This window comes from Variovorax sp. GW460-12-1-14-LB1 (genome assembly GCF_059423605.1).
On the sequence record NZ_JBWKYF010000044.1, the window covers coordinates 1 to 55844 of the forward strand.

At 65.8% G+C, this 55844-nt stretch carries 54 protein-coding genes and 1 pseudogene (1 of these 55 running past the window's edge); 31 read left to right on the forward strand and 24 right to left on the reverse strand.

The genetic code is table 11. The annotated features are described in order from the left end of the window. The first annotated feature begins 3 nt into the window (after window positions 1-3). Window positions 4-648, forward strand: a complete 645-nt coding sequence (locus AC07Y4_RS20955; RefSeq protein WP_495273943.1) for a TetR family transcriptional regulator C-terminal domain-containing protein — start codon at window positions 4-6, stop codon at window positions 646-648. Window positions 649-666: 18 nt separating this feature from the next. On the opposite strand, the gene AC07Y4_RS20960 is transcribed toward AC07Y4_RS20955, so the two are convergent. Next, complete coding sequence (locus tag AC07Y4_RS20960; protein ID WP_159275093.1) at window positions 667-1605, reverse strand: LysR family transcriptional regulator; 939 nt, start codon at window positions 1603-1605, stop codon at window positions 667-669. Between the two features lie 111 nt (window positions 1606-1716). Between AC07Y4_RS20960 and AC07Y4_RS20965 the strand changes: the two genes are divergently transcribed. The 7 genes from AC07Y4_RS20965 to AC07Y4_RS20995 all read left to right on the forward strand — a co-directional run bounded on the left by AC07Y4_RS20965 (window position 1717) and on the right by AC07Y4_RS20995 (window position 9349). Then, complete coding sequence (locus tag AC07Y4_RS20965) at window positions 1717-2934, forward strand: MFS transporter (protein ID WP_487849987.1); 1218 nt, start codon at window positions 1717-1719, stop codon at window positions 2932-2934. A 178-nt stretch (window positions 2935-3112) separates the two neighbouring features. Beyond that, window positions 3113-4381 carry an amidohydrolase family protein gene (locus tag AC07Y4_RS20970; RefSeq protein WP_487849986.1) on the forward strand — a complete coding sequence of 423 codons (1269 nt, stop codon included), beginning with the start codon at window positions 3113-3115 and terminating at the stop codon, window positions 4379-4381. Between the two features lie 19 nt (window positions 4382-4400). Continuing rightward, entirely contained in the window at window positions 4401-5264 is an 864-nt protein-coding gene (locus tag AC07Y4_RS20975; protein ID WP_487849985.1) for a creatininase family protein, read from the forward strand. A gap of 61 nt (window positions 5265-5325) precedes the next feature. Continuing rightward, complete coding sequence (locus tag AC07Y4_RS20980; RefSeq protein ID WP_487849984.1) at window positions 5326-6312, forward strand: ABC transporter substrate-binding protein; 987 nt, start codon at window positions 5326-5328, stop codon at window positions 6310-6312. A gap of 12 nt (window positions 6313-6324) precedes the next feature. Then, window positions 6325-7155 carry an ABC transporter ATP-binding protein gene (locus AC07Y4_RS20985; RefSeq protein WP_487849983.1) on the forward strand — a complete coding sequence of 277 codons (831 nt, stop codon included), beginning with the start codon at window positions 6325-6327 and terminating at the stop codon, window positions 7153-7155. Further along, window positions 7152-7970, forward strand: a complete 819-nt coding sequence (locus tag AC07Y4_RS20990) for an ABC transporter permease (RefSeq protein WP_487849982.1) — start codon at window positions 7152-7154, stop codon at window positions 7968-7970. Before AC07Y4_RS20985 ends, AC07Y4_RS20990 begins: the two co-directional genes overlap by 4 nt. Window positions 7971-7978: 8 nt before the next feature. After that, window positions 7979-9349, forward strand: coding sequence for an FAD-binding oxidoreductase (locus AC07Y4_RS20995; RefSeq protein WP_487849981.1), 1371 nt, complete (start codon window positions 7979-7981; stop codon window positions 9347-9349). 22 nt (window positions 9350-9371) lie between these two features. Here AC07Y4_RS20995 and AC07Y4_RS21000 read toward each other — a convergent pair whose 3' ends face one another. Next, window positions 9372-10298 carry a LysR family transcriptional regulator gene (locus AC07Y4_RS21000; RefSeq protein ID WP_487849980.1) on the reverse strand — a complete coding sequence of 309 codons (927 nt, stop codon included), beginning with the start codon at window positions 10296-10298 and terminating at the stop codon, window positions 9372-9374. A gap of 82 nt (window positions 10299-10380) precedes the next feature. Between AC07Y4_RS21000 and AC07Y4_RS21005 the strand changes: the two genes are divergently transcribed. Further along, the gene (locus tag AC07Y4_RS21005) at window positions 10381-11700 is read left to right on the forward strand and encodes an arylsulfatase (protein WP_487849979.1); all 1320 of its coding nucleotides are present in this window, start codon (window positions 10381-10383) and stop codon (window positions 11698-11700) included. 58 nt (window positions 11701-11758) lie between these two features. Then, entirely contained in the window at window positions 11759-12733 is a 975-nt protein-coding gene (locus AC07Y4_RS21010) for a Bug family tripartite tricarboxylate transporter substrate binding protein (RefSeq protein ID WP_487849978.1), read from the forward strand. Between the two features lie 802 nt (window positions 12734-13535). Here AC07Y4_RS21010 and AC07Y4_RS21015 read toward each other — a convergent pair. The 7 genes from AC07Y4_RS21015 to AC07Y4_RS21045 all read right to left on the reverse strand — a co-directional run bounded on the left by AC07Y4_RS21015 (window position 13536) and on the right by AC07Y4_RS21045 (window position 21345). Continuing rightward, a complete protein-coding gene (locus AC07Y4_RS21015; RefSeq protein WP_487849977.1) occupies window positions 13536-15128 on the reverse strand; it encodes a tannase/feruloyl esterase family alpha/beta hydrolase in 1593 nt (530 codons plus the stop codon). A gap of 59 nt (window positions 15129-15187) precedes the next feature. Next, a complete protein-coding gene (locus AC07Y4_RS21020) occupies window positions 15188-15634 on the reverse strand; it encodes a MaoC family dehydratase (RefSeq protein ID WP_487849976.1) in 447 nt (148 codons plus the stop codon). Beyond that, entirely contained in the window at window positions 15627-17279 is a 1653-nt protein-coding gene (locus tag AC07Y4_RS21025) for an AMP-binding protein (protein ID WP_487849975.1), read from the reverse strand. Before AC07Y4_RS21025 ends, AC07Y4_RS21020 begins: the two co-directional genes overlap by 8 nt. Then, window positions 17276-18016 carry a nitroreductase gene (locus AC07Y4_RS21030; protein WP_159277278.1) on the reverse strand — a complete coding sequence of 247 codons (741 nt, stop codon included), beginning with the start codon at window positions 18014-18016 and terminating at the stop codon, window positions 17276-17278. Before AC07Y4_RS21030 ends, AC07Y4_RS21025 begins: the two co-directional genes overlap by 4 nt. Before the next feature lie 13 nt (window positions 18017-18029). Then, on the reverse strand, window positions 18030-19424 hold the full coding sequence (locus AC07Y4_RS21035) for an MFS transporter (RefSeq protein ID WP_487849974.1): 1395 nt from the start codon (window positions 19422-19424) through the stop codon (window positions 18030-18032). A 149-nt stretch (window positions 19425-19573) separates the two neighbouring features. Then, a complete protein-coding gene (locus tag AC07Y4_RS21040; RefSeq protein ID WP_095744417.1) occupies window positions 19574-20593 on the reverse strand; it encodes an AraC family transcriptional regulator in 1020 nt (339 codons plus the stop codon). 146 nt (window positions 20594-20739) lie between these two features. Then, window positions 20740-21345: a TetR/AcrR family transcriptional regulator gene (locus AC07Y4_RS21045; RefSeq protein WP_095747520.1), complete on the reverse strand. Its 606-nt coding sequence runs from the start codon at window positions 21343-21345 to the stop codon at window positions 20740-20742. Window positions 21346-21477: 132 nt separating this feature from the next. On the opposite strand from AC07Y4_RS21045, the gene AC07Y4_RS21050 reads away from it, so the two are divergent. The 6 genes from AC07Y4_RS21050 (at window position 21478) to AC07Y4_RS21075 (ending at window position 27293) form a co-directional block, all read left to right on the forward strand. Further along, a complete protein-coding gene (locus AC07Y4_RS21050) occupies window positions 21478-22323 on the forward strand; it encodes an alpha/beta fold hydrolase (RefSeq protein WP_070059256.1) in 846 nt (281 codons plus the stop codon). 52 nt (window positions 22324-22375) lie between these two features. Beyond that, a complete protein-coding gene (locus tag AC07Y4_RS21055) occupies window positions 22376-23470 on the forward strand; it encodes an alkene reductase (RefSeq protein WP_139701796.1) in 1095 nt (364 codons plus the stop codon). Between the two features lie 60 nt (window positions 23471-23530). Continuing rightward, entirely contained in the window at window positions 23531-24319 is a 789-nt protein-coding gene (locus AC07Y4_RS21060) for an SDR family NAD(P)-dependent oxidoreductase (RefSeq protein ID WP_487849973.1), read from the forward strand. Between the two features lie 35 nt (window positions 24320-24354). After that, entirely contained in the window at window positions 24355-25341 is a 987-nt protein-coding gene (acuI, locus tag AC07Y4_RS21065) for an acrylyl-CoA reductase (NADPH) (RefSeq protein ID WP_070059258.1), read from the forward strand. Window positions 25342-25352: 11 nt separating this feature from the next. Next, window positions 25353-26183, forward strand: coding sequence for an alpha/beta fold hydrolase (locus AC07Y4_RS21070; protein WP_095744413.1), 831 nt, complete (start codon window positions 25353-25355; stop codon window positions 26181-26183). Between the two features lie 108 nt (window positions 26184-26291). Next, window positions 26292-27293 carry an NADP-dependent oxidoreductase gene (locus AC07Y4_RS21075; RefSeq protein ID WP_070059260.1) on the forward strand — a complete coding sequence of 334 codons (1002 nt, stop codon included), beginning with the start codon at window positions 26292-26294 and terminating at the stop codon, window positions 27291-27293. Window positions 27294-27825: 532 nt separating this feature from the next. Here AC07Y4_RS21075 and AC07Y4_RS21080 read toward each other — a convergent pair. The 5 genes from AC07Y4_RS21080 to AC07Y4_RS21100 form a co-directional block, all read right to left on the reverse strand. Continuing rightward, window positions 27826-28740 (reverse strand): LysR family transcriptional regulator, encoded by a 915-nt coding sequence (locus AC07Y4_RS21080; protein ID WP_487849972.1) that lies wholly within the window; start codon window positions 28738-28740, stop codon window positions 27826-27828. 59 nt (window positions 28741-28799) lie between these two features. Then, the gene (locus AC07Y4_RS21085) at window positions 28800-29606 is read right to left on the reverse strand and encodes an oxidoreductase (protein ID WP_070059262.1); all 807 of its coding nucleotides are present in this window, start codon (window positions 29604-29606) and stop codon (window positions 28800-28802) included. 40 nt (window positions 29607-29646) lie between these two features. Further along, window positions 29647-32724 (reverse strand): efflux RND transporter permease subunit, encoded by a 3078-nt coding sequence (locus AC07Y4_RS21090; RefSeq protein WP_095744411.1) that lies wholly within the window; start codon window positions 32722-32724, stop codon window positions 29647-29649. Further along, the gene (locus AC07Y4_RS21095) at window positions 32721-33836 is read right to left on the reverse strand and encodes an efflux RND transporter periplasmic adaptor subunit (protein ID WP_070059264.1); all 1116 of its coding nucleotides are present in this window, start codon (window positions 33834-33836) and stop codon (window positions 32721-32723) included. The genes AC07Y4_RS21090 and AC07Y4_RS21095 overlap by 4 nt, the downstream gene beginning before the upstream one ends. An 84-nt stretch (window positions 33837-33920) precedes the next feature. Continuing rightward, the gene (locus tag AC07Y4_RS21100) at window positions 33921-34538 is read right to left on the reverse strand and encodes a TetR/AcrR family transcriptional regulator (protein WP_070059265.1); all 618 of its coding nucleotides are present in this window, start codon (window positions 34536-34538) and stop codon (window positions 33921-33923) included. 96 nt (window positions 34539-34634) lie between these two features. Here AC07Y4_RS21100 and AC07Y4_RS21105 point away from each other — a divergent pair, with 96 nt between their 5' ends. Next, window positions 34635-36098 (forward strand): efflux transporter outer membrane subunit, encoded by a 1464-nt coding sequence (locus tag AC07Y4_RS21105; RefSeq protein ID WP_487849971.1) that lies wholly within the window; start codon window positions 34635-34637, stop codon window positions 36096-36098. A 164-nt stretch (window positions 36099-36262) separates the two neighbouring features. On the opposite strand, the gene AC07Y4_RS21110 is transcribed toward AC07Y4_RS21105, so the two are convergent. The 3 genes from AC07Y4_RS21110 to AC07Y4_RS21120 all read right to left on the reverse strand — a co-directional run bounded on the left by AC07Y4_RS21110 (window position 36263) and on the right by AC07Y4_RS21120 (window position 40534). Beyond that, the gene (locus AC07Y4_RS21110; RefSeq protein WP_167394996.1) at window positions 36263-37666 is read right to left on the reverse strand and encodes an MATE family efflux transporter; all 1404 of its coding nucleotides are present in this window, start codon (window positions 37664-37666) and stop codon (window positions 36263-36265) included. 107 nt (window positions 37667-37773) lie between these two features. Further along, window positions 37774-38127 (reverse strand): DUF4148 domain-containing protein, encoded by a 354-nt coding sequence (locus AC07Y4_RS21115; RefSeq protein WP_235926633.1) that lies wholly within the window; start codon window positions 38125-38127, stop codon window positions 37774-37776. A gap of 1471 nt (window positions 38128-39598) precedes the next feature. Beyond that, complete coding sequence (locus tag AC07Y4_RS21120) at window positions 39599-40534, reverse strand: LysR family transcriptional regulator (RefSeq protein WP_070059269.1); 936 nt, start codon at window positions 40532-40534, stop codon at window positions 39599-39601. A gap of 62 nt (window positions 40535-40596) precedes the next feature. Between AC07Y4_RS21120 and AC07Y4_RS21125 the strand changes: the two genes are divergently transcribed. From AC07Y4_RS21125 to AC07Y4_RS21145, 5 genes and pseudogenes are all read left to right on the forward strand, one after another. Continuing rightward, entirely contained in the window at window positions 40597-41622 is a 1026-nt protein-coding gene (locus AC07Y4_RS21125) for a Bug family tripartite tricarboxylate transporter substrate binding protein (RefSeq protein WP_487863365.1), read from the forward strand. A gap of 18 nt (window positions 41623-41640) precedes the next feature. Beyond that, window positions 41641-42444: an alpha/beta fold hydrolase gene (locus AC07Y4_RS21130; RefSeq protein WP_095744408.1), complete on the forward strand. Its 804-nt coding sequence runs from the start codon at window positions 41641-41643 to the stop codon at window positions 42442-42444. Between the two features lie 227 nt (window positions 42445-42671). Beyond that, complete coding sequence (locus tag AC07Y4_RS21135) at window positions 42672-42980, forward strand: hypothetical protein (protein WP_139701812.1); 309 nt, start codon at window positions 42672-42674, stop codon at window positions 42978-42980. 10 nt (window positions 42981-42990) lie between these two features. Next, window positions 42991-43263: a hypothetical protein gene (locus AC07Y4_RS21140; protein WP_095744407.1), complete on the forward strand. Its 273-nt coding sequence runs from the start codon at window positions 42991-42993 to the stop codon at window positions 43261-43263. Window positions 43264-43344: 81 nt separating this feature from the next. Beyond that, window positions 43345-43491, forward strand: a pseudogene (locus tag AC07Y4_RS21145) (IS3 family transposase); the annotation flags it as partial. Window positions 43492-43689: 198 nt separating this feature from the next. Here AC07Y4_RS21145 and AC07Y4_RS21150 read toward each other — a convergent pair. The 3 genes from AC07Y4_RS21150 to AC07Y4_RS21160 form a co-directional block, all read right to left on the reverse strand. Next, window positions 43690-44052 (reverse strand): Hsp20/alpha crystallin family protein, encoded by a 363-nt coding sequence (locus tag AC07Y4_RS21150; RefSeq protein ID WP_070059545.1) that lies wholly within the window; start codon window positions 44050-44052, stop codon window positions 43690-43692. 63 nt (window positions 44053-44115) lie between these two features. Beyond that, window positions 44116-44553, reverse strand: a complete 438-nt coding sequence (locus tag AC07Y4_RS21155) for an Hsp20/alpha crystallin family protein (protein WP_062472360.1) — start codon at window positions 44551-44553, stop codon at window positions 44116-44118. Between the two features lie 50 nt (window positions 44554-44603). Further along, window positions 44604-44939, reverse strand: a complete 336-nt coding sequence (locus AC07Y4_RS21160; protein WP_095744406.1) for a hypothetical protein — start codon at window positions 44937-44939, stop codon at window positions 44604-44606. Window positions 44940-45730: 791 nt separating this feature from the next. Between AC07Y4_RS21160 and AC07Y4_RS21165 the strand changes: the two genes are divergently transcribed. The 7 genes from AC07Y4_RS21165 to AC07Y4_RS21195 are packed head-to-tail and all read left to right on the forward strand — an operon-like array spanning window position 45731 to window position 51005. Then, window positions 45731-46351, forward strand: coding sequence for a carboxymuconolactone decarboxylase family protein (locus AC07Y4_RS21165; RefSeq protein ID WP_487849969.1), 621 nt, complete (start codon window positions 45731-45733; stop codon window positions 46349-46351). Further along, window positions 46348-47400, forward strand: a complete 1053-nt coding sequence (locus AC07Y4_RS21170) for a LacI family DNA-binding transcriptional regulator (protein ID WP_070059276.1) — start codon at window positions 46348-46350, stop codon at window positions 47398-47400. The genes AC07Y4_RS21165 and AC07Y4_RS21170 overlap by 4 nt, the downstream gene beginning before the upstream one ends. Further along, window positions 47397-48179: an SDR family NAD(P)-dependent oxidoreductase gene (locus AC07Y4_RS21175; protein ID WP_070059277.1), complete on the forward strand. Its 783-nt coding sequence runs from the start codon at window positions 47397-47399 to the stop codon at window positions 48177-48179. Before AC07Y4_RS21170 ends, AC07Y4_RS21175 begins: the two co-directional genes overlap by 4 nt. 37 nt (window positions 48180-48216) lie before the next feature. After that, window positions 48217-49188, forward strand: a complete 972-nt coding sequence (locus AC07Y4_RS21180) for a Bug family tripartite tricarboxylate transporter substrate binding protein (RefSeq protein WP_095744404.1) — start codon at window positions 48217-48219, stop codon at window positions 49186-49188. Then, on the forward strand, window positions 49181-49948 hold the full coding sequence (locus tag AC07Y4_RS21185; RefSeq protein WP_095744403.1) for an SDR family NAD(P)-dependent oxidoreductase: 768 nt from the start codon (window positions 49181-49183) through the stop codon (window positions 49946-49948). The genes AC07Y4_RS21180 and AC07Y4_RS21185 overlap by 8 nt, the downstream gene beginning before the upstream one ends. A 23-nt stretch (window positions 49949-49971) precedes the next feature. Continuing rightward, entirely contained in the window at window positions 49972-50526 is a 555-nt protein-coding gene (locus AC07Y4_RS21190) for a VOC family protein (protein ID WP_062472379.1), read from the forward strand. A gap of 41 nt (window positions 50527-50567) precedes the next feature. Then, entirely contained in the window at window positions 50568-51005 is a 438-nt protein-coding gene (locus tag AC07Y4_RS21195) for an ester cyclase (protein WP_235926634.1), read from the forward strand. Between the two features lie 142 nt (window positions 51006-51147). On the opposite strand, the gene AC07Y4_RS21200 is transcribed toward AC07Y4_RS21195, so the two are convergent. Further along, window positions 51148-51366 carry a hypothetical protein gene (locus tag AC07Y4_RS21200; protein WP_062472384.1) on the reverse strand — a complete coding sequence of 73 codons (219 nt, stop codon included), beginning with the start codon at window positions 51364-51366 and terminating at the stop codon, window positions 51148-51150. A 233-nt stretch (window positions 51367-51599) separates the two neighbouring features. Between AC07Y4_RS21200 and AC07Y4_RS21205 the strand changes: the two genes are divergently transcribed. Continuing rightward, entirely contained in the window at window positions 51600-52088 is a 489-nt protein-coding gene (locus AC07Y4_RS21205; protein WP_095744401.1) for a hemerythrin domain-containing protein, read from the forward strand. 860 nt (window positions 52089-52948) lie between these two features. On the opposite strand, the gene AC07Y4_RS21210 is transcribed toward AC07Y4_RS21205, so the two are convergent. From AC07Y4_RS21210 to AC07Y4_RS21220, 3 genes are all read right to left on the reverse strand, one after another. After that, the gene (locus tag AC07Y4_RS21210; protein WP_139701817.1) at window positions 52949-53728 is read right to left on the reverse strand and encodes an alpha/beta fold hydrolase; all 780 of its coding nucleotides are present in this window, start codon (window positions 53726-53728) and stop codon (window positions 52949-52951) included. A gap of 266 nt (window positions 53729-53994) precedes the next feature. After that, entirely contained in the window at window positions 53995-54777 is a 783-nt protein-coding gene (locus AC07Y4_RS21215; protein WP_062472393.1) for an SDR family oxidoreductase, read from the reverse strand. Then, on the reverse strand, window positions 54774-55103 hold the full coding sequence (locus AC07Y4_RS21220) for a nuclear transport factor 2 family protein (protein WP_062472395.1): 330 nt from the start codon (window positions 55101-55103) through the stop codon (window positions 54774-54776). The genes AC07Y4_RS21215 and AC07Y4_RS21220 overlap by 4 nt, the downstream gene beginning before the upstream one ends. Before the next feature lie 99 nt (window positions 55104-55202). On the opposite strand from AC07Y4_RS21220, the gene AC07Y4_RS21225 reads away from it, so the two are divergent. After that, window positions 55203-55844: the 5' portion of a LysR family transcriptional regulator gene (locus tag AC07Y4_RS21225; RefSeq protein ID WP_487849968.1), read on the forward strand. Its footprint extends 258 nt past the window's final position; only the first 642 of its 900 coding nucleotides appear in the window; its start codon is at window positions 55203-55205; its stop codon lies off the right edge, out of view.

The window sequence follows — 55844 nt, forward strand, 5'->3', positions numbered from 1 at the left end:
GCCATCGCCCAAGAAATGCCCGCCCCCGACGGCCCGCTGTCGCGCGCGAGGCCGGGACGCGAACGCATCATGGCGGCCATCCGCACGGCGGCGGTGACCGAGTTCAGCCTGCACGGCCTGAAGGGCACCTCCACCCAGGCCATCGCCGCGCGCGCCGGCCTCACCAAGCCCCAGCTGCACTACTACATCGCCGGCAAGGAAGAGCTCTACGAAGAGCTGCTGATGCAGGTGCTGCATGCCTGGAAGGTGGTGTTCTCGTTCGAGGATGCCAGCGACCCGGCCACGGTGCTGGGCGACTACATCCGCAAGAAGCTCGACCACGCGTTCGACAACCCGGAGATCTCGCGCATCTTCACGCGCGAGGTGCTCGACGGCGGACGCAACCTTGACCGCTACTGGCCCAACGCGCAGGCGTGGACGCAGAAGAAGGTCGACATCATCAACGGCTGGATCGCGCGCGGGCAGATGCGCCCGCTCGATGCGCGCCTGCTGCTGATGCACATCTGGGCCATGACCCAGAGCTACGCCGACTACGCGATCCAGACGCGCGTGATGCTCGGCCTGCCGCCCGAAGCGCCGATCGACCGCGAACCGATCGCGCGGGAACTGGTGGCGTTCGTCCTGGGCGGCTGCGGCATCAAGGCCTGAGTTCCGCGCCGCCCTCGCTCAGCCCACGCGGGCCTCCCAGACCTGGCCCGTCGGGTCGGCCAACGCAAGCCGCATCATCTCGATGAAGCGGCGCAGGCGCGCCGGCTGGAAGCGCGCGTGCGGGTAGGTCAGGTAGACGGGCAGCGGCGCGACATGCCATTGCGGCACGAGCTGCACCAGCCGTCCGGCGGCGATGTCCTCGTTCAGCAGCCAGGCCGAACCCAGGCAGGCGCCCAGTCCCATGCGCGCCGCGCTTTGCAGCGCATAGAGGCTGTCGGTGCTCATGCGTGGACGGATCGGCACGCGCGCGATCTCGCCGGTCGGCCGGTGCGTGAGCAGCACCTCGTTGCGATAGAAGGTGCGCAGCGCGAGCCACGGCAGCTCGGCCAGTTCCGCCGCGTGCGCGGGCGGTGAGCGGCCCTCCAGCAGCGAGGGCGCGGCGACCACCACGCGCGGGACTTCCGAGACCTTGACCGCCACGGCCATCGCGTCGGTCATCTCGCCGACCTGGATCGCGCAGTCGACGCCTTCGGCGATGAAGTCGGGCCGGCGGTCGTTCAGCAGCCATTCGACGGACACGCGCGGATAGGCGCGCAGGTACTCGGCCAGCGGACCGACCAGCAGCAGCTGGCCCAGCGCATGCGGCGCGACCACGCGCAGCGTGCCCTCGGGCTCGTCGCCGACGCCGCGCAGGTCGGCCTCGAAGGCGTGCCAGTCGGCGATCAGCTCCCGGGCGCGCTCGTAGCAGCGCTCGCCGTCTTCCGTGAGCTTCATGGCGTGCGTGGAGCGGCGCAGCAGCCGCACGCCCAGCGAGCGCTCCAGCGCCTGCAGGCGACGGCTCACGGTGGGCTGGGTCGCGCCCATCTGGAGCGCGGCGGCCGACAGGCTGCCGGCCTCGACGATGTGAAGAAAGGTCTGCATCAGCTCGATGCGGTCGACGGCAGGTGAAGTTGACATGGCCTCATTTATACGTTTGGCGTATAGGAATTGTGCGATCCACGGGACTACCAAGCCAAGCCCCCAGCGGGCACATTCCAACCCTTGCTTCGATAATCGAGGGTTAACACCATGTCTTCCATTCAAACCACGCATGCACCAGCCTCAGCGCCGGGGCACGGCCTGCCGGCCTCGCTGATCCTGCTGCTGGCCGCCGGCGCGGGCCTGTCGGTGGCCTCGCTCTACTACGCCCAGCCGATGCTCGGGGTGCTGGGCGCCGACATCGGCGCCTCCACCCGCGCGGTGGGCTTCATTCCCACGCTCACGCAGCTGGGCTATGCGCTAGGCATCCTGCTGCTGGCGCCGCTGGGCGACCGCTTCGACCGGCGCCGCATCGTGCTGATCAAGGCGGCGGCGCTGTGCGCCGCGTTGCTGGTGGCCGGCGCCGCACCGTCGATCGGCGTGCTGCTCGCGGCCAGCCTCGCGATCGGGCTGGCAGCCACGATGGCGCAGGACCTCGTGCCCGCCGCCGCCACGCTGGCGCCCGACGCCACGCGCGGCAAGACGGTCGGCACGGTGATGACGGGGCTGCTGCTGGGCATCCTGCTGTCGCGCGTGGTGAGCGGCTTCGTGGCCGAGCACTTCGGCTGGCGCGCGATGTTCATCGCGGCCGCGGCCAGCATCGCGCTCATCGGCGCCGCGGCCTGGCGCGGGCTGCCGCGCTTTCGGCCGACCACGCACCTGGCCTACGGCGCCCTGCTCGGCTCGCTGGGCACGCTGTGGTCGCGCCACGGCACGCTGCGCCGCGCGGCGCTGGCCCAGGCGCTGCTGGCCGTGGGGTTCAGCGCCTTCTGGTCGACGCTGGCCGTGATGCTGCACGGCGCGCCCTTCCACCTGGGCAGCGCGGCGGCAGGCGCCTTCGGCCTGGCCGGCGCGGCGGGCGCGCTGGCGGCGCCGCTGGCCGGGCGGCTGGCCGACCGGCGCGGACCGGAGCTGGTGACGCGCCTGGGCGCGGGGCTGGCGCTGGTGTCGTTCGCGGCCATGGGGCTGGCACCGCTGATGACGCCGCATGCGCAGCTGTGGCTGCTGGCGCTGGCCGCGGTCGGCTTCGACCTGGGCATGCAGGCGGCGCTGATCGCCCACCAGACGATCGTCTACGGCATCGAGCCCGGTGCGCGCAGCCGGCTCAACGCCGTGCTGTTCACCAGCATGTTCATCGGCATGGCGACCGGCTCGGCGCTGGGCGCGCTGGTGCTCGCTTCTTGGGGCTGGGCCGGCGTGACGGTGCTGGCGACCACCACGGCCGCCGCCGCGCTGGCGGTGCGGCTCTGGCCGCGCCAGGCAACGTAGCCGCATCAGCCGCGGGCTGACGCCCGCCTCCCCAGTCCGGTGCACCCGGACTGGCACGTCGCTTGCATAACCTGACCAGTTGCTCTGATTGATTGGTCAAATTCATGCACATCCGCGTTGCCTGCCGTCTGTCGATGGAAACCGGCGCCCCCGTACGCCCGGCGGGAGCGCGTTTCGCATGAACGCGCCCGCGCTGCTGGACAACGCACGGCTGCCGCGCTGGCTGCTGCCCGCCGACTGGCCGCAGCGCCACGGAGTGCCCGAACTCGCACGCATCGGCATCGAAGCCGGCCGCGTCCGCTCGGTGCAGCCCGCGAGGGACATCACGCCGGGCGCCGGCTGGGACCTCGCCGACACGCTCGCCCTCCCCGCCTTCGTCGACGCGCACACGCACCTGGACAAGGCATTCACGCTGGCGCGCATGCAAAAGGTGCAGCCCGGCCTGCTCGGCGCAATCGACGCGATGCTGGCCGACCGCGTGCACTGGACGCCCGCCGACGTGCGCGAGCGTGCATCGCGCGGCCTGCAGTGGGCCTGGGCATGCGGCACCGCCCATGTGCGCACGCACGTCGACTGGTGGGAGCCCGACGCGCTGCCCATCGCCTGGCCCGTCATGGCCGAGCTGGCGCAGGAATGGGCCGGCCGAGTGCGGCTGGAGCAGGTCGCCCTCATCAAGCTGCCCCTGTTCGAAGACGCGTCGCAGGCGCTGCGCCTGGCCCGGCAGGTGAAGGCCACCGGACCGCACGCATTGCTCGGCGGCTTCGTGCACTCCACCAACTGGAGCGAGAACGCGCTGCGCAACCTGCTGCTGGCGGCGCAGGCCTGCGAGCTCGACATCGACCTGCACGTGGACGAGGAACTCGACGCCTCGGCCGTGGGCCTGCAGACCACCGCGCGCCTGCTGCGCGAGATCGGCTACGAAGGCCGCGTGGTCTGCGGCCACCTCTGCGCGCTGGCGGCCCAGCCCGAGGCGCAGGCCTTCGCCACGCTGGACGCCGTGGCGCGCGCGCCGATCACCGTGGTGTCGCTGCCCGCCACCAACCTGCTGCTGCAGGACGCCGTCACCGGGCGCACGCCGCGCCAGCGCGGCATCACGCTGGTCAAGGAGGCGCATGCGCGCGGCATTCCGCTGCTGTTCGCGAGCGACAACGTGCAGGACCCGTTCTGCCGCCTCGGCAGCTTCGATCCGGTCGAGGCACTGGGCACGGCTGCGCTGGTGGCACAGCTCGACGACCCCTTCGACACCTGGTCGCAGGCGCTGTGCCGCAGCGACTGGCTGGAACGCACGCCCGCCACGACGGCGCCCACGCTGGTCGGCGCGAAAGCCGACCTGGTGCTGTTCACGCAGGCCGACCGCCACGGCTGGCCCTCGCGCAGCGCCACCCGCGTGGTGCTGCGCGAGGGCCGCGTGACGCACGGCGACGCATCGCCTTTCTTCCCTGGATAAAGAACAAGCAAGGACCCCCATGCTCCACGGCTACATCCCGCCCCACCGCTTCCTGCCCTACCTGAGCTGGACCGAAATCGCCGCGCTGCCCGACCGCGAGAACACCGTCATCGTGCTGCCGTGCGGCGCGATCGAGCAGCACGGCCCGCACCTGCCGTGCTCGGTCGACAGCGTGATCGCCTCGGGCGTGATGGGCAAGGCGCTGGAGAAGCTGCCGGCCGAGGTGCGCGCCTTTGCCCTGCCGCCGATCACCTACGGCAAGTCGGAAGAGCACCTGCACTTTCCCGGCACGGTGACGCTCACGGGCACCACGCTGCTGTCGACCGTGATCGAGATCGGCGAATCGGTGTACCGCTCGGGCTTTCGCAAGCTGCTGTTCGCCAACGGGCACGGCGGCCAGCCGCAGGTGCTGGAGATGGCGGCGCGCGAACTGCGCCTGCGCCATGGCGACTTCGTGATCGTGCCGCACGGCGTGTCGCGCCTGCCCAGCGCGGCGAGCCGGCAGGTGAGCGAGCAGGAGAAGAAGCTCGCGATGCACGCGGGCCATTCCGAAACCGCGCTGATGCTCGCGCTGGCGCCCGACACCGTGCACATGGAACGCGCGGCGGCCAACTTTCCACCGCCCTTCCCGATCCAGCTGTTGTCGGCCGACGGCCGCCCGGCCTGCGCCTGGACCGCGCGCGACTTCGGCCCCAGCGGCGTGATCGGCGACCCGACCAGCGCCACGCGCGAACAGGGCCTCGAAATCCTGGACACGCTCTCGGACAGCTGGGCCCAGGCGCTGACGGAGCTTCATGCGCTGCGCTGGGTCGTGCGTGAGGAAGCCACCTGGGAGCGCGGCCACCAGCAGGGCTTCATCCAGCAGTCGTTCGTGCCGGCCTGAGGCGCTCGCCTTGCAACGGCTTCACTCTTCTTTTTCATCCCGCCTTCGAGAGGTCCCCACCATGCGTTCCTTCGCTCTTTCCCTGGCCGGCGCCGCCGCGCTCTCGCTCCTCACGGCCGTCGCACCCGCACAGGCCCAGGACAAGTTCACCTACATGACCAACTGGTACGCGCAGGCCGAGCACGGCGGCTTCTACCAGGCGGTGGCGCTGGGCATCTACAAGAAGCACGGCCTGGACGTGACGATCCGCATGGGCGGCCCGCAGGTCAACATCACGCAGATGATGGCCGCGGGCCAGGCCGACTGCATCATGGGATCGAGCGACATCCAGATGATGCAGGTGCGCGAAGGCGGCGTGCCCGTGGTCAACGTGGCGGCCTTCTTCCAGAAGGACCCGCAGGTGCTGATCGCGCACGACGACGTCAAGAAGTTCGAGGACCTCAAGGGCAAGACGCTCCTGATCGGCGCGCAGGCCAACCGCGGCTACTGGCCATGGCTCAAGGCCCGGTTCGGCCTGAAGGACGAACAGACGCGCCCCTACACCTTCAACATCCAGCCCTTCGTGGCCGACCCGAACACCGCGCAGCAGGGCTACCTGACCTCCGAGCCCTACGCCATCCAGAAGGCCGGCGTGAAGAGCACGGTGCTGATGTTCAGCGACCACGGCTACCCCTCCTACGCGGTCACCGTGTCGTGCATGGACAAGACGGTGAAGGAGCGCAGCAAGCAGGTCGCCGCCTTCGTGAAGGCCTCGGCCGAAGGCTGGAAGAGCTACCTGGCCGACCCGGCACCGGCCAACGCGCTGATCAAGAAGGACAACCCCAACATGACCGACGACCAGCTCGCCTACAGCGTGGCCAAGCTCAAGGAGATGGGCATGGTCACCGGCGGCGATGCGGCCAAGCTCGGCATCGGCGTGATCACCGATGCGCGCGCCAAAGCGAGCTACGACTTTCTCGTGGCCTCCAAGCTGCTCGATCCGGTCAAGGTCGACTTGGCCAAAACCTACACGACCGAGTTCGTGAAGGACGCCAAGGTCTTGCCCTGAACCTCGCCGCCCATGAACCGCATCGAACCCCACACCCTCGCGCCGCCGGTGGCGCCCGCCGTGCCCGCCGTCGAAATCCTCTCGGCCGAGAAGACCTACCCCAACGGCACGCAGGCGCTGCTGCCGGTGGACCTGTCGATCGCCGAAGGCGAGTTCGTCACGTTGCTCGGCCCCTCGGGCTGCGGCAAGAGCACGCTGCTGAAGATGGTGGCGGGCATGCTCGAACCCAGCGACGGGCGCCTGCTGGTGTGGCGCAAGCCCGTGGCGCAGTTGCACGACTGCCCGCACAAGATGTCGTTCGTGTTCCAGTCGCCCACGCTGATGCCGTGGGCCAGCGTGCAGACCAATGTGCGGCTGCCGCTGGACCTGGCCGGCGTGCCCCGCAAGGAGGCCGATGCGCGGGTGACGGAATCGCTCGCGCTCGTGGGGCTGGAGAAGTTCGCCGGTGCGCTGCCGCGTGCGCTGTCGGGCGGCATGCAGATGCGCGTGTCGATCGCGCGCGGCCTGGTCACGCAGCCCGACCTGCTGCTGATGGACGAGCCCTTCGGCGCGCTCGACGAGATCACGCGCCACAAGCTCGACGCCGACCTGCTCGAACTGTGGCGCAAGAAGAAGCTCACGGTGATCTTCGTGACGCACTCGATCCACGAGGCGGTGTTCCTCTCGAGCCGCGTGGTGATGATGGCCGCGCGGCCGGGTCGCGTGGTCGAGCAGTTCCAGATCGACGAGCCCTACCCGCGCCAGGCCGACTTCATGGTCACACCCGAGTTCGCGCGCCACGCGAAGCAATTGCAGGACAGCCTGCTGCGCGCCAGCACCGCCGAAGAGGAGGCCGCACCATGAAGACGGCGACGAAACCCGCGGCGCCCCTGCTGGGCCAGCCGCGCGTGCAACGCGTGCTCTACCCGGTGCTCATCGGCGTGGTGCTGGTCGCGCTGTGGCAGTGGATGGTGGTGGCCATGGAGCTGCCGCCCTACCTCGTGCCCTCGCCGTACCTGATGATGCAGACGCTGGTGACCGACTGGGCTCCGCTGGGCAGCGCGCTCCTGGTCACGCTGAAGATCACGGTGCTGTCCTTCGCGCTGGCCACGGTGGCGGGCGTGCTGATCTCGTTCCTGTTCGTGCAGAGCAAGCGCATCGAGACCGCCCTCTTTCCGTACGCGGTGTTGCTGCAGGTGACGCCCATCGTGGCCGTGGCGCCGCTGATCATCATCTGGGTGAAGAACCCGGTGGCGGCCATGACGGTGTGCGCGGCGCTGGTGGCGCTGTTTCCCATCATCAGCAACACCACGCTGGGCCTGCGCAGCATCGACCCCGACCTGCAGAGCTACTTCAAGCTGAACCGCGCCACGCGCTGGCAGCAGCTGGTGCGCCTGCGCATCCCGAGCGCGCTGCCGTACTTCTTCGGCGGGCTGCGCATCTCCAGCGGCCTGGCGTTGATCGGCGCGGTGGTGGCGGAGTTCGTGGCCGGCACGGGCGGCTCGGGCGCGGGGCTGGCCTACCAGATCCTGCAGGCGGGCTTCCAGCTGAACATTCCGCGCATGTTCGCGGCCTTGTTGCTCATCTCCCTCACCGGTGTCGCGCTCTTCGTGCTGATGGCCTGGCTCACCAAGGTGGCGCTGGGCTCGTGGCACGCGAGCGAACTTTCCCAGGATTGAAATCGACCATGAACGCTCCCGCTTCCGCCATCGAACAACTGCTGCTCGAACTCCCCGACCTCGACTGGATCACCGACGAAGGCCGCGTCACGCGCCTCTCGCAGGACTTCTCCTGGTTCAGCCCGGTGCTCACCCGCCAGCTGAAGGACAAGCGCGCCGACGTGGTGGTGCGCCCGCGCACCGAAGAAGACATCCGCGCGGTGGTCGGCGCCTGCGCACGCCGCGGCGTGCCCATCACGATCCGCGGCAGCGGCACCGGCAACTACGGCCAGACCACGCCGCTCGCCGGCGGCGTGGTGCTCGACATGACGGGCTACAACGCCTGCCTGTGGGTGCAGCCCGGCGTGGCGCGCGCGCAGGCCGGCATCCGCCTGGGCGAACTCGAGAAGCAGACAAGACCCACCGGCCAGGAGATGCGCTGCGTGCCCTCGACCTACCGCAGCGCGACGCTGGGCGGCCTGTTCGGTGGTGGCTTCGGCGGCGTGGGCTCGATCAACTACGGGCCGCTGGGCGCGCCCGGCAATGTGCTGGGCATTCGCGCGATGACCATCGAGGCCGAGCCGCAGGTGATCGAACTGCGCGGCGCCGAAGCGATGCGCATGCACCACCTGTGGGGCACCAACGGCCTCGTGCTGGAGCTGGAGATCGCACTGGCGCCGGCGCATCCGTGGCTCGAGACGCTGGTGACCTTCGACGACTTCGAGAACGCGCTGAACTTCGCGGACAAGCTCGCCCATGCGCCGGGCATCGTGAAGCGCGGCGTGACCTTCTTCGCGGCGCCCATCGCCGACCACCTCGCACAACTGGCGGCGCACCTGCCGAAGGGCTGCCACACCGTGCTGTCGCTGGTGGCCGAGTCGAGTGAGCCGGCCATGATGCTTTTGGTGCAGGCGCACGGCGGCACCGTGAGCTACCGCAAGACGGCCGCCGAAGTACAGAAGAGCAACCGCACGCTGATGGAATTCACCTGGAACCACACGACGCTGCACGCGCTGAAGATCGACCCGACGCTGACCTACCTGCAAAGCGGGTTCATCCCCGGCCGGCATGTCGAGCAGGTCATCGAGATGGAGAAACTGCTGGGCGGCGAGGTCATGATGCACGTCGAGTTCCTGCGCAACGCGGCGGGGCTGCTGACCTGCAGCGGGCTGCAGCTGGTGCGCTTCAGCACCGAGGATCGCCTGAACGAGATCATCGACATCCACCGCGCGCACCAGGTGCACATCAACAACCCGCACGTGAACATCGTGGAAGACGGCAAGGCCGGCGGGCCGCTGCCGCCGGAAGTCATCGAGGTGAAGCAGCGCTTCGATCCAATGGGCTTGCTGAACCCGGGCAAGTTGCGCGACTGGCCGGTGAAGGCGACGACCGCGAACTGAGGGCGGCCTCAGCGAGCGCCCGTCAGCCCTTGCGCGCCGCGCTGCTTCGCTGCGCCGGCGCCAGTGCCTTGAGCGCCTGCACGAACTCCTCGAGGAGTGGGGAGCGGTAGGTATTCGGACGTGAAAAAAGCGAGATACGCCTCGGAATCGACAGCGCCTCGACAGGAATCACCTTGACGCCACGCGCCTGGGGCAGCGCGAGCACGGAGACCGGGACGATGCCCATCAGATCGGTCGCTGCAAGCACCGGCAGCGACCATGACGCACTGAAGTGCACCTCGATCGCGCCTTGCGGTGGCGTCGCGCCCGCAGAGCGAAATACCTCGTCCAGCTTCGCACGTGCAGCCGAATGAACGGACGGCAGCACCCAGGAGAATTTCGACAGATCGCCCATCGCGAGACGGCGGCGCGCAAAGACCGGATGCCCCACGCGCGCCACGGCGACGAGCGCATCGGTCAGCAGATCCTCATGCACCAGGCCGTGCGGCATGGATTCATAGGTCGGAATCACGGCGACATCGAGCAGGCCCTGGCGCGTCCAGTCGATCAACTCGTCCGAAGACGCCACTTCCAGGCGCACATGCATGCCCGGGCGACGGGGCTGCAGGGCCGCAAGCGCCGGTGAGAGCACGGCATCCAGAACCGCCAGCGTCGCGCCCACGCGGATGAGCCCGGCACGTCCTGCACGGACGTCGCCCGCATGACGAAGCGCCTCGTCGTGCTCGGACTTCATGCGTTGCGCACGTTCGCGGAACGCGACGCCGAAGGGCGTGAGCGTCATGCCATGGCCCGAGCGCTCGAAGAGACCGAGCCCCATCTCGTCCTCCAGCCGGCGGATCGCCTTGGAAAGCGCCGCGGCCGTCACCGTCAGGCTGGTTGCCGCACGGGCCAGCTGCCCATGGCGCGCCACTTCCAGGAAGTAGTCGAGGTCACGTGCCGAGAAGGACATAAATAAAAGTTAACGAAGTTTTCCCAATTGGAAACACCCGAATCCTAGCCGTTCCTAGACTGCAGTCGCAATGAGTCCCTCCATGAACCCACCCAACATCGTTCTCATCCTTGCCGACAACCTCGGCTGGGGCGAGCTCGGCTGCTACGGCGGCGGGGCGCTGCGGGGCGCGCCCACGCCACGCATCGACGCACTTGCCAGCCAAGGCCTTCTGCTGCAGAACTTCAATGTCGAGAGCGATTGCGTGCCGACGCGCTCCGCGCTGATGAGCGGGCGGCATCCGATCCGTACGGGCTGCCTGCAATCGGTGCCGCCCGGCCTGCCTCAGGGCCTGGCACGCCGCGAGATCACGCTGGCGCAGTTGCTCTCGGCACAGGGCTATGCGACTGCGCACTACGGCAAGTGGCACCTGGGCGATGTGGAAGGCCGCTTCCCGAGCGACCGGGGATTCGACGAGTGGTACGGCATTCCGCGCACCACGGACGAGAGCCAGTTCACGGCCAGTGTCGGCTACGACCCGAGCGTGGCGGACATCCCGTACATCATGCAGGGCCGTGCCGGTGCGCCTTCGCAGAACGTCGAGGAATACAACCTGGATTCGCGCCGGCGCATCGACGAGACGCTGACGAACAGGTCTCTGGAATTCATCCAGCGCAACCACGCGGCACAGAAGCCGTTCTTCCTTTATCTGCCGCTCACGCACCTGCATTTCCCCACCCTGCCTCACCGCGATTTCGCGGGCCGCACCGGCCATGGCGACTTCGCCGATTCCATGGTCGAGATGGACCACCGCGTGGGCCAGGTCATCGACGAGATCGAGCGCCTCGGCATGTCAGAAGACACCCTCTTCATCTTCGCGAGCGACAACGGCCCCGAGTTCCGCGCCCCTTACCGCGGCACGGCCGGCCCCTGGCGCGGCACCTATCACACGGCCATGGAAGGCAGCCTTCGCGTGCCGTGCATCGTGCGCTGGCCGGGCAAGATCGCCGCGGGCCGGGTGAGCAACGAGATCGTGCACGTCACCGACCTCTTCTCCACGCTGGCACGCGCGGGCGGCGCCCGCATTCCCGAGGACAGACCGATCGATGGCATCGATCAGATGCCTTTTTTCCTCGGCGAACAGAAGTCCTTGCGCGAGGGCTTTCTCTTCCATATCAAGAACGAGTTGCGCGCAGTGAAGTGGCGTGACTGGAAGCTGCACTTCTACTGGGAGCCCGAGGTGAACGAAGGCAAGGGCAAGCTCGAATCGCCCTATCTCTTCAACATCACGCGCGACCCCAAGGAGGAGTCGGATGTGCTCGTCTGCAACACGTGGGTCCTGGGGCCGATCCAGCGGATGGTCCGCGCCTTCCATCAGAGTGCGGCGGCACATCCTCACACGGCGCCGGGCGCGCCGGACTGAGGCCGCGGAATCCCTGACGCGCTCGCGCATCTCCCCACCGTCCCAGAAGGCTCACCCCATGTCCAAGCATCCAGGCGGCCGCCGAGGCCTCTTTCTGATCTTCTGCGCACTCACGGCGCTGGCGTCTTCTGCGACGCTCGCGCAAGAGAAGTACCCCGCTCGAGCGATCACCTGGGTCGTCGGCTACCCACCCGGGGGCAGCGTCGATGTCGTCACGCGCCTTGTCGCCCGCAAGCTGGAAGCGACGCTCGGCCAGCCCATCGTGGTCGACAACAAGCCCGGCGCCACGGGCTCGCTCGCGCTGCGGTATGTGGCGACCCAGCCGGCCGACGGCTACACCCTGGTGACGGTTCCCGGCCCGGTGCTCACGAGCATCCCGATGCCGCAGATCGGCAAGGAGATGAGCGCCATCGCCATGCTCGCCAAAGGCTCCACCGTTCTCGTAGGACCGGCACGGCCCGATGCGCCCAAGGACCTCAAGGCCCTGCTCGCGGACGCATCCGCCCACCCGGACAAGTACAGCTATGGCTCCTCCGGCAACGGCACCGGCCAGCACCTGACCGGAGAACTCATCCAGGCACTGACAGGCGTGACGATGACGCACGTGCCCTACAAGGGCGGCAACCAAGCGGTGACCGACGTGATCGGTGGACAGATCCCCCTGGCGGTACTGGGCATCACGCCTGTGCTGCCGCACATCAGGTCCGGCAAGCTCAAGGCGTATGGGGTCTCCACGGCGACGCGCTCCACCTCCTTGCCCGAGGTGCCGACACTCAGGGAAGCGGGCATCGCCAACTTCGAAGCCAGCCAGTGGTTCGTCCTGGCTGCGCGCACGGGCCTCCCGGCAGACCGAAGCAATCGCCTCAACGAAGCGGTGGCACAAGCCCTGAAGGACCCGGAGGTCATGAAGGGCTTCGAGAACGTCGGCATGTTTCCCGAAGCCAGCAGCGCGAAGCAGACCGCCGACTACATCCACACCGACATGCGGCGCTGGGCAGACCTCGTGAAGAAGAACAAGATCGCGATCGACTAGCTAGCGTGTGGAGTGAACCCCATCGACGGGATCGCGGGGGTCGTCATCCAGACGCAGACATCCCGAGTGAGACGGCGAAGCACAGTCAACAGCCGCCTGGCCAATGAAAAAGGGCGTTCACTGAACTTCAGTGAACGCCCTTGGACGTTATGTTGGGCTGGGGTCTACTGAATGATGCCCTGCAACGCCCATTTACTTTGGCAAGCTGGACTCAAATCTTTCGTTTGTTCCCCGCTTTGTTCCCCGGTCTTCGTCTGGCAATCGCTCACAGCCCACATCAGGGGGTTGCTCGCCCTTAGCCCCCAAGCGCTCCGCGATCAAATCAACGAAGGCCTTGCTCGGCGAACACAATCTAAATTGTTGCGAAATGTTTTTTCACCCTAATTTAGTGGCGAGACGGCGCAAGTCCAGCACGGCCGAGGGAACTCATGGATCTGGTGGCCTTGCTACCCGAAGGACGGCTATGCAGCGATTGCCGTAGTCGGGATCGGAACAATCGATGTCTGCAACGAGGCCAATACCCGACAACCAAGGCAGTGTGAATCGCTGCGGGGCTCAGTCCGGATCGGGCTTCGTAGGTAGGGTCAGTACGCCGACGCATGCCCTCGGCGCCCACCGAAGTTGCGCGCTTCGGCGGCCAGAGGGTGCGAGAAACCAGCAGGAGGACACCGTATCCATTGAATGCATCAGCGCGTGTCGAATCCTTCCCGCGCCACCCAGAACGGGCGACGCGCGTTCTCTTCGCGAATGCCTTCACAGATCAGCCTGTGCCAACACTGCTGCGTACACAGCGCCACGACGCCTAGCTAGGTGACGTGCAGGTGAAGCTGGACGCCGCGTCGGGATCGCCGGTGCCGTTGTACTTTGGAAACTGCGGGTGCCTGCACATCGGCCGCTGCATGCCCTTGCCCGGCTCGACGCTGCGCGTGGCCACGATCTCGCGGGCGCTGGGATGGGTGCCGGTTTCGATCCAGTCGAACATCGGGGTGATGAGGTCGACGCTGTCCGGGCCCTTGCCGCCTGCCGGCGTGGCGGCGCAGTGGTCGTTGCCTGCCAGCACGTAGTACTCGACGAACCGGTCGGCCGCGGCCTGCCCGCCCGCTGCGGCGACGACCTTGCGGTAGTAGTCCGTGGTGTTGTTCTGCGTGATCAGCCAGTCGGTGGTGCCGTGCATGAGCAGCATCTTGCCGTTGCGGGCCCGGAACCCGCTCAGGTCGGGGTTGACTGCATCGATCAATCGGGCGAGGTGGTCGAGTCGGTTCGTGTACTGCAGCGGGTCGACGTTCAGCGGGTCTGCGGACGGGTCTTGCGCCACGAAGTACTTCATGTAGTCGCCGCCGAGAATCTGAAACGTGGTGCCTCCGATGGCCTGCCACGATGCGTCGTCGGCGGTCTCGCCGCCGACATAGGGAAAGGCCGGCCATGTGTAGCGACCACCCGCCACATCGGTGGGCTCGTACAGGACCTTGGCGGACGCCAGCTGCGCATCGGTCAGGCAAGAGTCTGCGTCGGCGCCCGTGCATCGGAGCTTGGCCAGATCGGGCTTGCAGGCCTCGGGGTGGCTGATGATTCCGTCCTTCAGGCCGTCGAGTGCATCGCATTGGGACTGCATGAAGTTCGCGAGGGTCTTGACCTTCGGGATGCTCAGGCCCGCCTCGGGCTGGGCCAGCTGCTTGAGTATTTTTTGATACCAGAGGAACTGGCCCGTGTAGGCATTGGCCGGGGCGCGCGCAATCACGCCGTCGAACAGATCGGGATGCCGTTGCGCCTGGATCAACGCCTGACGCCCGCCGCCCGAACAGCCCTCGTAGACAAACTTCGAGCGGCCGACCGATTCGCCATAGCGCGAGCGGAGCACGGCCTTCGCCGATGCAAGCACCTTGGGCACGGCACCGTCTGCGTAGTCCTGAAGCAACTGGGGGTCCATAGCGAAGGAGCCATTGGGATGCTTGGTCGCATCGTGTCCATGGTTCGTCGCGATGGTCGCGTAGCCGCTTTCCGCGACGCCAGGGCTGTAGGCGCTGGGGTAGATGGCGCCGTCGAAGCCGCCGCCGCCGATGAACAGGACACGCTGGTTCCAGCTGCTGGGCAGCTTGACTTCGAAGGCGAGTTCCGGCGGCATCTCGCCGCGCACGGTGCAGGTCTCCGGCGTGGTGTCTGTCTGGGGCGTCAGCGTCGCCTGCGTGATCGTGGCGCCTTCGAAGGCCCGGCTCAGGAAGCTGTTGCACGCGGCCTGCGCGCTTCCGGCAGCGGACGGGAACAGCGCGGGTGGCGAGTTGCTACCACCGCTGCCGCTGCCGCCGCAGGAAGCAAGCAGCGCCGCAGCAGTCACCACGGACCACGAGGTGATGCGCCGGTGGGTGTCGCGTCGGCATGTGAGAGGGGCCATCTTCATTTTTTGTCTCCTTGTTGGGGCAATGCCCCCGTGAACGCGCACGCTGGCGCGGAAAGCACTCATGCGGCGGGCGTGAAAAGCACCGTGCCCTGCGCGAGCACGCTGGTCCTGTCGTCCGCGCTCTTGATCGCACCTTGCAATTCGAGAACGCAGCCGCCCTTCGAATGCGCGGCCATCGACGTCACGCGCCACTCGATGAGTACCGTCTCGCTCGCCCGTACGGGACGCAGCAGGTCGACCGAGAAGTTCATGCCCAGCACCTTCCCCCTCGTGGCGAAGTGGCTGGCGGTCAGCCCCATCAGCAGCGAGGTGGTGTGGGTCGCACTGGCGATCAAGCCGCCGAAGCGCGTGCCCTGTGCAAACGCGGCATCGTGGTGCAGCGGGTTCTCGTCTCCCGCGGCCAGCGCGAAGGCACGCACTTGCGCTTCGTCGAAGGTGTGGGGTCGCGAGAAGCGATAGCCGGGCCCGACAGGCCCCAGGGTCGCGGCCGCTTCGCACTCAGCCATGGCTCGCGAGCCGGGTGATGGCGTCCTGGCTTCCGGCCTGCTGGCGCAAGCGGAACTTCTGGATCTTTCCCGTGGCCGTCTTCGGCAAGGGGATGAAGATCACGCGGCGCGGACACTTGAAGTGCGCCAGCCGCTCGCGGCAGAACGCAATGATCTCCTGCTCGGTGGGCGCGGCGACACCGGCCTTCAGCTCGATGAACACGCACGGCACCTCGCCCCACTTGGGGTCGGGCTGCGCCACCACGGCGGCATGCAGCACCGCCGGGTGTCCATGGACGACGTCTTCGATTTCGACCGACGAGATGTTCTCGCCGCCCGAGATGATCACGTCCTTCGACCGGTCGGTGATCTGCGCATACCCGTTGGCATGCAGGACCGCGACGTCACCGGTGCGGAACCAGCCGTCGGCGAGCGCCTTGCGCGTTGCCGCCTCGTTCTTGAAGTAGCCCATCATCACGGTGTTGCCGCGCAGCATGAGCTCGCCCGCCGATTTGCCGTCGGGCACGACGGGTTCGAGGGTGTCGGCATCGCCGACCATGAGGCCTTCGAACATGGCGGCGCGCACGCCCTGGCGCACGCGCAGCGCCCCCTGCTCGGCGGGCGCTAGGTCGTCCCAGCCGTCCTGCCACACGCAACTCACCGGCGTGCCGGAAACCTCCGTGATTCCGAAGACGTGCTCCACGTCGAAGCCCATCGCCAGCACCGCGTTCAGCACGGCGAGCGGCGGCGGTGAGCCGGCCGTCAGCACGCGCACGGGGCGCGGCAGCCGGGTATCTTTCGCCGCGTCCGCGAGCATCGCCATCACGACCGGCGCTGCGCAGAGGTGATCGATCTGATGGCGCTCGATGGCCTCCAGCACGGCGTCGGCAGACACCCGGCGCAGGCAGACATGGGTGCCCGCCGCCGCGGTCACGGCCCAGGTGAAGCACCATCCGTTCGCGTGGAACATGGGCAAGGTCCACAGGTACTTCGGCGCCCGTGGCATCGCCCAGTTCGTGATCTGCAGCAGGCTCATGAGGTAGGTGCCGCGATGGCTGGCGACCACGCCCTTGGGGTCTCCGGTCGTGCCGGAGGTGTAGTTCAGGGCGATGGGTTGCCACTCGTCGCTGGGCCAGCGACCGGCAAAGTCCGGGTCTCCGTTCGCCAGCAGCGATTCGTAGTCGGTCTCGCCGATGGGTTCGCCGGGTGGTGCGAGGTGGTCGTTGATGTCGATGACCGCAGGCGCACGGTCGAGCAGCTTCAGCGCTGCGGCCACCGTGGCGGCGAACTCGCGATCGACCATCAGCAATTTGCACTCGCTGTGGCGCAGGATGAACGCGATGCCTTCGGCATCCAGGCGATGGTTGATTGCGTTGAGCACCGCGCCAGCCAGCGGAATGCCGAAGTGGGCCTCCAGCATGGCCGGCGTGTTGGGCGCGAGCACCGAGACGGTGTCGCCCGGTTCGATGCCTCGCATCGCCAGCGCGGACGCCAGGCGATGGCAGCGCTCGCGCGTCTGCGCCCAGGTTCGCGTCAGCTCGCCGTGCACCACCGCCACGCGGTTCGGATGCGCGAGCGCCGCGCGGTCGAGAAATCCCAGCGGCGTGAGCGGCACATGATTTGCCGCGCAGCGTTCGAGGCCCCGTGCATAGGATGGCGCGCTCATGCGGTGGTCTCCTTGGAGGTGTCGTGGAAGGTCGTGAAGGCGGACACAGGCTCGCGCTCGGTGACGAGTGAGTTCTCGACCGACGAGGTGTCGGCGTAGCCCAGGCTCATGCCGCAAACCAGCATCTGGCCGACGGGAATGTTCAGCAGGTCCGCGATCTGGCGATGGAATTTCAGGAACGCGGCCTGTGGGCAGGTGTGAAGGTTGCGGCCGCGTGCGGCCACCATCACGCTCTGCAGGAACATGCCGTAGTCCAGCAGGCTGCCTTCCTGGAGTTCACGGTCCACCGTGAAGAACAGGCCCACGGGCGCATCGAAGAAGCGGTAGTTGCGACCGTGCTGCAGGTGCATGCGCTGCTTGTCGCCCTTGGCGATGCCGAGCAATCCGTAGAGGTCCCAGCCGACCTTGCGGCGCCGCTCCAGGTACGGCGAAAACCATTCGCGCGGGTAGTAGTCGTAGGGCTCAAGCAGCTCGCCCGACCGGCCGGGATCGTCGTCGAGCACGGCAATCGCCGCCGACAGACGGGCCTTGGCAGGCCCCGTCAGCACATGCACATGCCAGGGCTGCATGTTCATGCCGGAGGCGCTGTAGCGCGCCGTCGAGAGGATCGCCTCGACCTCTTCCCGGGGCACCGGCCGGGGCAAGAACGCCCTGACGCTGCGCCGAGTGGCAATGGCCCAGTCGACCGCTCCTTGCAGCGCGTGTGCCTCCAGCGGCGGCGCCATCATTCGGTTCATTGAGGTTTCCTTGCTATTTCGAAGCCGGGCGAATCGCCCCGTCCACACGGCTCGCTTCGCCGGTGGCTGCGCGCGCGGCCTTGGCCTGAGTCGACGCGGCGCGCGACTGGTTCACGAACGAGACCGCTGCCGCGCCGATGACGCCGGCCAGCGCGATCGCCATGAAGTTCTGCTCGATGGGCAGGCTCAGCGACACGAGCCAGCCGATCAGAATCGGCGCAGCAATGGCGCCGATGCGGCCGACACCCGAGGCGAAGCCGACGCCGGTCGAACGCACGGCCGGTGGATAGAAATCGCCAGCGTAGGCATAGGCCAGCAGTTGCGTTCCGAGCGTGGACGCACCCACCACGAACACGGCAACAAACAGCAGCTCGGTCGATTTCGTGTACGCGAGCGCGGCCAGCGACGCAGCCCCGACCACGTAGAACGCCACCAGCACATGCTTGATGTTGAACTTGTCGCTCAGCAGACCGCCGCCGATCGCGCCCACGATCGCGCCGACGTTGAAGACGATCACGAAGTTCAGGGCCGAGCCCAAGCTGTATCCCGCCATGGCCATGAGTTTGGTCAGCCAGGAGTTCAGCGCGTAGACCATGAACAGCCCCGTCATGAAAGCCACCCAGATCATCACGGTGCTGAACGCGCGTCCGGCGTCGAACAGGGTGCGCACCGGCGCGTCGTGCAGGCGGTCGGTGGACGCGCCGACATACACGGTGCCGGCTGCGTTCGGCTGCTCCGGCGCGAGCTTGGCCACGATCTCCCCGAGCTGCCGCTGGTCACCCTTCTTGAGAAGAAACGACAGCGATTCGGGCATCGTTTTCAGGATGAGCGGAATCAGCAGCACGGGCAGGCCGGCCACATAGAACACCCATTGCCATCCGTGGCTCTCGATGAGCTGCTTGGCAGTGAGCGCAACCAGAATGCCGCCTACGGAGTAGCCCGCGAAAACCATCGTCACCAGGCGCGTGCGCAGCTTCGCCGGTGCGAACTCGCCCATCTGCGCGGTCACGATGGGCAACACCCCGCCGATGCCGAGGCCCGCGATGAAGCGGGCGACGCTGAAGCCGATGGGTTCGGTGGCCAGCCCGGTCAGCGCCGTGAAGACACTGAAGAGCGCCACGCACACCGCGATCATGCGAGGGCGGCCGATGCGGTCTGCCAAGGTGCCCAGGAAGATCGCGCCCAGCATGGTTCCGAACAACGCCGACCCGGCCATGACGCCGGCGCTCGTGGCGTCGACGCCCATGTCTTTCATGATCGATGGCAGCGCGGCGCCCACGACCGCCAGGTCATAGCCGTCGATGACCAGGATCAACACGCACCACCAGAGCACGAGCCCGTGAAAGCCGTTGAACCGGGAGTGCCCCGCCAACGCGTGAATATCGACCTGCTTGCCGGCCTGCTGCATGTTTTCGTCTCCTGTCGTTTGATCTGTCGCGAGATGCGATGTCGACGGGAGGTTAGTTCTGCAGGCGGCACGCTTCCATGCCCGCGCGTCTCGATCTGGATGGGGCGTTCGGACATGTCGGCATCCCTGCCGGACGCCGGAGCTTCGGCTTATTGCGGCGCGGGTGCGGACGAGCGATAGGCGCCCGGGCTGACGCCTGTCCATTTCTTGAAGGCGCGATGGAAGGCGCTGGTTTCCTGGAAGCCGGTGCGGGCAGCGACTTCGGCCACCGTCAGCGACGCGCTCGACAAGAGGTCGATGGCGATGTCCCGCCGCAGGTCGTCCTTCACGCGCTGGTAGCTCACGCCCTCCTGCTGCAAGCGGCGTTGCAGCGTGGTGCCGGAAACGCAGAGTTCCTGTGCGAGCTTTTCGAGTTCGGGCCACGCCTCGGGCATCTGGCTTCGCAACCTGTTGCGCACCTGGGCGCTGGTGCTGGCGTCGTTACGGTACTTGACCAGCAGGTTGGCCGGCGCTTCCCTCAGGAAGTTGTCGACCGTGGCGGGCGACTCCGCAATCTTCAGGTCCAGCAGATCGCTTGCGAAACTGATGTGCGTGGTCTCGCCATTGAAATTCACGCTCTCGCAAAAGCGCGTTCGGTAGTGGCTGTCGTCGCCGGGCGGCGGGCATCGGAACTGCATCTCGCGCAGGGGAATGCGCCGGTGCACGAGCCAGCACGCCAGCCCATGGACGAGGATGAACCAGGTGCCGTAGCCGAACAACCGGCGCAGCACGCCGCCGTCATGCAGCACGACGCGCGCCTCGTCGCCGTCGCAGACCAGCTCGCCGCGGAAATCGTCCAATGTGGCGTGGAGGAACCTCAGGATGCGGCGCAGCGCATGCGCCAGGTTGTCGGCGTTGACGGCGGCGCGCGTCATCAGCGCATAGCTGCCGCGGCGAAGCCCGTGGCTGTCGAGGCCGAAGAACTCGTCGTCCATCAGGTCGGCCAGCGCCACCCACATCTGCGAATACGCCGCCGCCGAGATGCGCGCACGCGGCGCGTTCAACAGCTCACGATCAATCTTGGCGCTTTCGAGGACGCTGCTGATGTCCATGTTTCTCAGCGCCGCGGCGTGGATCGCCTCGTGCACCAGTTCAATGGACACGGTTCCCTTCAAGCCTGCAGACTTCATACGCACTCGCTCAAGAATCAGTGGTGGGGCGAGCTCTTTATAAGCGCGTTTCGCGCTGTGCAGGATGCGGCCTCAGGGGACCCGCAGCGTCTGCAGCAATGAGATGCCGCCGACCTCTGTCGTGGGCTGTCGCGGAAGTTGTGCGACTAGGTGCTCTGGGAACCGGAAGCGCCAGGCGTCATCGAGGAAAGCCTCGACAGGACGGCGCTGCGGCAGACATCCAGAATTTCATCGGCCAGTGGCGAGTCGTCAGGACACGCCCGCGACAGCACGATGGCACCGACTGCCTGCGCAATGAGGTCGATCCGCCTGGCGCGTGCGTCGCCGCCCTGATCGTCCTCCTCTGGCGCGTCGAACTGGTTTCCCAGGGTCACCAGCAGGTTTTCAATGCCGGTCGCAAACGCCGTCTTGATCGACTCCGGTTGGCGCGCAGCATCTGCGCACAGGGCGGCCATCGTGCAACCGTCACCCGGTGCATCTCGGTGTTCACGGGACAGATAGTGATGGACAAATGCCATCGCATCGACGCCTTCGGCCTTGGCGGCCGTCTGCGCAAAACCGCAGGTCGCGGCTTGCGCCATCAGGTCGGCCTTGGATTCGAAGTGCTTGTAGAACCCGCCGTGGGTGAAGCCTGCGAACGCCATCAAGTCCGCAATCCCCACCCCGTCGTAACCACGCTCGCGAAACAGCGTGGAGGCCGTCTCGACGATGTGCGCCCGGTTCGCCTGTGCCTGCGCCTTGGTGACCTTCATGTCCAGGACCTCTCTAGATGTGCCATCGGTGAAGCCATGAATATACATTGATGTCGATCATCATCAAAGTCCTTGACATCAAAGATGATGATCGACATCATTAAGCCAACTTACCTTGGAAGGCTTCCGAAAATGAGCGATACCCACCTGACCGCACCCACCCGCTTCGTCGAAGTGGATGGCGAAAAATTCGCCTATCGCCGCTGGGGCAACACCTCCAGCGGACAGCCCCCTCTGTTCTTCGTCCAACATTTCCGCGGCGGCCTGGACCACTGGGATCCCCTGTTGACCGATGGTCTGGCCGCAGGCCGCGAGGTCATCCTTTACAACGGTCGCGGCATTGCCTCCTCGACCGGCACGCCCCGCAACCGGATCGAAGACATGGCGGACGACATCGCCCTGGTGATCCGGGCGCTGGGTCTGTCCCAGGTCGATCTGCTTGGTTTCTCGATCGGGGGCTTCCAGGTGCAGGAGGTCGTGCTGCGTCACCCGCAACTGGTTCGAAAGCTCGTCCTGCTCGGCACCGGACTGCGCGGCGGCGATCCGAAGATGGAGCCCAGGGTGCTGGAGGTCGCGCCGAACCCCGTGCCGACCGCGGATGACTTTCTCTACCTGTTCTTCGGCCGCTCGGAAGCTGCCAAGCAGGCGGGTCTGGCCTTCTGGGAGCGCCGCCACCAGCGCGCCGACCAGGACCCGCCCAGCTCGATGGCCGTCGCTCAAGCCCAAGCCGAGGCGCACGCCGCCTACCTGCAGCCGCTGCCGGGTGCGAACCCCTATGCCTTCCTGAACGCCGTCACGCAGCCGACCCTGGTGCTCAACGGCGTCGACGACATCATGATTCCCACGATCAACTCCTGGCATCTGTCGCAGAACATTCCCAACGCGCAGCTGTTGATCTATCCCGACGCCGGACACGGCGCGCAGTTCCAGTATCCCGAGCGCTTCCTGCAACACGCGATCCAGTTCCTCGAGGAGTGATGCCGTAGCGCATCCCGTCCCCGCCCGATCAACGACGACACAGCAAACAAGCATGACTGACAAGACGCTCTTCGAGCCCTACACACTTGGCTCACTCCAACTGTCCAACCGCATCGTGATGGCGCCGCTGACGCGCAATCGGGCAGGCGCGGGTCTGGTGCCCAGCGAGTACGCCGCCACCTACTACGGTCAGCGCGCCTCGGCGGGCCTGATCATCACCGAAGCCACCCAGATCTCGGCCGATGCCCAGGGCTACCAGGACACCCCGGGTCTGTACACGCCGCAGCAGATCGACGGCTGGCGCAAGGTGACCGACGCCGTTCACGCCAAGGGCGGGCGGATCTTCGTGCAGTTGTGGCACGTGGGCCGTATCTCCCACGTCGACCTGCGCCCTGGTGGCACCGCGCCGGTGGCCCCCTCCCCCATCCGCGCCGCGACCAAGACCTTCGTCAACAACGGTTTTCATGACGTCTCTGAGCCACGTGCCCTGACCCTGGATGAGATTCCAGGCATCGTCGAGGATTTCCGCCAGGCTGCGGCCCATGCAATCACTGCGGGGTTCGACGGCGTCGAGGTCCACGGTGCCAACGGCTACCTGCTGGAGCAGTTCATCAAGGACGGTGCCAACACCCGGACGGACGCGTACGGCGGCTCCATCGAGAACCGCGCGCGCCTGTTGCTCGAAGTCACGGCCGCCGTGGCGAAGGAAATCGGTGCCGAGCGCACCGGTGTGCGCCTCTCGCCGGTGTCGTCGGCCGGCGCCATTTCGTCCAGCGATCCGCAGTCGCAGTACGACTACATCGCCGAGCAACTCAATGCGATGGGCATCGTCTACCTGCATGTGGTCGAAGGCGCCACCGGGGGTCCGCGCGATGCCGCACCGTTCGATTTCGACGCCTTGCGCACTCGCTTCAAGAACACCTACCTGGCCAACAACGGGTATGACCTCGAACTGGCCAACGCCCGCCTGATCGAGGACAAGGCCGACCTGTTCGTCTTCGGCCGCCCCTTCATCAGCAACCCCGATCTGGTCGAAAGGCTGGAGATCGGCGCACCCCTCGCCGCGCTGGACCCCACCACGCTGTATGGCGGTGGCGCCAAAGGCTACATCGACTATCCGACCCTCGCTGATTCCAGTGTCCGGTAGTCGTTTTTCCACGCTGCATATCTCGGCATGGACTCACCCTTTCGATCACGAGCAAAACACATGACCTCTCATTCCACTGTTCTCATCACGGGCGCCTCGACCGGCATTGGCGCCATCTATGCCGACCGCTTCGCACGCCGCGGCCACGACCTCGTGCTGGTGGCGCGCGACAAGGCGCGGCTGGAAACGCTCGCGGCGCGCCTGCGTGAGAAAACCGGCTCTGCCGTCGATATCCTTGCGGCCGACCTGACCCAACCCGGCGACCTGGCCGCCGTCGAGACGCGACTGCGCGAGGACGCCAGGATCGAGACCCTGATCAACAACGCCGGGGCCGCACTGTCCGGCCCGTTCATCGACCAGTCGACAGACGATGTCGCCCGCTTGGTCAGCCTCAACACCACCGCACTCGTGAGGCTGGCAAGCGCCATCGCCCCGCGCCTGGTGCAGGCCGGCAAAGGCGCGATCGTCAACATCGGCTCGGTGGTCGGCCTGGCGCCCGAGTTCGGCATGTCGGTCTACGGCGCGACCAAGGCCTTCGTGCTGTTCCTGTCCCAGGGGTTGAGCCTGGAGCTCACGCCCAAGGGTATCTACGTGCAGGCGGTGTTGCCGGCCGGCACCCGCACCGAGATCTGGGAGCGCGCGGGCATCGATACCCGTGCGATGCCTGACCTGATGGGAGTAGAAGAGCTGGTGGATGCCGCGCTGGCCGGATTCGACCGCCGTGAACTCGTGACCATCCCGCCGCTGCACGATGCCGCGCGCTGGGAAACGCTGAACACAGCACGTCAGGCCCTGGTCGCGGACATCCGGCAGGCGCATGTGGCAGAGCGTTATCGCACCGCCGCCTGATACGGAAAAAAACTCCAGAACTGAAGGAACAGCACATGACATTCCAGGCACTGCTCGCCAGCAAGATCGGCGACACCATTTCAACCAACCTGGTCGACTTCAAGGACAAGGACCTGATGCCGGGCGATGTCACCGTCGCGGTCGAGTACTCGACGGTGAACTACAAGGACGCGATGGCGCTCAGTGGCCGGTCACCGGTCATTCGCCAGTTTCCGCTGATTCCGGGCATCGACTTTGCCGGCGTCGTCGAGGCATCGACTTATCCCGGCATCGCAGCCGGCGACCGTGTGCTGGCCAACGGCTGGGGACTGAGCCAGACGCACCACGGCGGCTTTGCGCAGAAGGCGCGGGTGAGTGGTGATTGGCTGGTCAAGGTTCCCGAGGTGTTTTCGACCCGGGATGCCATGGCCATAGGCACCGCCGGGTACACCGCCATGCTGTCGGTGCTCGCGCTCGAGCATGGTGGCCTGACGCCCGAGCACGGCGACATCCTGGTGACGGGCGCCAATGGCGGCGCCGGCTCCGTGGCGATCGCGCTGCTGTCGAGCCTGGGCTATCGCGTGATCGCGTCGACCGGGCGTCTCGAGGAATCCGATTACCTGCGTGCGCTGGGCGCGGCGGACATCATCGACCGTCACACCCTGTCCGAAGCGGGCGCACCGATCGCCAAGGAGCGATGGGCCGGGGCCATCGATTCGGTCGGCAGCCATACCTTGGCAAACGTCCTGGCGCAGACCCGGTATCGCGGCGTGGTCGCGGCCTTCGGGCTCGCACAGGGCGCGGACCTGCCGGCATCCGTCCTGCCCTTCATCCTGCGCAACGTCACCCTCGCCGGTATCGACTCGGTCAATGCGCCGCAGCCTGCGCGGCTGCAGGCGTGGTCGCGTCTGGCCAGCGACCTGGACCTGGACAAGCTGGCACGGACCACCAAGGTGATCGGATTGGCAGAGGTTCCTGACGTTGCCAGCCAGGTACTCGCAGGGAAGGTCCAGGGGCGCACCATCGTGGATGTGAACGCCTGACCGGATCGCGCATGCCCTTCATCGACGCTCCCAACCTCTCGATCGATGTCGACGGGACTGCATTCGCGTACCGCGACCTGGGGCCGCGCGATGGCGTGCCTCTGGTCCTGCTCAACCACTGGGGCGCGGTCCTCGACAATTTCGACCCGCGGATCGTCGATGGACTTGCCCGCAGGCATCGCATCATCGCCATCGACTACCGAGGGATCGGCGCTTCAGGCGGAACAGCGCCTGTGACCATCGATGCGATGGCGCGGGATGCGATCGCGCTGGTCCACGCACTGGGCTTCGAGAAGATTGATCTGCTTGGCTTCTCCCTCGGAGGATTCGTGGCGCAGGACATCGTGCTGAAAGCCCCCGGCCTGGTGCGCCGACTCATCCTGACCGGCACAGGGCCGGCAGGCGGCACAGGCATCGAACGGGTCGGAGCGGTCTCCTGGCCGCTGATAGTCAAAGGCCTGCTGACGCTGCGGGATCCGAAGACCTTTCTGTTCTTCACCTCCACGGCCAACGGTCGTCAAGCCGCGAAAGCCTTCCTGGAGCGACTGAAGGAGCGCAAGGCGGATCGGGACAAGGGGCCGACGCCCCCTACCTTCCTGCGACAGCTGAAGGCCATCAAGGCCTGGGGCCGGCAGGTGCCCCAGGATCTGGGCGGCATCCGCATCCCTGTGTTGATTGCGAATGGCGACAACGACATCATGGTGCCCACTGTGAACAGCCATGACATGGCGCGTCGCATCCCAGGCTCGCAACTGGTCATCTACAAAGACGCTGGGCATGGCGGGATTTTCCAGTACCACGGCGAATTCGTGCCCAAGGCGCTGGCCTTTCTCAATGACTGAACGACGGCATCTTTTGCAACCGGCTTCAGGCCGACTTTCCCGACCGCCCCCTGTGGGGCGGGGCTGCCCAAAGCGCATTCAATCAAACACTCTGGAAAAAAGTCGCCCATGAAAGCGTTCATCATCGATCGTTACGGAAAGAATGAAGTTGGCCGCATCGGCGAAACGCCCGAGCCCGAGGTGCGGGACGATGACGTCCTGATCCAGATCCACGCGGCGAGCATCAATGCCCTGGACTCGAAGATCAAGAGCGGCGAATTCAAATTGATTCTTCCCTACCACTTCCCCCTGATCCTGGGCAACGACCTGGCCGGTACGGTTGAGCGGGTCGGCGCTCGCGTTCGCAGCTTCAAACCGGGCGACGAGGTCTATGCGCGCCCCGACGACGATCGCATCGGCACCTTCGCCGAGTTCATCGCCGTCAAGGAATCGTCGCTGGCGCTGAAGCCCAAGAATCTCAGCATGGTCGAGGCCGCATCCGTTCCTCTGGTGGCCCTGACCGCCTGGCAGGTGCTGGTCGAAACCGCCAAGCTGAAAAAAGGACAGAAGGTTCTGATCCATGCCGGCTCCGGCGGCGTCGGCACCATTGCCATCCAGCTTGCCAAGCATCTCGGGGCATTCGTGGCCACGACCACCAGCACGGCCAACGTCGCCTGGGTGAAGGCCTTGGGCGCGGACGTCGTCATCGATTACAAGCAGCAGGATTTCGCCACGGTGCTCCGCGACTACGACGTGGTGTTGAACAGCCTCGGCAACGGCGAGCTGAACAAATCCCTCCAGGTTCTCAAGCCGGGCGGGCATCTCATCTCCATCTCGGGGCCGCCCACCCCGGCGTTCGCCATCGCGCGAGGACTGGCCTGGCCGCTCAGGCAAGTGCTGCGCCTGTTGAGTTTCAGCATCAGGAACAAGGCAAAGAAGAACGGGGGCCACTACACCTTCGTCTTCATGCGGGCCGATGGGGCGCAGTTGCGAGAGATCACCGCCCTCATCGAGTCAGGCGCCATCCGCCCGGTCGTCGACAAAGTGTTCCCATTTCAGGACACCCACAAAGCGTTGGCCTACGTCGACAGTGGGCGCGCCAAGGGCAAGGTCGTGGTGCAAGTGGTGTAGCTGCCGCCTGCCTGCGCTAGCGTCTTTGATCAGGCCCTTGCCCCGCCGACTCAGGCCATCGCACGGCCGACGCGCAAGCCTCCGGTGGCCTTGGCGTTCTGTACCCGCTCTGCATGACCAGGAGATCGACCTTGAGTTCATACACAACCGCCCGCATCGGCAAGCGCGCACTGGTGACCGGCGCATCTAGCGGCATCGGTGCGGCCATCGACGCGTGGACCCACATTTTCGCTGACGCTTGAACCGCCTGTATTCCAACGCGCACGCCTGTGGTTCTGCGCATCGGTGCGCAGAAGCGGGTCAGCGTTCGATGGAAAAGTGGGGCCAATGAGCGTGGGAATCCACATCAAAGGCCTCCCGCAGAAACGCGGAGTTCGAAACCTTCGAGATCCCGAAGGACTTCGACTACGACGTGGCCGTCCCAGCGGACGACATCAGGGCGCCTGGTCACGCCGCAGCAAGCTGGTTGCGCGATCCTGCTCGCTTCAGTGACAACCCGCAGGGAGGCGCGCATCCTTCGCACGTTGCCAGCTCACTGCGCGTCGATCCTCATCCGCGAACCTGTAGGCTTCAACCGGCTCACGAGAAAATCCAGCAGTGCCCGATGCACCGCCGTGCTGTGCCGGCGCTCCAGGTACACAGCGGACAACCACATGTCGCTGCGAACGAACTCCGACAGCACGGGCACTAGTCGCCCGCTCTCGACGTAAGGCGCGAGCATCACCGAGGGCAAGTAGACAACGCCTGCGCCAAGCAGCGCCGCCTGGATGAGCGGACTGGCTTCCGTCGCATCCAACGGTCCACGGACCGGGACCTCGAGTGGCTGACCGTCGACTTCGAAGCGCCACTTGGGCAGCGGATTCAGATGGCTGCTGAACAGCGCGATGTGATGCGCAAGTTCGCCCGGATGAGCTGGCACACCATGCCTACGCCAGTAAACGGGAGCCGCGCAGACAGTGAGCTCCATCGATACCAGTTTTCGAACGATCAGGTTCTCATTGGCTGACGCGCCGAAGCGAAGCGCGATGTCGACGCCTTCCTCCGCAAGATCGACCATGCGGTTTGTGAGCACGAGACTGATGCTGACCTCCGGATAGTGGCCAAGAAAGGCGTTGATCAATGCCGGCAATTCGGTCAGTTCCATGCCGTAAGGCGCCGAGATGCGCACGCGCCCGCTGGGGATCCGCGCGCGGTCCTGGAGCTCGGCTTGCGTGACGTCGGCCAGTTCGAGCATGGGCCTGCTTCTTTCGAGCAGCAAGGCGCCAGCGTCCGTCAGGCTGACGGCATGGCTGGTCCGGTTCAGCAATCTGACACCGAACCGGCTCTCGAGTGCCGCGATGTATTTGCTGACGGTGCCCTTGGACAGCGAAAGATGCTTGGCCGTGCGGGAGAAGCTCCCCGAAGTGGCGACCTCGCTGAATGTGCGCAGGAGATCCAGGCTGTCCACAAATGTTCTCCTTCTTGTTGGTCAGGGCGACGCTCGGTACAAGCATCTCGGACAGGTGCTCAGACGAGCCCGAGTTTTTTCCTCAGGCTCGCATCCACCGGTCCCGCCGGCATGAAGCGGCGCAATTTCGTCAACAGAGACGCCTCCCCCGGCGGCGTGCAACGCATTCGCCACGGGCCCAGCGCCGCCTCGACGATGGTGCTCGCCACGCCGTGCGGCTCGGGCGCACTGCTCACGCTCTCGGCCACGGAGAGCGTCACCAGTTCGCGTTCGCGGTCATAGCCCGCGATCCGCGCCTTGACACGGGGCGCATTGGCATCGAGGTTGGTCCGGGTGAAGGCCGGCTGCACCAGCGTGGCACGAATGCCGAACTGGCGCACTTCATGGTCCAGCGACTCCGACAGCCCTTCCACTGCGTGCTTGGTGGCCGCATAGAGTCCCATGTACGGAGCCGGAAGCACACCGAGCACGGAACTCACGTTGACGATTCGCCCGCGGCGTTTTTCACGCATGTACGGGAGCACCGCGCGCGTCGTGCGGAGCATGCCGAAAACGTTGGTATCGAACAGCACTGCAGCCTCGGCTGTCGCGGTTTCCTCGACCGCGCCGATCATCATCATTCCCGCGTTGTTGACCAGCACGTCGATGCGCATGGCCCGGTCGATGACGGATTCGATGCCCCTCTGGACAGAGCCTTCGTCGCGGACGTCCATTTCGATGAACTCCACACCAGGCAGCGCGGGTGCCTTGCGCAACTCGCGAACGGTGCCGAAAACCCGGCAGCCTCGCGCCACGAACATTTCCGCGGCGGCACGTCCGATGCCCGAGGACGCGCCAGTCACTACGACGACTGATGAACTCGACATGACTGGTTCCTTCGATCTTGATGAATGATGATGAAGTGCATCAGTGCGCGGGCTGGGTCGCGTTGCCTGGCCTGATCCTGAACCAGATCGAATACATCGCCGGCAGGAACACCAGTGTCAGGATCGTCCCCGCGAAAGTGCCGCCGATCAGCGTGTACGCCAATGCGCCCCAGAACACCGAATGCGTCAGCGGAATGAACGCGAGGATCGCCGCCAACGCCGTCAGGATCACGGGCCGCGCTCGCTGCACCGTCGCCTCGACCACCGCGTGGAAAGGGTCCAGCCCCTCCTGCTCGTTGTGGTGGATCTGCCCCAGCAGAATCAGCGTGTTGCGCATCAGAATCCCCGACAGCGCGATGAGCCCAACCAGCGCATTGATGCCAAATGCCTGCTGGAAGATGAGCAGAGTTGGCACCACACCGATCAGTCCCAACGGGCTGGTAAGGAACACCATGACCATCGCCGACATCGAGCGCACCTGGAGAATGATGATCAGAAGCGTGACCGCCAGCATGATCGGGAACAGCGGCAGCATCGCCGCGGTCGCCTTCTCCGATTCCTCGATGGAGCCGGCCTGGACGATGCGGTAGCCCGCGGGCAGCTTTTCGATGATCGGCTGCAGCTGCTTGGTGATCGCGTTCGACACGTCCGGCGGCTGCGTTCCGTCGGCGATGTCGCCCTGCACCGTGATGGTGGGCACGCGGTCGCGTCGCCGCATGACCGGCTCTTCCATGCGCATCTCGACCTGGCCGACCTGCGACAGCGGAATGCGTTGACCGCCGGCACCGGCGAGCGTGAAGTCCGCGATGCGGGCCGGGTCGAGACGCGTGTCGCCCGCCGAACGGGCGACGACCTGCACGGTGCGGATGTCTTCGCGCACGGTCGTCACTGGCACGCCGCTCAAGAGGAACTGCAGTTGTTGCGCCACGGCATTGGAGCTTAGGCCCACGGCCTGCAGACGGTCCTGATTCAAGGTGAAGTGCAGCGCGGGCGTGCGGGTGCCCCAGTCGGTGCTGACGGTGCGCATCATCGGGCTCGCATCCATGACCTGACGCACGTCGGCCGCGATCTTCCGCAATTCGTTTGCATCCGACCCCGTGACACGGTAGGCCACCGGGAACGGCGAGTACGGGCCGAACACCAGTTGGGTCACCCGCAGCCGCGCCTCGGGCGCCAAGCCCTGCGCGATGGCCTCGCGCAGCCGCAGCTTCAGGGCGTCACGCTCTTCCTGGCTGGCTGTGCGGATGACGATCTTGGCGAAGGACGGGTCCGGGAGTTCCGGGCCCATGGCGAAGAAGAAGCGCGGTGCGCCCTGGCCGATATAGGAGGTGACAATCTGTGCCTCGGCTTGCTTAGACAGCCAGGCCTCGACTTTCGCCGTCGCGTCGCTGGTCTGCGTGATGGCCGTGCCATAGGGCATCTGCACCTCGACCAGGACCTCGGGACGGTCAGAGATCGGGAAGAACTGCTTCTTCACGACACCCATGCCGAGGATGGACAGCACGAACAGCGCGATCACGGCGCCTGCGACCAGCCACTTGCGTGCGATCACGCGCTCGAGCACGCGACGCAGGCGGTTGTAGCGCGGCGTGTCGTAGATCGCGGCGTGGCCGCCTTCGATTTTCTTGAGGTTCGGCAGCAGCTTCACGCCCAGGTACGGGGTGAACACCACCGCGACGACCCAGGAGGCGATCAGCGCGATGCCGACGATCCAGAACATGTTGCTCGTGTACTCGCCCGCAGTCGATGGTGCAAAGCCGTTGGGCATGAAGCCGACGGCGGTGACCAGCGTGCCCGAGAGCATCGGCGCCGCCGTGTGACTCCACGCATAGGCCGATGCAGCGATGTGGCTGTAGCCTTCTTCGATCTTCACCACCATCATCTCGATGGCGATGATGGCGTCGTCCACCAGCAGGCCCAGCGCCAGGATCAGCGAGCCGAGCGTGATGCGATCGAAGTTCTTGCCGGTGGCGGCCATGACCACGAAGACCACGGCCAGCGTGAGCGGCACGGCTGCAGCGACAACCAGGCCCGCGCGCCAGCCCATGCTCAGGAAGCTCACCAGCATCACGACCAGCAAGGCCGCGAAGAACTTCATCATGAATTCGTCGACCGATGCGGCGATGTTGACCGACTGGTCCGTGACCTTCGACAGGCTCAGGCCCAACGGCAGTTCGGCATTGATGGCGCGGGCTTCCGCGTCCAGCGACTTGCCCAGGTCGAGCCCGTTCCAACCCTCTTTCATCACGACGCCGATCAGCAGGGCCGGTTCGCCGCCGTTGCGGATCATGAAGGTGCTTGGGTCTTCATAGCCGCGCTTGACCGTGGCGACGTCCGACAGCTTCAGGGTGCGCCCTTGCGCGACCACCGGCGTGTCCCGGATCTTCTGCAAGGTGTCGAAGGCACCGTCCAGGCGAATGAAGACCTGCGGACCTTTGGTTTCTACCGACCCGGCCGGGCTCAGCGCATTCTGGGCATTGAGCGCGGCGAACACATCCTGCGGGCCGATGCCCAGTGTGGCCAGCCGGTCGTGCGCGAACTCGACGTAGATCCGTTCGGGCTGCTCGCCGGCGATGTTCACCTTCTTCACGCCCGGCACGTGCAGCAGCCGCTGGCGCAGCGTTTCCGCATCGCGCACCAGCACGCGCTGCGGCTCTCCCTTGGCCTTGAGTGCGAAGAGGGCGAAGGTGACGTCAGCGTACTCGTCGTTGATCATCGGGCCAATCACGCCCGCCGGAAGATTGCCCGCTTCGTCGCCGACCTTCTTTCGTGCTTGATAGAACTCTTCTTGCACCTTGGAGGGTGGCGTGCTGTCCTGCAAGGTCAGCGTGGTGAACGCGAGACCGGGCCGCGTGTAGGTTTCGGCGCGATCGTAGTAGCGCAGTTCCTGCAGGCGTTTCTCGACCTTCTCGGCGACCTGGTCCTGCATTTCCTGCGCCGTGGCGCCGGGCCAGGCCGTGATGATGGTCATCACCTTGATCGTGAAGGCCGGGTCTTCCGCGCGCCCCAGCTTGAAGAAAGCGACGAGGCCGGCCAGCGAGATCAGCAGGATCAGGAACAGGGTGATAGCGCGCTCACGGACTGCGAGCGCCGACAGATTGAAACGGCCTTCGCTCATGGACGGGCTCCGCCACCCGCAGGCGCCGCGGCCGCGCCGGCAACGCGCACCTCTTCACCCTCGCGCAGCAGGTGCGCGCCGAGTGCGATCACGCGATCGCCCTGCTTGAGCTCGCCCGTGATCTGGGCGCGGTCGTCTTCCAGCGACTCCACCGTTACCGGCTGCCAGTGCACCTTCGCCGGATCACCGGTGATGACCCAGACCCCCGGCGCCTTGCCGGCGTCGAACAGGGCGCCGATGGGCACCTGCACACCGTTCTTCGCGACGACCTTGCCATCCCCGACGTGAACCGTCACCGTGGCCCCGAGTGGCGCGTTGACCATCTCGCCATCAAGCACATAGCGCGCCTCGAAGGTCCGCGTGAGCTTGTCGGCTGCATCGGAGAGTTGCCTGAGCTTGACGGCCACCGCAACACCTTCCCTGCCGAACAGCGTGGCCTGGCCGACGGAGCCGATGACCGGACGTAGCGTTTCCGGCAACTGGACCACGGCCTCCCTGCGCCCGGCCTGCGCCAAGCGGACCACCGGCTGCCCGGGGTTGACGACCTGGCCAGGCTCGGCCAGCGTCTCGAGCACCGTGCCGTCTGCGTCGGCAACGAGTTCCGAATAACGATTGGAATTGCGCGCAACCTCGGCCTGCGCTTCGGCCGCACCGAGCTGGGCCTGGGCCGCATCCGCCGCCGCCTTGACCTGGTCGTACGCCGAGGCGGAAATGGCGCCGGTGCCGCGCAGATCGCGGTAACGCGCTTCTTCGTCGCTCGCCTGCTTTGCACGCGCCCGTGCAGCGCTGACAGCCTCCTGCTGGGCACGCGCCGCCAACCTCAGGTCGACCGGGTCGATGCGCATGAGCAACTGCCCGCGCTTGACCGTCTGGCCCGCGTCCACGAAGCGCTCCAGCACCTTTCCGGAGACGCGGAAACCCAGGTCGGTTTGAACCCGCGCGGCCACGGTGCCGGTGAACGAGCGCGATGCCGACGCGGCCGTCTGGACGGTGGCTGCGCGCACCAGCGGCGCCTGGGTGCGCGGATCGGGCGGCGCCTTGTCGTCGCAGGCGGCCAGCGCGAACGGCAAGGCGCAGACAAGTGCAGATGTAAGGAAGCGGCGCGAATGCATGAGGGGCCCATAGACGAATCGATCAGGACCCCGATTCTGATAACAGTGACCATTTTAGTCAATGGTCACGTCCGATTTATATCTTCAAGGAGATAGACTGCGCAGCACCAGACCCGACAGCTGGGCCGGCGCCTGGTCCGTGTAGTGAGCACTGAGCTGCAGGATCACGGGGTTGATATAGGGGTGCATGACCAGATAAATGGCCGCCGCCGCCTCGTCGATCGGCGTCTTGCGCTCGAAGTCGCCCGACTCGCGGCCCTGCTTCAGCAGCTCGATGAGCATCTGGCGGATGCACTCTTCATGGGCAATGGCCGACGGCCAGCGCTCGCTGGCCGCCGAGATGGCGATCTCGTAGAGCTTGCGGTCCTGGAAGAACAGGCGCAGGCCCAAATCGACAATGGCCTTGAACATACGGCGCAGCTTCTCGGGCGGGCTTTCGACCCCGTCGACCGCCACGCGGATGCCCTCCTGGATCTCGCGCAGGCAGTTCGCGCAGATCATTTCGCCAATCGCCTGCTTGGACTCGAAGAACTTGTAGATGTACGCCTTGGAGAAGCCGATGGCCTTGGCGAGGTCGGAAACCGTGGTCTTCTCGTACCCGTACTGGCTGAAGTGCTCGGTGGCCGCGACGACGATCTGCGCGCGCACGTCGTGATCGGCCGGCCCCCGCGCTACAGGCGGAGAAGAAGTTGCATTGCTCATGACCAGAGCTTACCGCCCGGACAAACAAACGACAACAAGTGACCATATTGAATTATAGTCACACACCTTTTCCTGTCCGCCGTCCCGGAGCAACCCATGTCCCAACGTACTCTTGCCCTGCCCCTGCTGTTCAGCCTCCTCGCAGGCTGCGCTGCCGGGCCTGACTATGTCCGACCTGCCCCGAGCCTGCCGGACCGCTTCATCGGCGAGACAGCCCTCGACCGGCGATCCGCCACGGCCAACGCCGAGCTGGTGGCGTGGTGGACCGGCTTCGGCGATGCACGACTGGCCCGCTATGTCGAACTCGCTCTGAAACAGAATCTTGACCTTGCACAGGCATCCGCCCGCGTGGCGCAGGCCCGGGCCGGGCTCGGTGCGGCGAATGCGGCACTGCTGCCTTCAGGCAATCTCGGCGGACAAGCCGCCAGGGCCTACCAGTCGGTGGAGACGCCGCTGGGCCAGGTGCTGAACTCGCAGCCAGGGTTCGATCGCTACGGCAACGCCTACGAAGCGAGTCTCGGCGCAAGCTGGGAGCTGGACATCTTCGGCGGCCTGCGCCGGGGACGCGAGGCAGCGCTGGCCGACTACCAGGCATCGGAGGCCGGCGCGACCGCCACGCGCCTGGCCGTGGCCGCGCAGACCGCAGACATCTACATCACGCTGCGCGGTCTACAGGCCCGCCTCGACGTGGCACGGCGGCAAGTCGCCACGCAGCAGGACCTGCTGTCGAAGATCAACCTCCTCTACGGCAAGGGGCTGGCCGCCGAACTCCAACTGAGGCAAGCCGAAGGTGCCCTGGCGCAGGTCCGTGCATCTGTGCCAGTGTTGGAGGCGGGCGAGGCCGCGGCCATGAACGCGCTCGACGTGATGCTGGGCGCGACGCCGGGCGCGCACCGCTCCGAATTGGCGGCGGGGGGTGTCATTCCTGTCGCACCGCGCATCGGCGCCACCGGATCACCCGGCGATTTGCTGCGGCGGCGGCCCGACCTGATCGCTGCCGAGCGGCGCCTTGCGGCATCGAACGCGCGCATTGGCGTGGCCATGGCCGAGTACTACCCGAAACTCTCACTGGGGGGAACGATCGGCAGCGCCACGTCCGTGGCCAGCGGCAATCTGTTCACCGGCGGCGCCAGCCAGGCTGCGGCCCTGCTCGGCCTGCGCTGGCGGCTGTTCGACTTCGGGCGCATCGACGCGCAGATTGCACTCGCCAAGGGGCAGGACGCGGAGTTGCTCGCAGCCTACCGGCTCGCTGCACTGCGTGCGACCGAAGACGTGGAGAACGCCTTCTCCGCCCTGGTCAAGCGTGAAGAACAAGCCGCCTTGCTCGCGCAGGGCGAGGCATCGCTCGGTCGCGCGCGAGGGGCATCGTTCGCGGCTTATCAGCGAGGTGTCGTCAGCCTGATCGAAGTGTTGCAGGCGGACGAGAGCCTGCTGCGCGTGGCCGATGCGAGAGCGCAGGCGCAAACGGAGTCGGCGCGCGCGGCGGTCAGCGCGTTCAAGGCGCTGGGCGGCGGCTGGCAGGCTGAGCCCCTCGAAGCGGTGGCCATCCGCTCGCATTGAGACACTGAATACGTCCCGGCAACCCGGGCGATCCGACAGACTCGCCCGTTGCGCTCGAAAACACCGGTTCGTCCGACCTCCACGCCGAAGGACAGAGAGACGCAGCGACATCGCACAGATGTACAGCTACAAACCTCCTGTGCCGCAGCACGAAGCGTGTGACTCTAGCGTCTTCCCCAATCTCCTCGGGCGAAGCCCCACACCGTCACTGCGGCGCCGACGATGGCGCCCCCAGCCACCAGCAGGAAGGCAGACTCGAGGCTGAGCCTCCCCGCGAACACCAGCGCCGCTGCGGACAGCGCGCACGCGAAGCGCAAGACACCGGCCGCGAGCGGCCAGCCGACGCGCCGCGCGCCCTGCCCCGCGAAATACAGTGACAACGCGACGGCAATGAAGCCGAACACCGGGCCCATCACCCTCAGGTACTGCTCCCCGACGGCCAATACGTCGGGGTCGCTCGCGAAGTGAGACATCCACAGTCCAGGAAAGAATGCCACGCCGAGGCCCAGCACTTCGAGCAACCCAGCAACGAACAATGCGTTCACCAGCGCAGCGCGCCGCGCACGCACCACATCGCCGGCGCCAATGCAGGTTCCAACCACGGTGACGGCGGCGGTGCCAAAGCCGAACATCACGGGAACCAGCAACATTTCCAGTCGAGACGCGATACCGTAGCCCGCGATCGTCGACACGTTGAAGGCGCCTGCAGCCGCTGTGATCGCGGCAATTGAAAGCGTCGTCATCGCCGCGTTGAGGGTCGACAGCAAGCCAACGCCAAGGATGGCACCGAAGTGATCACGCCGTAGCGGGTGCCGACGAAGTCGAAGCCTCGAGCCCGCGGATCGCATGGAGGCAACGATCGCCACGAGCGAGCCTGCACTGCACAACACCTGCGCCACGCCCGCACCGGCGACGCCCATCCGCGGAAACCCCAGCCAACCCAGGATCAGGACGGGAGAAATAATGAGCCCGACGCCAACGCCGCCGAGCATGATCAGTGCTGGAGTTCTGACGTTGCCCGCACCTCGCAAGGCTGACTGCAGCAACGTCGGAATCCAGAACAGCACCGCGCCGCCAAAGAGAATGTCCGAGTATCGAATCGCCTGCTGCAAGGACGCACCTGTTCCACCCAGTTCACGGTAGAGCATCGGACCCGCGGCGATCACAGCCAAGGCGAACAGTCCGCCTGCGATGATCGCGATCACGACGCTGTGCCACACGAGACTTTCGGCTTCGTCTTGCCGCCCGCCGCCGAGCGCCCGCGCGACCGCCGAAGAAACCCCGCCTCCGACACCGCCGTTGGAGACCATGGTCATAAGCAACATGACGGGCACGACTAACGAGGCCGCTGCGATAGCGTCGACACCCAGCCCGCTCACGAAGTAGGTTTCTGCCACGCTCAGCACCGTCTGCATGAGCATCACGGCGACCGTGGGCACCGCGAGGCGAATCAACAGCGGCAGCAGCGGCGCGTGCAGCAAGGGGTTGGCGACGCCCGAGTTGACCTTGGCGGGCAAAGGGGCTGGCTCCAAGGCTCTGGCGGCGTCAGCAGTGAGGGAAGTTGTCATCAGGTGTCCACCTTTGGCTGGCATGTGCGTGATGGGCACCCGCAACTCCGGGCTCTCCTGCCGACCGTTTTTTTCTTACCGCACGCGGAGCGTGAAGCAGTCGTTGCTCAATTGGCCTTGGCGCGCAGATCAGCCGGGTGCGGCATCGTCGAAATAACTTTGCTGTTCACACGAGAGCCGGAGCCGACATTCTGGTCGGGCCGCAGGTTGTAGTGAACGGCCTCGGCTTCAACGAGAGACCGCGCCGTCGAAACAGCCATGGTCTCGGGACCGCGAGAACCGCGAACCACGTTCTGGTCGGGCGCTTTGGCGGTGCGCACGGCCTCGGCATTCACCTCATCGCGCGTCTTGCTGGAGAAGGCCTTGTGCACACCGTCGTACGCCTCTGCGTGGGCGCCGGCCGCGACCAGGAGGGTCAGAACGGGGGCCGATACGATCTTCATGGCTGTCGTGAGGTTCATGGAGGTTCCAAAGAAAAAGGTTGGAGCAAAACGCTTGCGGGTCTCGTCTCGAGAACCTGCAGATTAAGTCTTGCGCCAAATTCGACTTCGGCAGTCATGCGATCAAGACACGCCACGTTTCCGTAGCCGAAACCTTCTGCATCGCAGCAACGGGCCTTCCAGCATGCCCGTCCCGGCGGGCTTTGAGGATCAAGTCGCGCGCCCGAACGTCTGGAGCGCGCGTTCCAGTCGTTCGTCCTGAGATTGATCGCCAGAGAGGAATAGGAAAGACCTGCGCTCGTAAAAGCGGCATGCACACATCAGGCGCGGATCGGAAAACTAGTTCACACGTCACATCGCGATCAAACCTCTTACGTTTGTCTGCTGTAACGAGAGCTTCGATTCGCCCGGGTGCACCCATCTGCTCGTAGATATCAACGCCGCGTCGCCATGCTAATGCTCATTCGCACATTGACTCTCTCGAGCAGTGGACTGCCAGCACCGGAGCCCGAAGCCGAACGCCGCAGACCTAACCGACGATAACCAAAGGCACGTCAATGCTCCCTTATCGGCGGCTGAGAACGCACCGCAAACGGTAGGAACATGCTGCACCCAGGCCGGCAGCTCGTCCCTGCGAGCGGCAGGTACGCAGCGACAGTCGCCTCTATTTCGGATTGACCGACGTCGACTTTATTGAGCCGTCAGCGCCAACGACGATAGAGATCTGCCCTCCCAATTGGGACTGCCGAGCACCAACATGCCATTCACCAGATTTGCGGCCGATAGAAAAAGCAGGGGCCCATCGGAGGCCCTCGCGTAGGGCGCGGCTCTTTGCCGCGCGAAAGGCGGCCACTGCATCCAAGCCATCGGTATCGTCGATTAGCTGCCCATCGCTCTGACGAAATCGGAACGTCACCTCAGAGTCAAGTGTCACATTCCATTCGCCGCCTTCCAGCACCCGATCCGTTGCATGTCTTCGCCCAGATCGGCGCCGGCCGTGGCTGCACCTGCCTGCGCCCTTTGCGTTGCATCGCTACGCGGGCGTACAGCCCAGGCCGCTGCGGGCAGCGGATCATGGTGCCGCTGGTGGTACTGACTGCGTCGCGCGTGACGCAGGAGTTGCACAACGCCCTGGTCAAGGGCGCGACGCGGATGCTCAGCGGGTGAACGGCATCGTTGTGGGTGGCGCAAACGTCGAAGGTGCTGATGCTCCCCCGGGCCTTCTCGAAGGCATCATCCCTTCCGCGATCGACACGGCCGCCAACCTTGGACATCGGGGCGCGCGGCAGCGACGCGAGACGGAGCAGTTACTCATGGGTTCAGTCGAAGGCAGCATGGCTTGCAAGCAAATCCCCTCTGTTCATTGCCGGGCTACACCAAGGACGTCACGATATCGCGCACTGAGGGGACGCTGCCTGCAAGGCACCCGAGGCCGGCCCCACGCGCCATGGCGCAGATCGACAGCAGCGCCGCGAGCCCACCGCAAACTCTGTCAATGCGGTACTTCAGGGTTCATAAAGTCGACCAGTTGCCGCCACGCCCCGAACGGTCCTGCGATCGGGAACATCAAGCCGAGTGGCTCGAGCATGTAAAGCGGCCGTAGCTTCAACTCGCGCAGCAAACCGGCATCGAGGAGGGGCCGCACGAAGTTAAGCGGCAGGAACGACAGTAGGTTTTCTTGCTGCGAGAGCCACCACAACATGGCCGTTGAACGAGTGACGACCGGATAGGTGCGGATCGGGTGAGGCAGATTCGCGGTCAATTCGTCGAATCGCTCACGGGCGGCCGAACCCGTGGGGGCGAGTAGCCAGGTCTCGTCGGCGAGTTGCGGCCAGCCCAGGGAACGCTTGCGCGCCAGCGGATGGTCTGCGCGCGCCAAGACCGCGAAACGATCTTCGCGCACCGGCATGAACTGCCAGCCTTCCGGGATCACGGGAGGCCGTCGGCATGCCACGAGATCTGCCTCGCCACGTGCGATAGCCAGCAGTTGATCGTCCCCTTCGGCTTCCGAGAGGTGAACGGTGACATCCGGATGCCGTTGCGCGAAGCGAGGCAGCACGTTGAGCAGGAGCCCGTTCATCGCGCCGACCGAGGCGACGAGGCGGATGGCGCCGCCGATGCGTTGCCGTCGCGCGGTGACGACCTCGGCGCCGTCGGCGACGCCGATCAGCATGCGACGCGCAACGGGCAAGAGGTCTTCGCACGCCTGCGTGGGTCGCGCGCCGCGCGCATGCCGCTCGAAGAGCTGAACTTCCAGCAGCCGTTCCAGGTACGCGAGGCCCTGGGTCACCGACGACTGCGTCATGCCGATCGAGTCCGCCGCCCGCTGGAGGCTGCCCAGCTCTGCCACTTTCAAGAGGATCTGCACATGCCGAAACTTGCCGCGCGCGAGCAGGCGGTTGAAGAGGACGGACGCGTCATGGCTCAAGATATCGGAAAGTCTAATGGAAGAGCGTCATTTTTAATTTGTCGCCGATGGCTTGCTCAGGAATGATGGCAACTCCACAAACGGCGGGCAGCAAGCCACGCGACAGGAGACAAAACGTGAAAAAAAAATGGCCGCTGCTCGCGGTTGTCTGTTGCCTGCTCGGCGCCTTTTCGGCCCATGCGCAGGACGAGGTCTGGCCATCCAAGCCGATCCGGGTGATCGTGCCGACCCCGCCCGGCGGCGCCTACGACCGCACCATGCGACCGCTTTCGCAGGAGCTGGCGTCGTTGCTCAAGCAACCGGTGGTGATCGACAACAAGCCTGGTGCCGGCAACATCATCGGTGCCCAGGCGGGCGCCGCGGCCCCATCCGACGGCTACACGCTCACGATGACGGGCATGGTGAACACGATCGCCCAAGGCATGTACGACAACGTGCCCTTCAACATCGTCAATGACTTCACCCACGTCGCAATGATCGGCGGCGGCGCGCAATGGCTGGTGGTCAACAGCCAGTCCGGCATCGAGTCCTTCGCCGATCTGATCGCCCGCGCCAGACGCGAGCCGGGCGCGATCAACTACGCGAGCTCGGGCGCCGGCAGCACCGGCCATCTGTTGATGGAACTGCTGCAGAAGGCGACACAAACCTCGTTCGTGCACATCCCCTACAAGGGCGGCGCGCCGGCGCTGATGGATGTGCTGGGAGGCCAGGTCGCTGTCACCGTGATTCCGCCGAGCGGGTCGATGCAGTACATCCAGAGCGGCAAGCTCAGGGTGCTGGCGGTGTCCAGCCCGAAGCGCAGCCCCGAGCTCCCTCAAGTTCCGACTTTCGAGGAGCTGGGCTACAAGCAGCTGACGGTGATCTCCTGGGTGGGCCTGTCGGCACCGAGGAAGACGCGGCCCGAAGTCGTGCGCAAGGTCAACGAAGCAGTGCGCGAAGCGATGACGAGGCCGGAGCTGCAAAAGAAGCTCGACGCCGAAGGCATCACGCCGATGACGATGACGCCCGACGAGTTCACGCGCGTCGTCAAGAGCGATACCGAGCGCTGGGGTGCACTCACACGCAGCCTGCAACTCAAGGCCAACTGAAACCCAAGCCCATCCCTCATGCCTTTTGTCACATCGAACAAACGCGACATCTACTACGAGCGCCACGGCGCCGGCCCGGCGATCCTGTTCCTGCACGGAGCCGGATCGAACGCCGCCACCTGGTGGCAGCAATTGCCGGCCTTCACGCCGCAGTACACCTGTCTCACGATGGACATCCGCTGCTTCGGTCGTTCGGTGGCGCCGCCGGAGGAGTTCTCGCTGGAGCTCTTTGTCGGCGATGCCTTGGCGGTACTGGCGCGCGAAGGCATCGAGCGTGCGACGGTCGTCGGCCAATCGCTTGGCGGGATGATCGGGCTGCGGCTCGCGCTGCGCCATCCCGAGCGCGTCGCCGCGTTCGTCGCTTGCGACACGTCGCTGGCCATCGACCACCCGACGCTGGTCGACAGCATCGAGCGGCGCTTTAAGACAGTTTCCGCGGTAAGCATCGAGCAGCGCTCGCTGGGCACCTGGTTCTTGAAGGCGCAGCCCGCGCTTGCAGCGCTTTACGCGCAGATCAACCACTTCAACCCGAGCGCTCACAGTATTGAGCCCGAAGCCTGGCGCGAGGCCGTACTGCGTCTGAACCAGCCCGAGAACCTGCTTGCCGTCGCTGAGATCGACCAGCTGGCTTGCCCGACGATGTTTCTCGTTGGCGCCGAAGACCCGATTGTTCCGCCGGCGGTCATGCGCGAACTCGGCCAGCGCCTGCCAGGAAGCGAGGTCGTTGTCGTCGAGGAGGCCGCGCATTCTGCGTACTTCGAGAAGCCGCTGGAGTTCAATCAGACGGTGTTCGACTTCTTGAGACGACGCGCCGACTCCTAGGTCTGCTGTGCAGCGACTTCTGAATCTCGGAGCTTGCCTCCATGCAAAAGCGCGCTCACGACCCGGCCCATGCTGGCGAGCAGCTCGGAGCTCTTCTCTCGCCTGTGCTCGAAAGCTCCGATACATTCTGTTGCCTTGCGCTCCGCAACCGCCCCTTGAAGACGCTGCTGAGACGTCCTATTTTTCTCCCGTTCCAAGTTGGTCGTAGAGAAATGGAGGACAAAGCCATGGCCATGGACATGCTCAAACAACTTGCCGGTTCCCCCTTGCCGGCGACCTTCCGGACCCGGGCGGAGATCGACCAGATCAAGCTGCTGCGGGCCGCCGGCCTCGTGATCGCGCTGACGCCCGCGCCGTCGGATCCCCTCACCCTCTCGGGCAGCCCCGACGCCGCCCAGGTGCTCGCCATCACCGAAAAAGGCCGCGCCGAACTCGAACGCATCCACTACCCCGTGGCCGCACAGGGCCCGTGGCGCGGTGCCGCGTCGCGGTGGCGCGCGAAGCTGCCCCACGCAATCCGCACCCGCCTGATGTAGGGAGGCCGCCATGCGTTCGAAGACGTCCAGCCGCATCCCCTACCGGGGCTTCAATATCGCGATCCAGGTCGACCGCGCCGGCGACCAGATCTTCGGCCACGCGGACTTGTTCGCCGACGACGAGTTCAAGGCCCGGCTCGCCGTCGGCACCCAGGGCCGCCGTACCAAGGAAGTCCGCGACCGGCTGAGACGCCTCGCAAAATCCAAGGTCGACGTGTGGGCGATCACGGGGTCCGCGCGGAGCGCTGCCGCGCCCGGCGATGCACGGCCGAGTCCGGGGTGATGCGCGGGTGAGCTACGGCCGGCGCGCAGCGCTGCTTAATTGAACAACTGGATTCCTTTGATTGGCGGTCGGCGCCGACCGTCCGCTGTTACCAGCGAGCACTTCCAGGAGCTGCTCAAGGAACCAAGTATTTCCTGCAGTATGAGCCGTGCGGGCGAGGTCTGGGGCAGCTCGGCCATGGAGAGCTTCTTCAGTTCACTGAAGACTAAGCGCACGGCCAGAAAGGTAACCGGGTCAGCGAGCAGGCTCGCGCCACCATGCCCGCTATCGGGTCGGGGGCGGTCAGCAATCACGATGGAGCTGAACGGCGTCCGTCTGGACTGACGCTCCTTCGCGGGCGGCCGGCGAGCGCAAGCGCTGCACATTTGCCGCCCATGCGTGTTGACGCTCTCTTGAGGGCGCCCGCGGGCGCCCTCGCCTTACGACTCATCCGACCTCGACATTGATTCGCCGCGGCTTGGCATGCTCGGCCTTGGGGATACGCAGTTTCAACACGCCCTGCGCCAGCTCGGCGGACACCTTCTCGGTGTCCAGCTCCTTGCTGAGCGTGAAGACGCGGCGAAACCGGCCCAGGCCGACCTCGGTGTGGCTGGTCTTCAGGTCATCCGGCACGCTCAGGCCCGACTCCGCCTCGATGGTCAAGGTCTCCGCTTCGACATGAAGATTCAGCTTGTCGCGCGACACGCCGGGCAGATCGGCGTAGAGCGTGATGCCCCCGGCGTCTTCCACCACGTCGACAGGCGGTGTGAGGGCCGCGCCCTGATAGCGTGGCGCCTGCCCACGATCCATGGGTTCCGGCGCGCTGGGCGATGCGGTCTGTACGTCATTGCTCATGATGTTCATCTCCTTGTTTCACAGAACAGCGATGCGCCGCGGCTGTGCCGAGGCCCGGCGGCGGACCGTGATGCGCAGTACACCGTCGCGCAGCCGGGCCTCGACGGCCTCTGGATCGGCATCGTCCGGCAGAGTGAGGACGCGGCGAAACGGCCCCTCGAAGCGCTCGTTGATGTGCACGGCCGCCTTGGCCTGCGCATCGGGAAGCAGGCTCTTGCGCTCACCCGCGATGGTCATGAGACCACGCTCGAGGTTGATCTCCAGCGTGGCCGGGTCGACGCCGGGGGCGAACGCGAAGATCTCCAGCGCCTGCGGTGTGGCGCCCACGTTCAACGCGGGAAATCCGTTGCTGCCGTAACCGCGAATGGTGGGTGACAGATCGAACGCCTGCTGCATGTCCCGTTGCAGGCGATCCATCTCGGCCAGCATGTCGCGCGGGAAGAAAGATCGGTACATGGGAAACCTCCTGTCAAATCAATTGAACCTGAACAGAATCGAGCCGCCCCTCACTGGGGCAGGCCGTGCGTGCCCGTCGGCCGCGCAGCGCCATCGCTGTCCGCGCGGTGCCGTGCAAAGATCCTGGAGGGTCGCTGTCGCCAGCGCGCGGTGCGCGACTGCGGGTACGAGAATTTCGCCAACTCCTCGCGCCCCTTCTGCGTGATGGCCAGCACCTGGGCGGCCGAAGGGGAGCCAGACAGAGCGAGCGAGTTCGAGGGCGCGGGGATCAGGGCAACGACGAGCCCGGCGGCCCGAAGCACCCGCACCTGATCGATGTCCGCGGTGCGATAGAACGAGACAGGCAAGCGAGAGCCGGCAATTTGCTTGAGCAAGTTCATGGCCATTGAATACCTCCTTTTCGGTTGACCAATTTCCGACGCAAGCGAACATAGGAGCCTCCGAATCGATTTTCAAGAGGCGGTTTTCGACACCCACGCGAGACGCAGGCCGACACGAAAAAAAGCCCGGCCGCACGCGACCGGGCTGAGGTTTACAGCAAGTCCGCGGTGGTGCCGCGGAGACAAAAATCTACCGCGCCGCGCCGACGCAGGCATGTCAGACAACTTCTGATTCTTGAACGCCAGCGCAATGGCCGGACCGACGCGCTAACGCGCCTGGGCGCGTCGATTCTGCAGGGCGTATTCGGGCAACATCCCTCTCAAGTTGAAGGCATCCTAGACCGTGCCGTTGCGAGAGGGTCAAGCACTTTCCAGGGGCCGCGGTCGCTGCGTCAGCCGTTTTTCGACGGGCACCCTCTGCCTGCAGCAGGCTGCGCCAGGTGTGCGGACATCAAGAGCTTCGGCCCAACCCGGAAAACGAAAGCGGTTGCTGGCCGGAGACTGACATGCGTCGCGTCCAGCGCAGCTCATCCGATGCTGGCCGAGCGCGCAACGGCCATCTGCAAACAGCTTGAGCCGGCCCTTGACGTCACGCGGCGTCGCAGGGATTCCCATCGCCGGACCACGTCTGCTTCCGGGACGAAGGCCATCCGGCTGAAGTCGATCCTAAGGTGGTGGAAAGATGTGGAACCGTTTTCATTCGTTCGGCACTTCTTTCTCCTTCGTAATTTCCTTCGTTTTGGGAATTCAGGGTTATCACTGTAGAAACGTTTCCACGCCCACCGCAAACTGCAGTCATGACCGGTTCTGCATCGCCCTTTCTCGCACCCTCCACACGCTTGCCACTGCGGCCGCCCCCCTACGAACCCGAGGTGGCAGCAGCCGTGCAGAGCACCGCCTTCAAGGGCCTGTCACCCCTGAACCTTCGACTGGCGCTCGCGAATCACAGCAAGCTCGGCCCGGCCTTCCAGGCCATGGCACATGTGGTGCTGTTCCAGTGCGCGCTGCCCGAACGGGACCGCGAGATCGCGATCATCCGCACCGGCGCGCTCACGCGGTCCGAGTACGAATGGGGCATGCACATCAGCATCTACGCGGACAGGTGCGGCCTGGATGCCGCGCAGGTGCGCGAGCTCACCGGCAGTGCCGACTGGCATGCGCTGTCGCCAGGCCTGTGGAGCGACAGGGAACGCCTGATCGTGCGCATGGTGGATGAGCTGCACCACCACTGCACGGTGTCCGATCAGACCTGGCAGCCCCTTGGCGCGGGCTGGCCGCAGGAGCAGGTGATCGAGCTGATCTTCGCGTCGAGCTTCTATCACATGGCCGCGCTGTTCCTGAACAGCGCGGCCGTGCCGCTCGAGCCCGGTGCCGAGCGTTTCCCTGCCCCGCTTGCACAGGCGAAAGTGCCGGCATGAAGGCCAAGATCACCATCCGCGAAGTGGCCAAGGCCGCCGGCGTTGCGATTGGAACGGCCTCGCGGGCCCTGAACCGCAGCGGGCGCGTTAGCGAGCAGGCCATCGCAGCGGTCACCAAGGCGGCGCGCGAGCTCGGCTACACGCCGGATTCGGTGGCGCAGAGCATGCGCACCCGCTCGACAGGCGTGGTCGGGTTACTGGTGTCGGATCTGGCCAACCCCTTGTACGCGCGGATCATCACGGCGGTCGAATCGCGCCTGCTGGCGGCGGGCTATGCGCTGCTGGTGGCCAGCACCCACAACGACGACCAGCGCGAGAAAACCCTGATCGACCTGTTCCGGCGCCGGCGCGTGGACGGGCTCATCCTCGGTCCCTGCCAGGCCGAGACCCCGGCCTACCTCGACCAGCTGGCGGCGCACGGCCCGGTGATCGCGCTCGATCGCGACTTCCAGGGCAACAACGCGGGCGTGCACGTTGACCACTACCACGGCGCGCTTCAGGCCACGCGCTACCTGCTGAACCTCGGTCACACGCGCATCGCACTGCTGACGCCCGGCAGCGTGTTGCGTCCGGGTCGCGAGCGCATCATGGGCTACAGGGACGCCTATCTGGAGCGTGGTCTGCAGCCTGACCCCAAGCTGATCCGCGCCGAGAAGTCGGCGATGGACTTCGCCTTCAGCGAGGCCCTCTCGCTGCTGGGCTCCCCCACGGCGCCCACGGCCTTCCTGTGCCTGGGCACCCGCATCCTGTCGGGCGTGCTGCAGGCACTGCGTCACTCGGGCCGTTTGGCGCCCGATGACGTCAGTGTCGTCAGCATCGGCGACACCGACCTGTCGCAGCTTTTCAGTCCCGCCATCACCTCGCTGACCTGGGACCTGGAAGCGGTCGGCACTGCCGTGGCCGAGCTGCTGCTGCGGCGGCTGGACAGCACAGCCCCCCTTGAGCAGGAGCGCATCCTGCTCACCACCCAGATGGTGCTGCGCGAATCCTGCGGTCCGGTCGCCAAGGCACCCGCTGCCGTCCGCAAGAAAACGAGAGCGGCCTCATGACGCAGCGTCTCAAGGACAAGGTGGCCATCGTGGTCGGCGCCGGCTCCATCGGCACCGACATCAGCAACGGCGCCGCCTGCGCCGTCACCTTCGCCCGCGAAGGCGCGACGGTGATCTGCGTCGACCGGTCGCCCGAAGCTGCGGCGACGTCGGTGCGTCGCATTCATGACATCGGCGGCATCGCCGAGGCCTTCGAGGCCGATGTGCGCAGCAGCGAGCAGATCGAGCGGATGGTGAACCACTGCCTGGCACGCTTCGGCCGCATCGACGTGCTGCACCACAACGTCGGCATCGAGGAATTCGGCGAGCTGATCGAAGTGACGGAGGAGTCCTGGGACCGCGTGCACGCCATCAACCTCAAGGGCCCCATGCTCACGGCGCGCGCCGTGGTGCCTCACATGATCCGACAAGGCGGCGGCGCCATCATCAACGTCTCCTCCATCGCGAGCCGCAAGTGGAGCCCGATGCAGTTCCTGTCGTACAGCACCTCCAAGGCGGCACTGAACCACATGACGCGCGTCGTGGCGCGCCAGTACGCGCAGCACCAGGTGCGCTGCAACGTGATCGTGCCGGGCCTGATCGACACGCCGCATGCCGCGGCCCTTTTCAAGAGCGAACAAGAGGCGCAGGCCGGCCGACAGGCACGCAACGCGCGCTGCCCCATGGGCCGCCAGGGCTCGGCCTGGGACGTGGCCAACGCGGCGCTGTTCCTCGCCTCCGACGAATCGAGCTACGTGACGGGCCTGGAGCTTGTGGTCGACGGCGGACTGTCCCTGTAGACGGGTATTCGAGCATCAACGACAAGGAGACAACACCATGCGCAAACTGTGGATTGCCGCGCTCGCGGGCCTCGCATTCGCCGCCCATGCCCAGGCGCCCTCGGACTATCCGTCGCGGCCGATCCGCTTCGTCCTGATCTCGGCCGCAGGCAGTGGCGGCGACGCGCTCGGCCGGCTCCTGGCCGACAAGATGGCGCCCCTGGTCAAGGGCGTGTTCGTGATGGACAACAAGCCGGGCGCCAGCGGTGCCATTGCCACCGACTTCGTCGCCAAGGCGCCGGCCGACGGCTACACGATCGGACTGGGCGGCGCGACCACGCACGTGCTGCTGCCCGCGAGCAATCCCAAGCTCTCGTACGACTCGGTCAAGGACTTCGCACCCATCGGGCAGGTCGGCACCGCCTCTATCCTGCTTATCGCGACCAACGACTTCCCGGCAAACAACGCCAAGGAGCTCATTGCGCTGGCCAGGAAGTCGCCCGGCAGCGTGCAATACGCGAGCTGGGGCATCGCCTCGACCGGTCACTTTTGCGGGGAGCTCTTCAATCTGCGCACGCAGGCACAGATGAGCCACATCCCCTACAAATCGGTGGTGCAGATCCAGACCGACATGCTGGGCGGCCACGTCAAGCTGGCCTACGTGGACATGGCATCGGGCTCGCCGATGGTCAAGTCCGGCAAGGTCAAGGCGATCACCGCCTGCACCTCGCGCTCGCCCAGTCTGCCCGACGTCTCGAGCTACGACGACGAAGGCATCGATTTCGCGGGCAAGCGCATGGGCGCGCTGCGCTGGGCGCTGTACGCACCCGCGGGCACCCCCAAGCCGATCGTCGCCAAGCTCTCCGCCGCGCTGAAGCAGGTCGTCGAGATGCCGGACGTGAAGGCGCGTCTTCTGGACCTGGGCATCACCGCCGCGTTCGTCGGTGGCGACGAACTGCGCGCCATGACCGCCGCAGACATCGAGGGCTGGCGGCAGATCGCCAAGGCCGCGAACATCAGCAATGAGTGACGCGGCCCTTCCCCTGCTGCAGGGCCGCGTGGCCTTGATCACCGGTGCGTCCCGTGCGCGCGGTATCGGCCTGGCGACCGCACGGCTGTTCGCCCGCCACGGTGCCCGGGTGGCGCTGCTCGACCTCGACGAAGGGCAGGCACAGGTCGCTGCCGAATCCCTCGGCGCCGAGCACATCGGCATCGGCTGCGATGTGCGCGATGCCGGCGCCTGCAAGGCGGCCGTGGCGCGCGTGCTGCAATGGGCGGGCCGCATCGACGTGCTGGTGAACAACGCTGCCATCACACAAAAACGCGGTGTGCTGGACGTGAGCGCCGAGGACTTCGAGCAGGTCGTGGGCATTACCCTTCGCGGCACCCTCCAAATGTCGCAGTGCGTGATCCCCACCATGATCGAACAACGCAGCGGCTCGATCATCTGCATCTCGTCGATGTCCGCGCAGCAAGGCGGTGGCGTGTTCGGCGGCAGCCACTACTGCGCCGCCAAGGCCGGCGTGCTGGGCCTCATGCGCGCCATGGCCAAGGAACTGGGCCCCCAAGGCATTCGCGCCAACGCCATCACGCCGGGCTTGATCATGACGGACTTCTCGCGCGGCGCGAACTCCGACGACAACAAGCACGCGCTGGGCAAGACCTTTCCACTGAGCCGTGTCGGCCAGCCCGAAGACATCGCGGGCGCGTGCCTGTACCTGGCAAGCGACCTGTCGTCCTTCGTGACCGGCGCAACGCTCGACGTCAACGGCGGCGCGTACATGCGCTGACCACGCCCCAAGGAGTCCATTCAATGAGCATGCTGTTCGGCGGCGCCCGCCAGGTCGGCTATGTCGTTCACGACATCGAGAAGGCGATGGCCCACTGGTCGCGCACGCTGGGCGTGGGCCCATGGTTCTACAAGGAAGAGGTCGGCACGACCGAGTTCAACTACTACGGCAAGCCGTCGCGCCTGCCTCGGCTGTCCATCGCGCTGGCCAACTCCGGCAACCTGCAGATCGAGCTGATCCAGCAGCGCGACGACGCCCCCTCGCTCTACCTCGATTCGCTGCGCCGCGGCGGCGAGGGCGCCCAGCACCTGGCCTACTGGAGCGACGATGGCTTCGACGACGCCGTGCGACACCTGCGCTCGACGGGTTACGTCGAGGGCCACAGTGGCCGCATGGGCATGCGCGGGCGCTTCGCCTACTTCGTGCATCCCGACCTGCCCAGCGGCATGTTCGAGATCTCCGAGATGGCCGGCGGCAAGGGCGAGTACTTCCGCGACATCCGGCACGCGGCCGAAGGATGGGACGGCAAGGACCCGATCCGCCGCATGGGCGCGAACGCCATCGCCCCGGTGCCATGACGGCTCCCGACCACCCCGTTCACCAACCAGCAGGAGATTCCGTGCAGACCACAACCCTTCAAGCGGCACGCATCAAGACGGTACGCGATCACATGGCGCTCGAGTGCACGCAGGAGTGGGATGCGGTGATCGACACCTTCGAGCATCCCCGCTACGAGATGCACGGCAGCGGCGTGGTGTTCGACGGCGAGGAAGAAGTGCGCGGCTATTTCCGCAGCTCGCGCACGCCCTTTCCCGACCTGGCCAACGAGATCATCGCCATCGCCGCCGACCAGGACACGGTACTGGTCGAGTTCTGGCTCAGCGGAACGCACCTCGGGCCGCTGCATGCCAACGACAAGGTGTTCGATGCCACAGGCCGGAAATTCCGGATCCGCCTGGCGGCAAGTTTCGAGTTCGCGCCAGGTTCCGACAAGATCGTGTGCGAGCGGCCCTACTCCGCACCCGATGCGAAGCTGCGCGCGCTCGGGTTGATCTGACGACCCTCTCGCGCTTCGCCTCGGCTGCGCGCGTCGAGAGGAGGCGGGAAGCCACCCAACCTCCTGCTCACTGGCTGTGCGCTATCGTCTTGGCGGCTTGCTCTCAACACCGAGTGATGTTTCTCCTGCGCTGCGCAGGCTCTCACAGCGGCCTGTCGCGCATCCGCTCAAGCTCGCCCCGGCCATGAGGCGTGATTCGCAGAACAACCGCTGGCAGGTCATGGGCTTCAGCCTCTTCTGGAAGGATCGCCTCGACAAGCCCCGCGGCAACCAGCACCGCGACGTTGCGGATGTCCATGGGGTCGGTCACGGTCAGCGGCAACGTTTCGTGTTCGACCTTCTTGAGGAAATCCATCGGCATGAAGCGCTCCCTTTCTCGAAGCGGCTCAGTTTAGGTCAAAGGACCTCCCTCAATCCCCGCAAGGCCCTTCTCTCTTCCATGAGCAGAACGGACTTCTCCCGCTCCTGGGGCTGAGCCCACAGTTCACTCACCGGAGAGCCTCAGCACATTGACGGCTTCCCGCAGCGACGCCGTCCTACGCCCACAAGCACCCACCCCTGAGATGTTGGGGACCCACCGACCAGGAGACCCCGATGACAGCCAAGCGCCATGAACCCGATGCATGCTCGCTACTCGACACCGATCACAAGAACGTCAAGAAGATGTTCGCCGCCTACGAGGAGCTTGCCAGCTCAAAAGCTGCCAGCGCCTCGGAGAAGAAGCGAGATCTTGCACTGCAGATCTGCATGGAGTTGACCGTTCACACGCAACTCGAAGAAGAGCTCCTCTATCCAGCAGTGCGCGAAGCCATCAAGGAAACTGAACTGCTCGACGAAGCCGAGGTTGAACATGCGAGCGCCAAAGACTTAATTGCGCAGATCCAGGATTCGACCGAAGTCGATGAGATGTTCGATGCGAAGGTGAAGGTCCTGGGCGAGTACATCGACCACCACGTCAAGGAAGAGCGCAACGAGATGTTCCCCAAAGCGCGCGCCGCGCGGGGACTCGACCTGGTTGCCATGCGCGAGCAACTCACCACTCGCAAAGAAGAATTGATGGCGGACATGGCAGTCACGGCCTAGACTGCCCCTAGGCCCCTTCCTGGAAGCGTTCCGCCGCCCCTTCGCAAAGACGCAGCCGTCAATGCTGGCCCTCACCAAGCCGCAACTTCGCAATTCCGCAGGAATGTTGCGCCCACCCGGTATCGCGATGAAGCTTCCGTACTTTGCATGCTCGTGCAACATCAAGCATCTGGAAAGTGTCCCGGGGCAGGCATGGCTTCGCCTGTTACCCCGGGTTCAGATGTATCGCTGCATGAACTGCGGGCAATCGCAAGTGTTTTCGCGGCGCTCCATCGATCGAGCCCTGGCCCTTCAAGATGCTCAACCAGTCAGCTCCAGAGAACTGGATGGGATGCGCCATCGTCCACCGCACTGATGCTCCGGGCGCGCCCAATGGGGCAGCGAGACCGAACGCCGGAGCCAATTCCGCGGTCAGGGGCTGAGTACGGGCACCAATTTCCACCCACGCTGGTTGGCCCTGAGCTCGAGGACCGTCCTCGCAAATTCGGCGGGTGGCTGGTTATCCGGTGGCACGTGGCCCGGCAGGCTCGCAGTCACAAACTTCTTGAACCGCGTGCGGTTGGGGGACGCCGCAGCGTCCTTCGAGATAGTGAACGGCCGAGCCGTGCAAGTCTGCAACCTTGGGGTCGCCAGTACCCCCCATTTTCGCTTCTATGCAGGGGCGCCGGTCCATGACACCGACGGCTTTGCACTCGGGTCAATCTGCGTCATCGACTTTCGTCCGCGGAAGCTGGATGGCAGCCAAAGACGCACCCCGCTGGAACTTGCTGCGATTGCTTCTGACGAAGTGAAGCTTCGAGAGCTGATGGCCAAGCTTTAGACGAAGCGAGCGCGCAACGGCCATCTCGCATTCAAGGGAATCACTGGGCCCGGCGCCCTCCCTCCCTGGCAGCTCGATCGATCACGTCGGCGACTGCCTTCGGCTGGGTCATGAATACCGCATGGCTTGCCTTGACCTCCTGAACCGTGGCGCCGATGCGCTTGGCCATCTTGTGCAACATCCGGACGTCGAAGGCCCTGTCCTCGGTCGCGATCACCGCCCAGCTTGGCTTGGTCCGCCATGCGGCGTGATTGAGCTTGGTCGCAAACACCGACATGTTGATCGGCACCTGCGAATCACGCAGGAACGCGGCGTCCGCATCGCTGGCATCGCCGGCGAAGCCGATCTTGAACTTCTCCCGATTGACGAATCCGAATCCGTCCGACTGCGTGTCGATCACGAAGTCGGGGGCCGTGAATCCCGCGTACTGTTCGCTTGTGGTCTCGCCGGCGTCGGGCGACAGCGCGGAGACATAGACAAGACCCACCACCTTCGGATGGATGCCCGCTTCGGTGATGACCGTGCCCCCCCACGAGTGACCCACGAGGATAGTAGGACCGTCCTGGCGCGCGAGCGCGCGCTGCGTCGCCGCCACGTCGTCGGCCAGAGACGTCAGCGGGTTCTGAACGATGGTGACCCGGTAGCCTCGGCCGATGAGCTCGTCATAGACGCCGCGCCAGCCCGAACCATCGGCAAAGGCGCCATGCACCAGCACGACGTTTTTCGCCTGCACCTGTTGGGCATGGGCGCCGCCACCGGGACCGACGATGCTGGCGGTTGTCGCAGCTGCGATCAAAAGCTTGCGAATCAGTGAGTTCATGGGATGTCCTGTGAGTGGATGGGAGAAGCGAAATGGTAGGAAAGAACGTGTTGAACAGGGTTGCGAATATCACGCCAAAGTTGAAGCTTTGCGCGCAAGAATTGCTGTTCTTCAAAACTGCGTTTCGTGACACGCTTCAGATGCGCAATAAAGCTGTCCGGTCCGAATGGCGCGCGGGAGGCGTTGCCACGCACGCAGTCCCTCGCCATCGCACGCGTGTGCAGCCAGCTGCTTTCGTACCGTGCCGGTGATGGCCGCGGCCTTGCCTAGACCGTCGGGACGGTCCCGCCATCGATCAGGTGTTCCGACCCTGAGATCGAGCCCGCCCGGGGTGACACAAGGAACGTGATCAAGTCGGCAACTTCCTGCGGCCTGGCCGGTCGACCCAGCGGAATGCCGCCGAGCGATTGCATGATGATCTGCTTGCCACCCTCGTAATCCGTGCCGGCCTGGTGGGCCAGGCGATCGGCCAGCGCCACCGACGCTTCGGTCTCGATCCATCCGGGCGACACGCGCAGCACGCGCACGCCCTTGGGCGTCACCTCTTTCGACAACGCCTTGCTGTAGGTGGACAAGGCCGCCTTGGCCGCCGCATACGCGGTCGTCGATTCCGGCAGTGGCAGCAGGCGCTGGATCGAGCTGACGTGGACGATGACGCCAGAGCCCTGCGCGAGCATGGCGGGCAGCAGCGCACGATCGAGCCGCACGGCCGGCATGAGGTTCTGGTTCAGTTCGGCGAACCACTGGGCATCGTCCAGGGCCGCGAAGCCGCCGCCCGGTGCGCTGGAGCCGCCGACCACATGCACCAGGATGTCGAGGCCGCCCCAATGCCCGAGCACCGAGTGCGCCACCTTGGCGGCGCCTTCAGCCGTCGCCAGATCGGCGGTCACATGGACCACGCCCCCGATGGGCCGCGCGGGCGCGGCGCGGGCCGTGGTCATCACCTGCACACCGGCGTCGCGCAGGCCTTGAACGACGGCGGCGCCAACGCCTTTGGTGCCGCCGGTGACCAGCGCGCGCTGGCCCTGGAGTTGAAGATCGAAGCTCATGCCGTGATCTCCAGCGACGCAATCAGGCCGCGTTCGAGGCGAAAGCGATATCGAAGATCGACCGGACTGCCGGGAAAATTGCCGGCCACGTGCGCCCGCACGACCTGGAACTCCCCCGCGTGGTCCAGCGCAAATGGCTCGACCGTGTACGCGTACTGCGTGGATGTCGCGCTCTTCCATTCCTGGATGGCGCGGCGGCCGGTGTGGGTGCGGCCCTCGTCCTTCACGATGGCTTGAGGCGTGAAACAGCGGGCCAGGGCCTCGGCGTTCTGCCGATCGGCCGCGAAGTAGGCGGCGATCGGAGCGGGAAGGATCAGGGTACTCATGGTGACGACTCCTTGGATGTGAAGACCTCAGGATGCGCGTCGATCATCAATAAGTGAATCGCCTAGAATCTTCACGAGCTATGTAGAAGAAAATACAGAATGCGCGGATCGGAGTTTGCCGAGCTCAAGGCCTTTGCTGCCGTGGTGGAACGCGCGAGCTTTGCCCGCGCCGCCGAGCATCTGGGGCTGTCTGCTTCGGCGCTGAGTCAGACCATCCGACAGCTGGAAACGCGGCTGGGTACGCGGCTGCTGAACCGCACGACCCGCAGCGTGGCCCCCACCGCTACCGGGGCGCAGTTGTACGGGCGCATCGCGCCGCTCTTCCGGGACATGGCCGATGCGGTGAATGAAGCCAGCGCGATGGCGGGTCAGACGCGCGGCACGCTGCGCATCAACACCCTCGGCATGGCCGCCTGGCAGGTGATCGGCCCCCGGCTGGGCCGGTTTCACCGGACGCACCCGGAAGTGACACTGGACATCGTGGTCGACAACGGCCTGAGCGACATCGTCGCCGGTCGCTTCGATGCGGGCATCCGCGTCGGGGGCAAGCTGGAGAAGGACATGATCGCGGTGCGCTTGACGCCGGACGTGAAGATGGTGGCCGTGGCATCCCCGGACTATCTGGAGCGTCGCGGCAAACCGCGGTCCCCCGCCGACCTGCACGGCCACGCCTGCATCAACTGGCGCCTGCAGGGCGACGGGAGTTGCTACCGCTGGGAGTTCGAAAAAAAGGGCAAGCGG

Bases quoted from the DNA above. Each gene is read 5' to 3' on its own strand.
- AC07Y4_RS20960 (WP_159275093.1), bottom strand. From the start codon at position 1,605: ATGTCAACTTCACCTGCCGTCGACCGCATCGAGCTGATGCAGACCTTT.
- AC07Y4_RS20965 (WP_487849987.1), top strand. From the start codon at position 1,717: ATGTCTTCCATTCAAACCACGCATGCACCAGCCTCAGCGCCGGGGCAC.
- AC07Y4_RS20970 (WP_487849986.1), top strand. From the start codon at position 3,113: ATGAACGCGCCCGCGCTGCTGGACAACGCACGGCTGCCGCGCTGGCTG.
- AC07Y4_RS20975 (WP_487849985.1), top strand. From the start codon at position 4,401: ATGCTCCACGGCTACATCCCGCCCCACCGCTTCCTGCCCTACCTGAGC.
- AC07Y4_RS20980 (WP_487849984.1), top strand. From the start codon at position 5,326: ATGCGTTCCTTCGCTCTTTCCCTGGCCGGCGCCGCCGCGCTCTCGCTC.
- AC07Y4_RS20985 (WP_487849983.1), top strand. From the start codon at position 6,325: ATGAACCGCATCGAACCCCACACCCTCGCGCCGCCGGTGGCGCCCGCC.
- AC07Y4_RS20990 (WP_487849982.1), top strand. From the start codon at position 7,152: ATGAAGACGGCGACGAAACCCGCGGCGCCCCTGCTGGGCCAGCCGCGC.
- AC07Y4_RS20995 (WP_487849981.1), top strand. From the start codon at position 7,979: ATGAACGCTCCCGCTTCCGCCATCGAACAACTGCTGCTCGAACTCCCC.
- AC07Y4_RS21000 (WP_487849980.1), bottom strand. From the start codon at position 10,298: ATGTCCTTCTCGGCACGTGACCTCGACTACTTCCTGGAAGTGGCGCGC.
- AC07Y4_RS21005 (WP_487849979.1), top strand. From the start codon at position 10,381: ATGAACCCACCCAACATCGTTCTCATCCTTGCCGACAACCTCGGCTGG.
- AC07Y4_RS21010 (WP_487849978.1), top strand. From the start codon at position 11,759: ATGTCCAAGCATCCAGGCGGCCGCCGAGGCCTCTTTCTGATCTTCTGC.
- AC07Y4_RS21015 (WP_487849977.1), bottom strand. From the start codon at position 15,128: ATGAAGATGGCCCCTCTCACATGCCGACGCGACACCCACCGGCGCATC.
- AC07Y4_RS21020 (WP_487849976.1), bottom strand. From the start codon at position 15,634: ATGGCTGAGTGCGAAGCGGCCGCGACCCTGGGGCCTGTCGGGCCCGGC.
- AC07Y4_RS21025 (WP_487849975.1), bottom strand. From the start codon at position 17,279: ATGAGCGCGCCATCCTATGCACGGGGCCTCGAACGCTGCGCGGCAAAT.
- AC07Y4_RS21030 (WP_159277278.1), bottom strand. From the start codon at position 18,016: ATGAACCGAATGATGGCGCCGCCGCTGGAGGCACACGCGCTGCAAGGA.
- AC07Y4_RS21035 (WP_487849974.1), bottom strand. From the start codon at position 19,424: ATGCAGCAGGCCGGCAAGCAGGTCGATATTCACGCGTTGGCGGGGCAC.
- AC07Y4_RS21040 (WP_095744417.1), bottom strand. From the start codon at position 20,593: ATGAAGTCTGCAGGCTTGAAGGGAACCGTGTCCATTGAACTGGTGCAC.
- AC07Y4_RS21045 (WP_095747520.1), bottom strand. From the start codon at position 21,345: ATGAAGGTCACCAAGGCGCAGGCACAGGCGAACCGGGCGCACATCGTC.
- AC07Y4_RS21050 (WP_070059256.1), top strand. From the start codon at position 21,478: ATGAGCGATACCCACCTGACCGCACCCACCCGCTTCGTCGAAGTGGAT.
- AC07Y4_RS21055 (WP_139701796.1), top strand. From the start codon at position 22,376: ATGACTGACAAGACGCTCTTCGAGCCCTACACACTTGGCTCACTCCAA.
- AC07Y4_RS21060 (WP_487849973.1), top strand. From the start codon at position 23,531: ATGACCTCTCATTCCACTGTTCTCATCACGGGCGCCTCGACCGGCATT.
- acuI (WP_070059258.1), top strand. From the start codon at position 24,355: ATGACATTCCAGGCACTGCTCGCCAGCAAGATCGGCGACACCATTTCA.
- AC07Y4_RS21070 (WP_095744413.1), top strand. From the start codon at position 25,353: ATGCCCTTCATCGACGCTCCCAACCTCTCGATCGATGTCGACGGGACT.
- AC07Y4_RS21075 (WP_070059260.1), top strand. From the start codon at position 26,292: ATGAAAGCGTTCATCATCGATCGTTACGGAAAGAATGAAGTTGGCCGC.
- AC07Y4_RS21085 (WP_070059262.1), bottom strand. From the start codon at position 29,606: ATGTCGAGTTCATCAGTCGTCGTAGTGACTGGCGCGTCCTCGGGCATC.
- AC07Y4_RS21090 (WP_095744411.1), bottom strand. From the start codon at position 32,724: ATGAGCGAAGGCCGTTTCAATCTGTCGGCGCTCGCAGTCCGTGAGCGC.
- AC07Y4_RS21095 (WP_070059264.1), bottom strand. From the start codon at position 33,836: ATGCATTCGCGCCGCTTCCTTACATCTGCACTTGTCTGCGCCTTGCCG.
- AC07Y4_RS21100 (WP_070059265.1), bottom strand. From the start codon at position 34,538: ATGAGCAATGCAACTTCTTCTCCGCCTGTAGCGCGGGGGCCGGCCGAT.
- AC07Y4_RS21105 (WP_487849971.1), top strand. From the start codon at position 34,635: ATGTCCCAACGTACTCTTGCCCTGCCCCTGCTGTTCAGCCTCCTCGCA.
- AC07Y4_RS21110 (WP_167394996.1), bottom strand. From the start codon at position 37,666: ATGACAACTTCCCTCACTGCTGACGCCGCCAGAGCCTTGGAGCCAGCC.
- AC07Y4_RS21115 (WP_235926633.1), bottom strand. From the start codon at position 38,127: ATGAACCTCACGACAGCCATGAAGATCGTATCGGCCCCCGTTCTGACC.
- AC07Y4_RS21125 (WP_487863365.1), top strand. From the start codon at position 40,597: ATGATGGCAACTCCACAAACGGCGGGCAGCAAGCCACGCGACAGGAGA.
- AC07Y4_RS21130 (WP_095744408.1), top strand. From the start codon at position 41,641: ATGCCTTTTGTCACATCGAACAAACGCGACATCTACTACGAGCGCCAC.
- AC07Y4_RS21135 (WP_139701812.1), top strand. From the start codon at position 42,672: ATGGCCATGGACATGCTCAAACAACTTGCCGGTTCCCCCTTGCCGGCG.
- AC07Y4_RS21140 (WP_095744407.1), top strand. From the start codon at position 42,991: ATGCGTTCGAAGACGTCCAGCCGCATCCCCTACCGGGGCTTCAATATC.
- AC07Y4_RS21150 (WP_070059545.1), bottom strand. From the start codon at position 44,052: ATGGATCGTGGGCAGGCGCCACGCTATCAGGGCGCGGCCCTCACACCG.
- AC07Y4_RS21155 (WP_062472360.1), bottom strand. From the start codon at position 44,553: ATGTACCGATCTTTCTTCCCGCGCGACATGCTGGCCGAGATGGATCGC.
- AC07Y4_RS21160 (WP_095744406.1), bottom strand. From the start codon at position 44,939: ATGGCCATGAACTTGCTCAAGCAAATTGCCGGCTCTCGCTTGCCTGTC.
- AC07Y4_RS21165 (WP_487849969.1), top strand. From the start codon at position 45,731: ATGACCGGTTCTGCATCGCCCTTTCTCGCACCCTCCACACGCTTGCCA.
- AC07Y4_RS21170 (WP_070059276.1), top strand. From the start codon at position 46,348: ATGAAGGCCAAGATCACCATCCGCGAAGTGGCCAAGGCCGCCGGCGTT.
- AC07Y4_RS21175 (WP_070059277.1), top strand. From the start codon at position 47,397: ATGACGCAGCGTCTCAAGGACAAGGTGGCCATCGTGGTCGGCGCCGGC.
- AC07Y4_RS21180 (WP_095744404.1), top strand. From the start codon at position 48,217: ATGCGCAAACTGTGGATTGCCGCGCTCGCGGGCCTCGCATTCGCCGCC.
- AC07Y4_RS21185 (WP_095744403.1), top strand. From the start codon at position 49,181: ATGAGTGACGCGGCCCTTCCCCTGCTGCAGGGCCGCGTGGCCTTGATC.
- AC07Y4_RS21190 (WP_062472379.1), top strand. From the start codon at position 49,972: ATGAGCATGCTGTTCGGCGGCGCCCGCCAGGTCGGCTATGTCGTTCAC.
- AC07Y4_RS21200 (WP_062472384.1), bottom strand. From the start codon at position 51,366: ATGCCGATGGATTTCCTCAAGAAGGTCGAACACGAAACGTTGCCGCTG.
- AC07Y4_RS21205 (WP_095744401.1), top strand. From the start codon at position 51,600: ATGACAGCCAAGCGCCATGAACCCGATGCATGCTCGCTACTCGACACC.
- AC07Y4_RS21210 (WP_139701817.1), bottom strand. From the start codon at position 53,728: ATGAACTCACTGATTCGCAAGCTTTTGATCGCAGCTGCGACAACCGCC.
- AC07Y4_RS21215 (WP_062472393.1), bottom strand. From the start codon at position 54,777: ATGAGCTTCGATCTTCAACTCCAGGGCCAGCGCGCGCTGGTCACCGGC.
- AC07Y4_RS21220 (WP_062472395.1), bottom strand. From the start codon at position 55,103: ATGAGTACCCTGATCCTTCCCGCTCCGATCGCCGCCTACTTCGCGGCC.